The organism is Priestia endophytica (assembly GCF_026790145.1).
Classification (GTDB): Bacteria; Bacillota; Bacilli; order Bacillales; family Bacillaceae_H; genus Bacillus_I; species Bacillus_I endophytica_A.
Map to the genome: position 1 here is coordinate 1 of NZ_JALAMS010000038.1, position 50,910 is coordinate 50,910.

The window sequence follows — 50,910 nt, forward strand, 5'->3', positions numbered from 1 at the left end:
TTTAGTCGGGTAAGTTAGGGGCATCGCTGCCCCTTCCTCCCCTAAGAACCGTGCGAGTCCCTTTCAAGACACATCGGCTCAAGCCTCCCATTGCAGTTCCATTTGCTGTCGTATCTTCATCACATACCATAATGGTAAGTAAAACGTACGCCGACGCTCCAAATGGAGGTATACATAACAGTACGTTTCTTTCGTCAGGAGATAGCCACAACCTTATGTGCCTACGAGAGACCAACGAGAAGTCAGCTCCCTTTCGGGCCTATCATGGGTTTGTCCGTAAGGACGATAGTATCCGTCCAGTTATACAGTTTCCTGCTTTCCTGTTCTCTTTCGAGATAACGGCCTTCGCTTTCTCTCGTATCCTTTACCCTCTATCACATCGTTTGACTTTACAGTCATCCTACTGTTTACACAGGTGACAAAGGGCTTACCAAGTTCCGCATCTTATAGATACGACGAGGTTAGGTGGGTTCTTTACTCCGGGCAAGATACGGGACGCGTCACAGCAGCTTTATGAATCTGCTTTTCCTCTTGCCAATACCCAGGCAAATCTGTGCACCATCCTGAGCTAACATTTACGAAGCTTACAAACCTTCACTAATGTTCACCATACTCATCTTCCCCTAGCAGTGTTCCGAGTCGTGCACTGACTCTCTGTTTCCGCATTTCCGCATGCAACCCACGAGTCCGTTACCAGACCCGCAGCTTTGGACGGGGATAGTTTTTGCGCCTAAACCAGTGGCGTGAGCCACACTATATAAAAGCGACTTCTTGTCGCACCATAAAACATATTCGAGGAAGTAAAAAAGCACAAACCCGTTGATTGACAATGGATTTGTGCTTTTTTACTTCTCATAGCTATATTTTTAAGAATTAAATGTATTCTATATATCATTCAGCACATCATCGGCGTGTAACTGCTCCAAGAAGTCTATTGAATTTCTCCTATTTTTCATATAGTCGATTTTATAGATACAGGAGTAAATAACGTTTAACACATATTCAAAGGCAATTTGGGAAGAAAATGTACCAATCTTAGCGAACTTCTCTTCATCATTAGGAACCTGTATAAAAATCGTACTAAGTTTTGCTAAATCATTTTGAGTAGTTGATGAAATCGTTATAAAAGGTATATTTTTGTTTAAGAAATGTTGAGCAGCTTTCATATAGCTAGATGACTTTCCGTGATAGGTTAAGAAAATAGCACAATCACGCTTCGTAAGATTGACAGTATGATGAGCCCATTCAGATAGTTCAGTAGCAATGATTGGATATTTGTTAATTTTGATTAATTTATTTTGAAAACTTTTCGCTCGGATTTGTGAATCCCCTGAGGCATATATAAAAATTCTTTCCGATTGATATAGCAGTTGAGCAGTCTGTGACAGCAAGTTATCATCCATAAACGAAAAGTTTTTTTCAATCGTTTCTTTCATTAATTCTGCAATATCTTTTGCCACTTGAAGTGAAGATGCCTCTAGACTAAACGGATAGTTTGAATCCACATTGGGAATATCCGCGGTTTGTTGGAATTCTTGGGCTAGTTTTATAATGAACTCTTTAAAGCCACTTAAACCAAGTTTATGTGTTAAGCGATTCACCGCTGAATGCGAGGTATATGTAACTTTAGCAAGCTCTTGAATATTTAAGTGAAGCATACTTTCCCTATGTATCAAAATATAAGAAGCAATGCTTTTCTCGTTTGGTGTAAAGTTATGCATTTCTGATAATTGCATCAGTATTTTCAACAGGCTCACCCCAGTTTAGTTAAAATAACGTTAAGTAGGACTATAAAATAAACATTTTGTTCAAAAATAAAACGTAGTATGCATCATAAAGTGATCCAATATACCAATGTGGTTGTAAAACCTTTACAGCGAGCTTTCTTCTTCTATAATAAATGAAAAGAAGCTTAAGGAGGAGTTAGAATGCTAACCATAGGATACATTGGAAATGGTAAAAGTACAAACCGTTATCATCTTCCTTTTTCATTGAATAGAGATTATTTGAAAGTGAAAACGATCTATGCTCGTAACCTAGACAAAAAAGAGTGGGAGAGAGTCCCTGATGTTCTGTACACAGACGATATCACTACATTAATGAATGATGATGAGATTGGGTTAATTGTTGTGTGTACACATACCGAGTCCCATTATCATTTTGCAAAAATGGCGCTTGATCATGGGAAACATGTGCTTGTTGAGAAACCTTTCATGTTAACGAAAGACGAAGCAGTGTCCATTTTTCAATATGCTAATGAGAAAAATCTCGTGATTCAATGCTATCAGAACAGACGATATGACTCAGATTTTCTTACCACAAAAAAAGTTATCCAGTCTGGTAAACTTGGAGATTTGCTAGAGGTGGACATGAATTATGATTATTACCGACCTCACACACCGAACGCTACTGACCATTTTTCGAAATATAACAGCTTTTTATATGGACATGGCGTCCATACAATTGATCAAGCTCTATCCTATTTTGGAAAGCCAGAAAGCATTCATTACGATGTTCGTCAATTGTTAGGGGCTGGCAGAATGAATGATTACTTTGACTTAGACTTTTATTATTCTTCACTCAAAGTATCCATTAAATCAAGCTTTTTCCGTTTAAAAGGACGTCCAAGTTTTGTTGTGTATGGAAAAAAAGGTGTGTTCGTGAAGGAAACGGAAGATCGTCAGGAAGAGCATCTTAAATTATTTTATCATCCAAAAGGCCATGACAATTTTGGTGTTGATTCTCCTAATCATTATGGCGTTCTAACGTACTTAGATGATGACGGCAGCTACCATGAGGAGAAAGTAGTCTCTGAAAAAGGTGATTATGCTCGAGTGTATGATGATATTTATCAGGCAATCGTACATGGCAAAGAAAAAGTAGTGAAAGACGAAGAAACAATAGCTGTTATGGAGATACTTGAAAAAGGAATAGAGGGGTGCAGCTAAGATGAATTTAGGGATTGTTGGGGCTGGAAAGATTGTTGAGGATTTATTGAGCTTTATTCATGACATCCCTACGATTACGTTAAAGGCAATCAGTTCAAAACCTAGTCACAGAGAAAAATTGCTGTCTTTCCAAAAGAAATATGGATTCACCCATACTTATTCCGATTATGGCAAAATGCTTGAAAATGATGATGTAGATACAATCTACATTGGGCTTCCCAATCATCTTCATTATTCATATGCCAAAGAAGCCTTATTAAGTGGAAAGCACGTGATTTGTGAAAAACCATTCACTTCTACTCTACAAGAATTTCTTGAACTTAAAGAGATTTCTCAGCAAAAAGAATTGGTTTTAGTGGAAGCTATTACGAATCAATACATGAAAAACTATTTATCTATGAAAAAGTACTTGCCTAAACTTGGAGATATCAAAATAGTGGAGTGTAATTATTCTCAATATTCATCGAGATATGAGGCTTTCAAAGCAGGAGAAAGTCATCCGGCCTTTAACCCGGAAATGTCCGGTGGAGCCTTAATGGATATTAATTTATATAATATTCATCTTGTTGTTGGTTTCTTTGGAAGTCCTAAGAAAGTGAAGTATTGGGCGAATATCGAAAGGGATATTGATACATCAGGCATATTGTTGATGGATTACGGTGATTTCAAGTGTGTCTGTATAGGTTCCAAAGACAGTACAACTCCCAATGCAATGAATATTCAAGGTAATAAAGGCTACATACACATGGCCAATTCAGCAAATAACATAAAATGCTTTGATTATGTCCTCAATAAGCAAGCACCTATTCAAGTAGACCTCTCAGACCATTGGCATCGAATGTATGACGAGTTTATTGAATTTGAACGTATTATTAAAGAACGCGATTTGGAGAAAGTTACAAATATGCTAGAACATAGCGAGAAAGTCATGAATGTCCTCGAGCAGGCTAAACAATCGGCAAATCTTGTATTTAGCCCTGATAAATATTAATTTTAACTTAAAACTTAACTATTGATATGGATTTGAGTCAATAATTTGAACACAAAAAGGCAGAGTTTCCTTGGCGTGGAAGCTCTGTCTTACTTTATAATACCTAATTTTCCATTTCACATAATACGGATTCTACGTAGCAAAACAAAGGGATCTTCAGGTTTAGGGATTATAAAGTATTTACTTTTTAAAGTATAGAGGGAATAATTCACCTCATTAATAAGGTGATATGTTGCCAATCATCCTTTTGTCAATTGATTTCGATCTTCAATCTGGGGAGGCTCTTCCATCCAGCCGTGCTGAATCATAATTTTACCGCCCTCTTTTGCAAAGTTGTAAATATCTTTTCCAAGTTGTAACATCTTTACTGGTAAATCACTACGCAAACTAAATGCGCCTCCTAGTGCATTGCTACCAAGACCAAATGTGCTTAACAAACCAGCGGTATACATCATCAATTTATCAGAAAAAGGAGCAACTGTTGAAGTTGTTGCTTTTCCAGCATGTGTTGCAGGCGGTTCAATATAACTATGTCGTAATATATCACCTAACTCTGTTTCAATTTTCTTTGATAATTCCATTCCTTGAACAAAGTATTTTCGTACCTTTTGCTCATTTGCTACTTGAGCAAATCCGATCATTAATTGCATTCCTACAAGGTTCGTATCAACAGCGTGTTGAATAAGGGAAACTTCTATCGTATTAAGAGATCTTTTTTCCCCTATCCACTTCAGACCATCCATATAATTTATATCTTTCACAAAATGAACCTCCTTTGGCATGGAGACATATGGAGGTCGAGAAATTACACCTGCTTCCATTAACAAGTGAGTTGACTGATCATACAGCTCTTGAGCTTCTGAAGTTAAACGTTAAAAAAACTGTCGTATATCTTTACGATAGGACATATTCGAATAAAGAGCAAAAAGACCAGTCTCTATTTGAGACATCAATCGAAAATACATAAGGTCAAACATAAAGTCATATAGTTTAGGGGCTTCTGTATTCACATCGTTCTCAGTAAACCCAGTAGGAATAGCTGCTCCTTCAGCTTGGAAAACAGTTTTAATAAAATCTAAGCTTTTAACTGCTCGATCATAATGAAGTTGAAGTAATTGTTGCTCATTTTCATTATATTTAAGAAAGTAATCTAAAAACCTCAGGATCATCGTTTTTTCCTGATAAGTCATCCATAACGTTGCTAGTTCCGTTGATGTAATGGGTGGATGTTGTGAACTGCTCATTCTGACTCCTCCTGAAAATTAAATTTCTTATTCAATATAAATAATTTACATGCTAAGAGATATACATCGATTTGTATGAGCAAACTAAGGATGTTTACCTATATGTAGATTTCTTTTGTATATATAAGGAGAAGTGTAAAGAACAACCCAAATACGGAATTGCGCATCAAAGGCTTTATATAACATCTCTAAACTTCTTCTATTCTTAATTTGTTATTACTTTCTACTTATGGGTCTTACTTTATACACCCTTATCCTGAACGATTTTTAGCATATTCACGATTATAGGCAGTCCACAATGGTTTCCACATAAAAACAACTTTTTAAAACGAACTAACAACAACATGTAAAATTAATTTTTTAGTGTTTAGGCCTTTATTAGCTTTAATGACAACTTTACTTCAAACAATTCTCATTACCATAATGGCGTTTATCGGAATGTAAAGAAAAAAGTCTTTAAATTAGGGGTTTTCCTTTATTCATTTTCAAAGTATAAGCTAGGAATTTCTTGGCTAAATCTAAAGATTACACTCTTCCAAATTTTAAAGCATGGGCCCAATCTGGACGCTCATTAGTTTCTGCTATATGAGCTGCTTTCTCCCAATCATAAAATACATTAATATGTTCAACTATCCACTGATTAGATATCTCCTCTATAATTGTATAATTAGCATATGGAGACCCTGACTCCATTTTATGAGGCACTGGTAAATCATCTTCATAAGCAGGAAGCCCCACACTGCCAGGGTTTATAACCAATTTTCCATTTGGTAAATAAACGGTCCTAGGAATGTGACTATGGCCACAAAATATAATATTTTGTTCAACCCCCTCAAGAGCTCGCATTATTTCTTCTGAATTTTTTAAGACTCCACCTACTTCTGTCATTTCTTCTAGTAAATAGACTTGATCAGAAGAGGGTATACCATGACAGAATAGAATATCATCTATAGAGATGCTATTTGGAAGATGTTCCAGCCAATCAAGAGCTTCTTTTGTTAGAGTTTTTTTCACATAATGTATAGTGGAACCTGCTCCTGCCTCTGATGGCTCTAGTATAATTCGATCGCAATTCCCCATGATATGAGCTATATTATGTTCCATTAATAAGTGAAACGTTTTTAGAGGATTTAATGGACCATATAAACTGTCTCCTAAATTAACTACTGTATCAATATTTCGACGTGAAATATCCAGCAGGACAGCTTCCAATGCGACATTATTTCCATGAATATCTGACAGAACAGCTATCTTCTTTTTCAACGAATACACCAACCTTCCTTATAATTCCATTCTAACAAAGGTTTTTTGTTTAACACACCCTGTATACGAATAATAGAGATTATCATATTTTATACACAATAAAAAAGAGTAGCGCTATCACATCCGCTACTCTTTCTAATTCCATTTCTTATACCCACAGCTTCCTTAGGCTTCTACTTTATCCTTTTTTCTGCATTCCTTCACAAGCTCTTCAAATAAATTGGCCATAAGCTGATTTTCACTTGCCATCTCTTCTGGATGCCATTGTACCCCTAGGAGAAGTGGGTCTTGTTCTTTCCCTTCGACTCCCTCAATCACACCGTCAGAAGCACGAGCCACAACTTTTAAATTTGAGGCTACCTCACCAATTGCTTGATGATGCATACTATTTACTCGAACTTTAGAATTGTTCTCCATAATTTTATACAGTCTACTTCCTTCTTCAACTTCTATTTCATGGGTAGCTTGCGGTCTTGCGGCTTCTTGATAATGTTTGATCGCATCTTCATCATTCTTTTCAATATCTTGAATAATATCACCGCCTAACGCAGCATTAAGCACCGCTATCCCTCTGCAAATTGCAAGAATTGGTTTCTTTTCTTTGCGTGCATACTCTATTAAACCCATCTCTGTTTTATCTCGATTTTCATTGACTTTTCCAAGCTCTGGATCAGGTTCATGATCGTATGATTGAGGATCAACATCTTCTCCTCCACTCAGAAGAATACCATCACACAATGAGGCCCATTCTTCCTCCATCTCCTTGTCTCCTATTGGAATGATTATCGGAAGGCCCCCTGCATCAATCACTGCACTCACATATTTCTGATGCAAATGAACACTCGGAAGACCATTATGAATTGTAACCGAACTTGAAATACCAATAACAGGTCTAGATTTCCTCATCTCATTTTATCTCCTTTCATGGTTAATTAGCTTTGTGTAAATATACCCTCAGGCTTAAGAGATAAAACAGAGAAACATTTTACAATCTCTTCTGAAGATAAGCTTCTTAAGATTACGCCGCAAAATATTAGATTTACTCTTAATAATCTTCTTTATGTATGCTGTCCTACAGATGACAAAGAATATAACTTTTACAGAAGTCTGGCTACTTAATGAGATGATCCACTTTTTAATTTGTTGGATTGTTGTAATGAGTATTATATTCATTATTAATATCGTTTTAAACGAAATTAATAACCCACCATTCTCCAGAATGATGGGTCTTCTCCGATTTCTGTTAGATTCACAAAGCATTGAATTATCCTAACCTTTTTTAGAAAAAGTATAAAGTATAAATAAGAAAAAAAGTGCTATTCCTAAACAAAAAAGTATTTTCCCAAAACTTAGTGTTTCGATATGAAATAAAGCTTCTATTCCTTTAAATAAAGCTACAAAGATGACAAGGATTGTAATAACACTAAGTGCAAAAAGCCTTACCCATCTTGGAATTCTTAACCACGTTTCTAGAATCTTAGCCTCTAGCTTATTCACCCTTCTTTCTCCACCTCAAGAGATACAAATTCTATACTGTTCGTTTTGATAGTCTCACTAGGAGAAAGCACATATAAAAAAGTTCCTTCTTAACTCCAACCAATATTCTTTATTAGTTATAAGAAATAGATCAGTGTCCTTCTTTTTCAATTGGAATAGTGAACCAAAAAGTATGAAAACCACTTCTACTATAAAACCCTATCTCTCCACCTAGCTGATGGACAATTTCCTTTGCAATAGATAGCCCAAGCCCAAATCCGCCTGTTTCTCGATTTCTCGAATTTTCCACTCTAAAAAAATGATCAAATAATTGCTTTTCAGCTTCTTTTGGAATAGGCATTCCTTGATTTGAAATTGAAATAACATAATTGTCTCGATAAGATTTTCCCTTTACAATCACCTTTTTTCCAATATTATATCTTACAACATTATCAAATATATGTGAGATTACGGTATGTAACGCATTTGAGTCACAGTATAAAGTAGCTGATTCCACTTGTATTACGCGTTCAATATCCCTTTTATTCATTTCATTTTGAAATGGCTCTATACTTGATTGAAGGGCTCTTCCTGATTCAATCCAATAACGATCTAGGCTCTTCCGGCCACTTTCCCACTGATGCAGTTCTTGTATTTTATTCACAAGATGTGTTAACTGAAAACATTCCTTCTTTAAAATAGAATAAACTTGTTCATTTGGTACAAAAACACCTTCTTCAAGGCCTTCGAGATAGCCTGTTAAGGTTGTGAGCGGCGTTCGTAACTCATGACCAAGATCAACCATCATTTGATTTTTCTGTTTATGCAAATAACTCACTTGATTGGTTATTTCGTTTAGTCTATTTGCTATCTGTCCTATTTCATCTTTTAAATGAGTAGGAAAAGGTGAAGCTATCGTTTCATCCAATTCCTTTGTAGTATGTGATAGTTGATTGAGAGGATTAAGAATCTTTTTGGCGAAAAATAAATGAATGAGTACAGCTAAAATTAAAGTTAATAAACCAGCGTTAAAAAGATCCTCTCCTATACTTTTTCGAAATTGTTGAGCATGAAGACTTGAACTAGCATATTCATTAAATTTACGACATGCTAGTTCTTTAACAGAAAAACCAATGATTCCAATAACCAATCCTGTTACTCCTATATTTAAAGCAACCCACTTTCGAATCATTTTCTCTCGAATCTGATTAATAAGCCACAAACCTGTATCCAACTCCTCTCACTGTTTCAATCAAGTTCCCCTTCTCCGCTCCAAGCTTCTCCCGGATTTTGCTAATATGAACATCAACCGTTCGATAGCTCACAAATTTCTCCTGTGTGGAATACAGCTCATTTAAAATTTGTTCACGCGAAAGAATTTGATCCGGATTTCTCATGAGATAATAGAGGAGTTGAAATTCATGATGAGTTAAATCGATAACCTCTGTGTTGACCTTGACTTCAAATTTATTCGGTTTTAACGTGATTCCTTGATAGGTAATCTTATTACATCGATTCTCCGTGCGTCGGAGCACTGTTTCAACTCTTGCAACTAACTCTTTGGCACTAAACGGCTTCACAACGTAGTCATCCGCACCCATCTGTAATCCCCGAATTCTCTCATCTTCTGCTGCTTTTGCTGTCACCATAATTAACGGGACGTTACTTTGCATATCTTTACGAATCCACCTACAAATAGACTCTCCACTTTCCCCTGGCAACATTAAATCTAGAATTACAAAACAGGGATCGATTTCTAAAAACATTTTCCTTGCTTCTTCACCACTTTGGGCTCCCCAAACATCATATCCATGAAAAACTAGATAATGTTTAATAATCTCTAAAATGTTAGGGTCATCTTCAACAATTAAAATTGATTGTCCTCGTATACTCATATAACCCCTCTTACCTAATATTTTTGTTCTAGTGTTCGAATTCTATTAATCTTACTAGCTTATATCTTATAATATCTTATCATTTATACAAAATTTCAAGAACTTTCCCAGAGATGATTGAAGAGCTTTTACTGCTAATTATCGATTACATTTTCCAAATAATTCTTTTTTCCTACATAATATCTAATCATTTAGTACCCTTTTTCTTTTTAATTCGACAACTTTATCAAATCTTAACAATTCATACTTACAATAGAAAATTGTGAGATATGATCATATAAAAACCATAGAATCTTCCATTTTTTATATGATTAAAAGACAAAATTATAATTTAGGATAGGGGTTTTAATCTTGAAATCAAATCGTACGATGCGCAAATATGTTATTTCATCAGCTTTAGTTACATCACTAGCGCTAACACCAATGTTAAGTGAAAATGCTTTTGCTTTTGCTAAGTCACATCCTGAGGAGCAAACAAATACAACTGTAGCACAACCACAAACTACTACACCAACTAGCACGTCACTTATTCGTAAAGGAGCTTCTGGACAACAAGTTAGAGACCTTCAAACAAAATTAAATAGTCAAGGCTATTATAAATACAACATTGATGGCATTTTCGGATCTATCACAGAACAAGCTGTAAGACAATTTCAAGCTGCTCATAATCTTTCAGTTGACGGTATTGTAGGACCTAACACAGCTAAGGCTCTATCATTGGCACCAACTGGTTCTGTAGCAGATTCTAATACAAATACGACTACAAACACAAACACATCTAATTCTACTACAGCGCCAACTGCTCCTGCACAAAATAACCAATCTGTATCAAGTACACGAGCAGCTGTTGTTGCTGCCGCAAAAAGCGTAGTTGGAACACCTTATGTATGGGGTGGCACAACAACGCAAGGCCTTGATAGCAGTGGTTTCATAAACTATGTATTTGATCAAGTTGGTATCGACTTATCAAGAACACATCGTGACATGTGGAAAAATAACGGTGTACATGTTAGTTCACCACAAGTAGGAGACGTTGTCTTCTTCGAGGGTACTTACAATGTACAAGGGGCTTCTCATAGTGCCGTTTATCTTGGTAACAACGTGATGATTCACGCAGGAGATGGTGGAGTTGAATATGCTCGTCTTGACAATCCATACTGGCAAAAACACTACATTGGTGCTAAATCATTTATTAACTAATAGATAGCTAGAATAGGATAAGGATAAAGGTTGACATCCTTATAGTTAGTAGAAAAGGTATATATTCCCATTTCCCCTTTTTACTACTTCTTTAAAATTTTAGTTACCTAAATAAAAAGCTGGATATCTTCTAGATATCCAGCTTTTTAACATTGAAGCAACCAAGCTTATATGTAAGTTTTTTAATGAATATTATTTTTCTTAAAGTTACCGCCTTTTACTTCTGCTACATCATAAACTGTAACAAAAGCATTCTCATCAATTTCATTAATAATTTCTTTCATTTTGCTTTCTTCTAAACGGTTAATAATACAAGTAATTTCTTTGAAATTTTCATTTGAATAACCGCCTTGAGCTTGCTTATACGTTGCACCACGCCCTAAGCGATCACGAATTGTCTCAACCATTAATTCAGGGTGAACAGTAATAATTTTGAACGTCTTAGAACCGCTTAATCCTTCTTCTACAATGTGAATCACTTTAGAAGCAATAAAGTAAGCAATTGCAGAAAGAATAGCGCCTTGAAGTCCAAACACAGTAGAGACGATGATAAAAACAAACAAGTTTAAGAATAAAATAAGATCACTTGTTCCAAAAGGTAATTTTCTAGAAAGCAGCACTGCTAACATATCAATACCATCAAGCGCACCACCGTTTCTTAGGGCTAGACCCATTCCAAAACCAATGATAATACCACCAACAACCGTTACTAATAACGTATCACCATCTATAATAGTTGGTACATGGTGCATAAGGCTTGTTCCTGCTGCTAATGAAGCAATTCCAATAACTGAATAAACCGCAAAGCTCTTTCCAATTTGTTTATATCCTAAAAATACAAACGGAATATTCAAGATAGCAATTAACAGGCCAAGCGGCAGTCCGATTAATTCTGAACCAACGATACTAATCCCTGTAACACCACCGTCTGATACGTTGTTTGGTATTAAAACTGCTTCTAAACCGTATGCTGTGATAAAAGCACCGATAATTATTAAGAGTATGCGTGAAGTTGTTCTAAGTTTCCTAGGCCTTCTCTTTATGATTTTGCTCATGTTAGTGTCCTCGTTTCAAACTATTTTCTTCTATTTTTGTCTACTTTTTTAGTGTTCATGCTATGATTTTGCTAACTGCTTATCCTCCTTTTATAATACTTTGTTTTATGAGTATCTCATCTTTTCCAAAAAACTGGAACCAAATCTGGAACCATACGGTTTACTTGAAAATGATGAAGAACTATCACTTCTATAAACTTTGTAGAATCTTCTACATAAGAACTTACACTTTCATAGCTTGCCCGAATATAAAGAACTCGTTCACTATAAGGTTGGTTGCTATGAGGAACCTTACTTAGCGCCCCGCTCCATATCCCTACTGTACGAGAGAAGATCAGAGATGGATTTTTGCCCAAGTTCCATTTCTATTTTATCTTCCATAATCATCCTCCACTTTATTCCATATATAATAACCTTAACACTTTTCCCCTTATGAAATAAAGGATTTAGAATTATGTAGAACTTTACAAATAGGATAAGACCACCTATATAAGCTAATTATCACATTTGAAATTATCAGCAGATGCTTATTGAGAGGGTTAGACTTGCTAAAAGATAGCTACGAGAAACTCAATTAATCAGCTCCAACATCTGATAAAGTAGAAATTGCGTATAATACCTATTTAAGAGAGAATGCAAACTGAATAATAGTGAGGGTGTGTTAGCTAATGAATAGACCCTGTATTTCCTTATCTTACTAGCCAATAAAAAATCCCCTTCTTTATAAAGAAGGGGATTTTTTGAGTTAAGATTATGAAAGACGATAGCCGTCTTTATTTTGTGACTGCCATTTCCAAGAATCGCGACACATATCTTCTAAACCGCGAGTTGCTTTCCAGTTTAACTCTTTATATGCTTTTGTTGGATCTGCAAAGCATGTTGCGATATCTCCAGGACGGCGCGGTGAAAATTGATATGGCACTTCTTTACCTGACACCTTCTCAAATGCTTTGACCATTTCAAGGACACTGTAACCTGTTCCTGTACCAACATTATAAGCATGAACACCTTTGTCTTCATTTGCTTTATGAAGAGCTTTTACGTGGGCATCCGCAAGATCTACAACATGAATATAATCACGTACACCTGTACCATCTTTTGTTGGATAGTCATTACCAAATATACTTAGTTTATCAAGGCGACCAATTGCAACTTGTGTAACATAAGGCATAAGGTTGTTTGGAATTCCTTTTGGATCCTCACCAATTTGTCCGCTTTCATGAGCACCAAATGGGTTAAAATAGCGAAGCAGCACAACACTCCACTCAGGATCTGCATTTGCAATGTCTCCTAAAACTTGCTCAAGCATAAGCTTTGTTTGACCATAAGGATTTGTTGCTGAAAGTGGGAAATCTTCTGTAATTGGAGACTTTTCAGGCACTCCATATACTGTTGCAGAAGAACTAAATACAATGTTTTTTACATTATGCTTCTGCATTGCTTCGCAAAGAATAAAAGTTCCTGTCAAGTTGTTGTGATAATAGCGAAGTGGAATAGCAACCGATTCTCCAACAGCTTTTAATCCAGCAAAATGAATAACAGCTGTAAAGTTATTTTCTTCAAATACCTTTTCTACGCCCTCTTTATCTAACAAATCAACATTATAAAACGGAAAATCTTTACCTGTAATTTCTTTCACTCTTGTTAAAGCTTCTTCTGAACTATTTGATAAGTTATCTAGTACTGCGATATCATGACCACTATTTAATAATTCAACACAAGTGTGGCTACCGATATACCCTGCTCCGCCTGTTACTAAAATTGTCATTGTAATCCCTCCTGATTAATATGTAAAACGATGCCTCTCTTTAATTTGAATTTTACCTTAACATTTTCTTTTTGACAAAGAAAATTCTACCTCTTCTCTCCCTTAATCTTTCTTACTATCTTGTATATTCTAAAAGACACTTTTGGTTACTTTCGAATTGATTCAAAAATAACATTGGAAGGGATGGGGTTTTCTTAGATACTGTTGGCGATATTTATGATTATTTTTATAATAAACCCGCTCTGCAAACAGAGATTAGCACAGCTTATAAAACACTCTTAACAAACATTAAAGAGCAAGACCCAAGCTTATTTTTGAGGCAAAACTGGGGATTTGAAACAATTAAAACAACATCTCTTCCATATATAAATGCTGTTCTTTGGGAAGGTTTTCATAAAGGTATTGTTCTAACAGATGAATGGTCACCAAACTGGATTACTTATTTCCAATCTCAAAGTACTACTTTACAAACACTCACTGTAACGAACACAGATCATTCTTTTAGTTATAGCAATCCTCTCGGCTTTTTAGCTACTCATAATGAAGACGATATTTATGACGAATAAACAAAACAGCCGTCACTGACGGCTGTTTTTTAATTTTCTTTTTGACATGTTGGACAATAGTAAAGCCTTCTTGAGTCCGCGATTATTTTCACAATATCCGATCCATCTATCCTGCATGCCTCTCCTTCTCTTTCAAACACCCAATGACGATAAGAAGACCTTTCTTCTTTAACTTTTCCACAAGCTGCAAATCATTCGTAATTCCTCTTGTTTCATAGGACTGTATCATAAGTTTTTTAACTGCACGTGCTGCTTGTCGAAGTTCTTCATCTGTACATTCTATCGGGTGCTTATTCGGATGTATCCCTGCTACAAAAAGGATTTCACTTCTTAAGTAGTTGCCAACGCCTCCAATAAACCCTTGATCAAGTAATAGAGATGACCATCTTCTTCCTTTAAATTCTTTTTGGAGAAAACGCTCTTTCAAATATTGTTCTGTTACATTCTCACTTAATATATCTGGCCCAACTCGCGAAACAAAAGGATGAAGAGGTACTTCTTCATCTCTTAAAACTTCAATATCTGAAGCACTATATAAAAGAGCTGAATACTTTTCATTATGTAGAGCTAATCGAAGCTGTCGATTTGTTTTAGGATAGCTATAAGCTGCCCTTATATACCATCTCCCATAAAGCTGATTATGAGAATACATGGTGTAACCATTATCAAATCTAATAAGCATCGCTTTTCCTTTCGTATCTACTCGTTTCACTCTTGCTCCTTGCAGTATCTCTTCATAATGTTTGAGCTGTGGGAAAGCAAACCAAACTTCCCCTACGTTATAAGCTGTGAGTGCTTTTTGAACTTTATCTGCTGCAATTCTTATTTCAGGTCCCTCAGTCATTTCTATACTCCCCCTTCTCTTATATGGTCTATTTCCTTATTATCTCTTCCTCCAAAACTTATCAAAGCAAAAAAACCCCATTAGGATCAAAATGCGGCTTTTTATACTTCACTTGAATGTTCTTTTTGTTTCATGTACTGATAGTATAATCCTGTTATAGTTTGGATTAATAAAAAAATAGCAAATGAATATGAAAGGGTAAAATCATTTTTAAAATGGATGATATCTAACTTGTTAAACGTCCAGTTCGCAAAAATGCCTATAAAACTCCATGCTGTCACATAATAACCAAATGTTTTTTTTGTAATACCAAACACTTCATAGAAATTCATAAATAAATAGCCAAAAGGCGCGAACATAACATAATAGAAGAAATCAAACAGTTCATATGAGCTAGAATCATTTACAGTATAAAAATCAATGGCTCCTCCCCCAATCGTGAATTCAACTAGAAATCCAGCTGCTGCCCCCCATATCAAACTTAAAATTGTCATATGTTTTGATAACCGTTTCGGGAGAAAGAAGGGAAGAACATAAATAACAATAAGCATGACGCATATACTGATTTCATTTTTACTCCACTGTCCTATCATCATAAAAATTCCCCCTTTTCCTTTCGCATTAGTTTGCGAAAGCCTTTATGAAGAACAAAAATAATAAGAAGTAATCCAAGAATATATAAAGCTTCATAAAAGAGGTTCCATTGCTTATAGTGATAAATATTCAGCATATTAGAGTATTTCCGAAGTAAAAGGGTAAAGATAAGAAAAATAAAGTCTGTAATCATAATTGCCCGAGGTGTTATGTTTCTATAAAAGTAATTGAATGTTATAACAAAAAGGATCAGAATAATAAGGCTTCGTTCTAAGAGAAAACCTATATAAGGTGCTGTCTCTTCTGTAACATTAATAAGCTTGAATTCTTCATTTATAATCCATGTCGCATTAACGTTAATAATAAGAACAAGTAAATAAATAAAAGTATTTTCTACAATGCTAAGGCTCTTTCTCATCGTAACGAATAGCGTTATAACGAGAAAAGATAAAAATACAAAAAATGAAAACCCCATAAGACAAGACACCTCCTTCTCGTATTTATTTGTTTTTTTAGGAAAAAATATTCATCATACAAAAAGAAAAACACCTCTTAAAAAGGTGTTTTAATAGCAGTCCCAGTTATACATCACGTTTGAGAAATCTCTCTTTTCTAAATCCTCTTTTCTAATAAAAAAATTACATACACCGCTATCTCCCCACATAATATCGAGCTCTGTATCTGTATCAATTTGAAGAAGCAAAATGTTGTGTTCTCTATACTTTTGCTCATATGCTCTTGGATCTTCTTGTGTAAAGAAAGGATAGCCTCCTATTTTACTTCCTGTTACTTCTGTATTTTCGGCGTATAGTTCCCAAAGTTCTACCCCATCCTCTATTTCTTCATATAAATCAAGGGATAGCTCTTCTACCCGATAATCACGTTCTGAGACAGGCTCAATATCTGGTGTAAAAGAAAGAACCGCTTCATACGATAAAGGAAAATATGTTGTATCAACATCATCAAGATAGCTAAAATCTGTCACAATATTTTCAAGATTTTCTGACACATGTTCATGATAAAGAATTCGAAACTGAGCTTGATCTGTTTCATCTTCAAAGTTTGCTCCAAGCAAATCATCAGTACTATCAATATAAAATTGAAGAATCCCTTTTGTCGGGAATCCTGGCATTTGTGGCACCTCTTCAAAATTAATTTGAGCAGCTAATGTAAGATATGTACCATCCTTTCCTTTTGGATGTTCTATCTCTTTTGGCAAGTATGGCTTTCCTCTAAATTTACTTTGCCAAAGAGACGTTATCCCTTTCTTTCCTTCTATTCGAACAACAGGCTTTAATGTATTTTCAATCTCCTTGCGATGAGATTCTAACAATTGGGGAAGTTTTATTTTATTATTCATAGAAAACATCCTTTCTTTAAGTATAATGGAAAATGTTTATAAAAAAATAGAAGTTTCAAAGAAATAGAACTTTCCTCTTTTCAGTTAAAATATTTAGTTTTATTAAACAAATCTTCTCTTTTTTACTTCTTCACAAATATTTTATACTATTTAAGAGGATGACCTAGATTCTACAATACTTAACATTTCTTAGCTAATAATGTAAATATAATCTTTTTATTGTTTTATTTACAGAGTTAAATTCTTTTATTCTACATGCTGTCCTCTTCCTTACTCATCAATTTGAAGACTTAATTAATGATATATGATGAGAAAGTATAGAAACTGAAATATATAAATGTAAGGAGCAATGGAAATTGAAGCAAGCTGAACGTTTCATCGCGAAGACTAGCCGGAATCCTATTAAAATAGAAGAGACTAAAACAAATCTCGATGACTGTATTTTATGTAAGATGGATGGGACAGGCCGAATTACGTATGTAAATGAAGAGTTTTGCTCTATTTCTAAGTTTACAAAAACAGAACTTATTGGCCAAACATACGACATTATCTATTCTGGTTACTACCCTCGTTCATATTATCAAGATATTCTTGAAACCTTAAAGAGGGGCAAAAATTGGAAAGGTCAAATGAAAAACAAAGCGAAAGACGGATCTTATTACTGGGTTGATACAATTGCCATCCCTTTCTTTGATGAAAATAATCATTTAACTGAAATTGTTTCACTTGAACATAACATAACATAACGGAGCAAAGAACAATGGAAAAATCATTAGATTATACACTAAATGAACTTTCTGCTAAAAATGCAGAATTAAAAAGTATGAAGTATGCCCTTGATCAATCTTCTATCGTTGGCATTACAGATTCTAAAGGAACTATCACATATGTTAATGATACCTTTTGTAAGATATCTAAGTACAGTCGCGAAGAGCTTATTGGAAAAAACCACAACATCTTAAATTCCCATCACCATCCTAGAGAGTTTTTTGTAGACATGTGGAGAACCATTACTAAGAAAAAAGTATGGAAAGGTGAAATAAAGAATAAAGCAAAAGATGGCTCTTATTATTGGGTCGATACGACAATTGTGCCTTTTCTAAATGGACAAGGAAAGCCATATGAATATGTTTCTATTCGAACAGATATTACCCCTCAGAAAAAAGCCCAAGAAGAAATCTACCACCTTGCCTACTATGATCTTTTAACAGGGATACTAAATCGAAACGGTCTATATAAATCCCTTGAAAAGCTTTTGAAAAATACAGATGAAGAAGTAGCCTTTTTATTTTTAGACTTGGATCGTTTTAAGTCTGTAAACGATACGTTTGGGCACAAAACAGGAGATGAACTGCTTCGGGCTGTTGCTGAACGAATAAGTGAGCTTGTTGAACGTGATCATATTATTTCTCGCTATGCTGGAGATGAATTTATTATTGTGTTGAGAAAGAGCTCACAAGAAGAGGCTGTTGAAATCGCTCAAAAAATTATTAACAGTTTTTCCATACCTTTCATACTAAGTGATGAAGAGATTTACACAACTTTTTCAATTGGTATTAGCTTATATCCAAGCGATGGAGCATCTAAAGAAACGGTCATAAAAAATGCAGACAATGCGATGTACCTCGCTAAAAAGAAGGGAAAAAACAACTATCAATTGTTCACAAATAAGCTAAAAGAACAAAACAAACGCAAATCAATTTTAGAAAAGGATTTACGAAAGGCAATCAAATGTGAAGAACTTCATCTTAACTACCAACCACAATTTGATTTAGAAACTAAAAAGATTGTGGGACTAGAAGCTTTGCTGCGATGGAACCATCCAACATACGGACCTATTTCTCCTGGAGAATTTATTCCCTTAGCAGAAGAGACTAATTTAATTCTCCCCCTTGGGAAATGGGTACTTGAGCAAGCATGCCAGCAAAATAAACAATGGCAAGATGAAGGATATGAACCATTTCGTATTGCCGTAAATGTATCTGTCAAGCAACTGCAGCAGTTTGACTTTGTCTCTTCTGTGAATCAAATTCTACAAAAAACAGGACTTAACCCAAAGTACTTGGAGCTTGAAATTACAGAAAGTATTCTTCAAGACTTAGCATGTCTAAAACACTCTATTAAAAAACTCCGAGCTCTAGGTGTTTCAATTGCCATTGATGACTTTGGAACAGGATATTCCTCTTTAAGCGTCTTATATCAACTTCCTATTAACAGCTTAAAGATTGACCAATCTTTTGTCAGAAATTTAAATTCTACAAACCGAACCTCAGCCATTATCAAAACAATCATTGATATGGGTCGCAATCTCGATTTTTATGTTGTCGCAGAAGGAATTGAATATGAAGATCAATCTTCATTTCTCTGTAAAAACCACTGTCATATTGGTCAAGGCTACTATTTTAGTCATCCTTTATCATCTCATGAAGTTCAAAAGATGCTTGTTAAGAGGCATTAAAAAAGAGCTGTCACTACAGCTCTTTTTTACATTGTAAGTAAGAAAAATTTGGTTCCTCCTAGATGCTTTTTATTATGTAGTTGTATCTTATCTGTATAATCAATCCACTTGCAATTCTTTAATTTTTGATCAAGCTTATTATTAATTTCGTCTTCAATTTCCTTCATTATAAGTGTAAATTCATCTAAGCTCATTCCAAATAATTTAGCTCCTTGTTCATAAGGTGCTTCTTCAACAAGTGAAAATAAAAATTGTTCTTTTGTCTCACATTTTGCTGCAAGCTGGTCTTCCATGCTTTCAATATATTGATACATCATTCTCTTTTGCTGAGGCAAACGCGCAATAATTCCTTTTGCAAGAAGTTGCAAACCTTTTTCGTTCACTATCATCACCTCTTATCTAGAAATAGACATAAATCGTAACCATTACGTTTTATATTATACACATTTCTATTCTTAAAAGAAATATATATGCGCATTTCCTTGCTATATACATAGAAAAGCTGCTTAGGATGCAGCTTTTCTATCTTTACAGTTCAAATGTTAAATTTACTGGCTCCTCGGGAATAGACTCTCCAATACTTGCAGCTGTCACTGGTACGTTTTTATCGACAACTTCAAAAGCAAGGCTGTCTACCCATGCTTTTCCTTCTCCAGCAAGCATCATTCCAAAGGCAATCCCAATACTGCTCTCTGGAATATCAAGTACAACTTCATACTGATTCCAGTTTGTTGTTCCTTTAACAGGACGATTTTCCATATTATCAAAATTTACTGTTTCTCCGTTCTCCCCATCCACTCTCATCCAAAGCATTGCACCATTATTGACATTTTCCGTTTTCAAGAATCCTGAAAAACGTACTCGTTCCCCTCTATATTTGGTTGCTTTAAACGTTTGTCCCATTGTTGCGAACCCAACATTACTTCCCTCTTCTCCTGTAATATAACCTGATGCTTTTCCCTCATGAACTTGCTTATAATCGACTCCCATATCGTAATATTGAAGATGTGTCCCTGCTGGCACCCATCCTTTTGGTAAATTGTAATCCACTCTCTTTTCCTCCCTTTTCATCATTAACTTCTGAGCATATTTCCGGTACTTTCCAGGGCTCATTCCATACATTTTTTGAAATGCTCGTGTAAAAGCCTCCTGTGAAGAAAAGCAATATTTAAAAGCAATATCTAAGATGCGCTCTTGCTCCCTCATCAAATCACTTGCAGCATACGTCATCTTTCGTTTCTTTATATAGGTGCTAACGCTCATGCCTACAATCCGTTGAAAGATACGATGAAAGTGAAAAGGGGAATATTTTAGCTCTTTTACGATATTATCTGAGAGGTGCTCGCTCATAATGTTATCTTCAATATATTGAATAATGCTGTGAACTTCTTTTACATATTCCTGGTGCATCTCCCCTCCCCCTTCTATCCATAATTTAACACATACATTTTCAATATTTTTGATATTTTTTGCGATATCAAACAAAAGAAGCTCTTTTGTTTTCCTTTTACAACAGGAAGACAAAAGAGCTTCTTATAAAACATCTATTTTTATTTCTGTGCTAAAAGCTTTTCAACGCTCACCACCTGAACGCAAAGGCAGAAGATTTCAATTGCTTTTGATAGTTCTTCAAGAGATGGGAATGTTGGAGCAAGACGAATATTGCGGTCTTTTGGATCTTTGCCATACGGATATGTTGCACCAGCTCCTGTTAATTTCACACCTGCTTCAGCAGCTAGTTGAACAGTCTTCTTAGCGCATCCTTCTAATGTATTCAAGCTAATAAAATAACCACCATTAGGCTCTTTCCATGAAGCAATGCCTTTATCACCAAGTTCTTCATTTAACAGTTGAAGCACTCTATCAAACTTTGGTTTAATAATGCTTGCATGTTTCTCCATGTGTGCTTTTAGATTGTCTGTATTCTTAAAGAACTTTACATGGCGAAGCTGATTAATTTTATCAGGACCAATTGTTTGAACAAACATTTGTTTACGGAAGAAATCCAAGTTATTTTCACTTGCTGCCATCATAGCAACACCAGAACCTGGGAATGTTACCTTTGATGTTGAACCAAACATAATCACACGATCAGGGTTTCCTGCTTCTTCACAAGCTGTGAAAATATTTTTAAGTTCATCAGGAGTATCTGTTAGATGATGAATTGCATATGCATTATCCCAGAAAAGTCTAAAGTCTCTTGCTTTTGTTTTCATGTTTGCAAGTCTTTCTACAACTTCATTTGAATACGTAATACCATCAGGGTTACTATACTTTGGCACGCACCACATGCCTTTAATAGTTTCATCTTCTCCGACAAGCTTTTCAACTTGGTCCATGTCTGGTCCATCTTCTAGCATATCGATTACAATCATTTCGATATTGAATAGTTCACAAATAGCAAAATGACGGTCATATCCTGGACTTGGGCATAAGAATTTTACAGTTGGTAATTTAATCCAAGGAACTTCACTTCCATATACGCCGTGAAACATTGCTCTTGAAACTGTATCATGCATCATTGTTAGACTTGAATTTCCACCAATGATCACATTTTTAGGATTTACTTCAAGAATGCTCGCAAAAAATTCTTTTGCCTCAGGAATTCCTTCAAGACCTCCGTAGTTACGCGTATCAACACCATCCGATGTTTTTAAACTGCTATTAGATGTTACAGTATCAAGCATTTCTAAAGAAAGATCAAGCTGTTCAGTACAAGGCTTTCCTCTAGACATATCTAGATTTAGATTTTGGCTTTTGTACTCTTCATATTTTTCTTTCAATTCTGTTTGTAATGCTTCTAATTCAGAAACTGCTAAACTATTAAAGTTACTCAAGCTGATTGCCTCCTGTTTTGTGGTCTTCTATTAAGTTCACCTTTGTACACTAATATACTATCAGATAATTTGCATTTTGTTTTATATAATCCTGTTTTTTTCAAGTTGAACACTTATATTTTTTCTCTATTTAGAATAATTGTCTACATTTAAGTTAATTATCCCCAAAATCACTCTTCTTCCCTACATACTGATTGGAGATCAAGAAAGGTTACAACTTTTTCACTTGGTGGTACATGTTCAGCACGCAATAATTTTGCTAGACGACAATCTGCACTTTTCATAGCTTGTTCTCCAATATACCGAGCAAAAGCTGCACTTTCAAAATAGGAATTACGATTCTCATATTTTTGAATGTAATAAGAAAGCAGAAAGTTATAAGCACCTGCATCAATGATATATCCTTTTTCATATAGAAATCTCTCGCTAATCTCCATAAGCTCAAAAGGAGTATATTCTTGAAAATAAAGATGCCTAGAAAACAGACTATTCCAACTAGGATTTAGGAAGAAAAATTTCTTTACTTCTTCTTCGGATCCCGCAATAATCACAATAAATTTGCCTTCCTTATCTTTTAGTTCTCTTAAAAGAACGTTAAGAGCTTCAAGTCCAAGATCGTTTGGTGTTTTTTTATGTTCAAAGAAAGATACTTCGTCAATGAGAAGAATGCCGCCCATTGCTTCATTCATTTTCTTCTCCATTTTTTCAACTGTTGTATCAATAGATAAGCCAACAAGCTCTTCTCTGCTCACTTTTACGATGTGTCCCTTTTCTAATACACCCATTGTTTTATAGAGGTTCCCAAGCAGCCCTGCTATCGTATTTTTTCCTGTCCCAGGATTTCCATACAAAACAGTATGCTCAGCCTTTAATTCAGCGTCTGGTCCGAACTTCTGGATATAATGAATCATTCTTTTAATTTGTTCTTTTACATTATTCATACCAATTAAATTGTCCAGCTCATTTAAAATCTTTTCAAATTTAAGAGATATTAACTCACTTTTCTCACCTATAATTTTTGTCTTGCTATCTTCTGAGATAATAATGTTATTCTTTTCGTTTGAATAAAGGCGACAATTCTCAATTGTTCCGTTTCCTTTCTCCGTTGCCCATATCCCCCAATTTTTAGCATGATGAATATCACAGCTCCGAATAAGAGGATTTCCTTCACTCATAATCTTGACATTCTGATAACCGTTATGATGAATTTGACAGTTTTCAATTAACCCTAAGCCACCTTCTTTTACCCATACACCGTTCTGTTCAGCTTCATAAAGATGACAACCTTCAATAACAGGATTTGCTTTGTCTGCAATAGCAACATTTGAGAAACGATGACGGTAAATTTCACAGTCCATGAAAATTCCAAGTCCACTTTCTGTTACCCATACTCCATGCTGCTTGCCTTCATAAATTCTGCAGTTTTTAAAAATAGGATTCCCACCTTGGGCAGCACCTGCATTTGTATACATATGCCCATAAATATGGCAGCCTTCAATAATTCCGAGCCCTTTTTCTTCAACCCATACTCCACTTTCCTTCCCATTATAAATATGGCAGCTTCTTATAACAGGATCTCCTTCTGTCACAATTTTTACGTTTGCAAAGCTATTATTGTAAATATAACTTTTTTCGATTACACCTCTCCCTTTCTCTTTAATCCATATACCGTTTTGAGCTCCATCGTATATGTGAGAAGCTCGTATAATAGGACTTCCTTCATGAGTAATACCAACGTTAGAATATGTATTACTATAAATTTTACAGTTTTCTATCGTTCCGTAACCTTTTAATGAAACCCATATACCACTTTGCATACTTCTATAAATAGTGCAGCCTTCAATAGATGGATCTCCTTCATGTGAAATGTCGATGTTAGAAGCTCTGTTATTATAAATCTCACTATTTGAAAAAGATCCTTCTCCTTTTTTAGAGACCCACACGCCACAGCTTTCACCATCATAGATTTTGCAGCTCATTATTATTGGATTTCCGCTATTTGTAACGCCTACGTTTGGGTATTTATTGCGATAAATCTCACAGCCCTGCAACGTTCCTTTTCCACTCTCTGTTACCCAAACCCCATTTTGACTACTTTCGTAAATATGACATTTCCGAACAACTGGATTCCCTTCATGAACTATACAAACGTTTGAATAGGTGTTTCCGTATATGGCACAGTCGTCAATAATTCCTCTTCCTTTTTCTGTAATCCATATACCACTTTCTCTTCCATTATAAATTTTGCAGTTTTTTATTAAAGGATCTCCCTCACTCCCAATCCACACATTTGCAAAATCATTGTGATAAATCTCACAGTCTTCGATAATGCCCGATGCTTTCTTATCTATTAGGAGTCCGTTTTCTTTATTCGCATAGATTTTTCCCCGAATGATAATGGGAGTTGCCTCCTCTGTAACAAAAATACCAATCCCTTGGACATCATGTATCAAACAGTTATTAATAATAGGGGCTGTATGCTTATTATAAATTCGTATACCTCCTCCAACGTCAGAACGCACAATACAATCTTTAATATGAATCGATCCTGTTGGAATTTCGATTGCATAATAGTCATTAAGATTGTCGTATTTTCCTCTTTGATGGATTGTTATCCCCTTAATAGTAGCAAGCTCTGTTTGTACAATAATTGGTGACTCATTCTCACTGTAAATCAACACTTCTTGCGGTGATCCTTTTCCAATAATTTCTACGTTACGATCAATAATCAAACTCTCACGGTACATTCCAGGCTCTACTAAGATTTTCGCCCCATGTTCAGCATTTTTTAGTGCTTCTCCAATTGTCTTATATTTTGAAAATATCCTCTGTGAAACGGTTAACGTCTTCCTATTAAACATCTCTCACCATCCGTTCTTCTGTTCTGAATTTACTCATATTCTATCATGGTAAACAAATAACAAACACCTTTTAACTTCAAAAAAATTCCAGTTTTCTGTTATAAGGAAACCTAAAGAAGCAAAAGGATTCTGCTTCCTATAAGGTTACATGTAACTTTTTGAGATAGTAAAAAGGGACTCTTTTTAAGAATCCCTTTTATATGAATATATGCTTTACGTTTTTCTTCTATTACTTTTTAGCAAGATGATAGCCCACATAATCAGGAACAACTTAGATGAATTTATTCAAGATAAACTAGCCTTAATGTTTTTAGGTAACTTACTTTATCTCACTCTGCTTCTTAGTTGGGAACTATAAAAAATTCGAATTAAAGAAAAAAACTCCATATGCTACTAAAAGCATAGGAGTTTTAAAAGACTATTAAACATAGAGACTGTTTTGAGGTTTCAGCCACTTTTGGTCTGCTTGTTTGTCTATTTCCCCATCTTTGAACACAAGCTTTCCTCTATTCATAGTTCCTACTACTTTACATGGGAACGTGTGACCTATATATAGGCTTTCTTTATGCTTAGCATAATAGTTTTCTGCCGTAACAGTATATGATTCATCTAATGTAACAAAAGCAAAATCTGCATCTGCTCCTTTGGCAATATGCCCTTTTCGATCGGAGATTCCAAACCTTTCAGCAGGATTTGAGGCAGTCCACTTTGCTACTTTTTCAAATGGAATATTGTGTGCTAAAGAAAGCTCAATAGAAGAGAGAAGAGAAAACTGCCCCCCACTAATTCCGCCCCATGCTTCAAAGAGGTTATGAACATTAGGATCTTTTAAGTCATATGGACATGGTGAATGATCAGATGAAATCATATCAAATCGATCGCTCTTCAAAAGCTCGATAAGCTTTCGTCTTTCATGATCTTCTCTTAAAGGCGGTGCACATTTTGCAACAGCTCCAAGCTCTCTTAAGTGTCCATGATGAAACAATAAATAGTGGGGACACGTTTCAACAGTAATGTTCATTCCCTTTTCTTTTGCTTCTTGGATCTTTTCCATTGCTTTTGCTGAACTAATGTGAACAAAATGAAGAGGACAATTTGTAAGCTCTGCATAATAGATAGCACGTTCTACTGCCTCAACCTCCGCTGCAATTGGACGAGTTTCTAAGTAGTCATCAGCACTATATTTTCCTTCGTTCTCTTTTTCTTTTTTCAACCAGTTTGTCATACTTGCACTCTCAGAATGAAGAGCAAGTACTTTTCCGAGGCGAGCAATCTGTTTCATTCCATCTAGCAGTGTAATATCATCAACAGCTTCAAACTCTTTGTTACCTGTTGTAGAAAGAAAGGCTTTAAACCCAATTACACCTGATTCTGCAAGAGGCTTTAAATCTTCCTCATTTCCAGGAACAAGTCCTCCCCACAGACCAAAATCTACAACAGACTTCTCATTTCCTATCCTTGCCTTTTCGTCTAATGCTTCTTTATTTACAGTAGATGGAATGCCATTTAGAGGCATATCGAAATAAGTTGTGCACCCTCCAGCAGCCATCATCATGGAACCTGTATGAAACCCTTCCCAGTGTTCTCTTCCAGGCTCGCTGAAATGTACATGAACATCAATCATACCTGGAAAAATATATTGATGTTCTGCATTCCATTCTTGTTCTCCTTGATGTTGGAGATTTTTTTCAATCGCAGCAACTTTCCCGTCTTTAACCCCAATATCTGTTTTAACAACACCTGTTGGGAGAACAACGTTTCCATTTCGAATTACAACATCATACAAGCTCATAAACTTCTCTCCTTCTCTAGCTTCTTATTTATTTTGCAAGTAACAAACCCGCTCGTACATCATTTTTTAACGGTGCCAATTCTGTAACTCGACATTCTACAACGTCTTTCTCATTAATAAGGACAGAACCTGGTGTTCCTGTCAAAATTATATCGCCAGGATTAAGCGTCATGATACTTGAAAAAAACTCAAGAAGCCAAAGTGGCTCGTACATCATATTTGAGACTGTGTTGCTATATCGAACTTCTCCATTTAACACCGTTTCTACTTTAATTGCACGAAGGGAAGAAAACTCATCTAAAGTCACAAGGGAGTTCCCAATGCTACAAAATGTATCAAAACTTTTAGAACGTTGCAGATAGCGAGGATTTTTCCCATGAATATCTTTTGCTGTAACATCTAATGCCGTTGTAAAACCCGCAATAAACTCCTTTGCATCTTCTTGTTTTACATTTTTGCATTGTTTTCCGATTACAATAGCAAGCTCTCCTTCTGCTGTCACTTCTTTTGATTGAACAGGAAGTAAAATAGATTGATTTGGACCAACAAGGGTAGAGCTTGGTTTTGTGAACATTACGGGCTCTTCTTCCGGAAGGTTACCAGAAAGCTCAATTGCTTTTTCTACGTAGTTCATTCCAACGCCTAAAACAGTACTAGGATTTTTACAAAGGGCGATTTCAATCGCTTCTTCTTTTATAGAAGGAAAAGCGATTAGCTTTTGTTTTCCTTCTGTTTTATACCATGTGCAAAGCTCGCTGAATTGTCCTTCTCTTAGTAAAGAGACGAAGTCTTCTTCAAAGCACGTACCTTCCATTTCATTAATAGTCTCAATAGAAACAAAACGATTGTCATGAGTGAAGGCTATCGTTTCTTTTCCGTCTATACTTAAAGCAGCTAATTTCATACATTTTCACCTCTTTTGCTTGTTACGAAGCTTTGGTCTATTTTTCTTAGAAAGCGCTGAGACCAGCGTAATAGTTTCAAGTCTTGGTTTTTATTTGCAATAAGAGATAATCCAATAGGTATTCCGTTCACTTCAACAACTGGAAGCGTCACTTGTGGGAGACGAGCTAAACCAGCAATACACGATAAGCTCATTGTTTTCGCTCTATACTTTTCAGCTGCTTCTCCTTGAAGATTAAGGAGGGGTGCTCCACCAGGGGCTGTTGGGATTACAAGTATTCCATCTTCTCCGAGTAAATGTGTAAGCTCGTTCGTTATTTTCTCTCTTAGCTTATAAGCATCTTCATTTTGTTCTTTTTTCAATGTACTTGTCCAACTGAATCGTTCAGAGATTCCTGGCCCAAAGGTTGGATTTTCTTTCTTAATCCATTGCTCATGCTCTTTCCAAATTTCGATTCCTTGAATTGTTCTAAAGACACTTGACCACTCTGCTAAACCTTCTTGTGAAATTCTTTGCCACCTGCTGTTTTCACTTTCCTCTTCTAACAACTTTAAAAAGGGAGAAAAAGCAGCTTTTGTTTCTCCCTCAAGGAGTTCCCACGCCTCTTCTGCAAACTCAATGTTTGTAAAATCTCCGTCTTCTTTAAATTGAGGAAGCAGCACACGTCCAATTTCAAGTAATAAGTCAATGCTATTTGCCATCCATCCTACTGTGTCATAGCTTTTAGCAAGTGGAATAACCCCTTCTATCGGCACAGCTCCATGTGTTGGTCTGAACCCATAAATACCACAATAAGAAGACGGAATGCGGACAGACCCTCCAGTATCGGTTCCTAGAGAAAAATCAACTGTTTGAGCCGCAACAGAAACAGCTGATCCACTTGAAGAACCTCCAGGAATGCGATCTGGAGCTTTCGGGTTAATAGGTGTACCATAATGGAAATTCTCACCGTTTAAACTGTACATCAATTCATCTGTATGAGTGGTTCCACGCAGCTTTGCACCTTGATTAAGCAACATGTCAATTGCCACTGCATTTCTTTTAGATTCCTCATGTGTACGAAGCCATGTAGGATTTCCTGCACTGCTTTGATAATGTTGAATGGCAAAGACATCTTTCACAGAAAAAACCAAGCCATCCAAGCTGCCTTTCCCTGTTGGGGCAATTGCTACATTCTGATTAAAAAAAGCATTCCATTGATCTTTTATCATAAGCTCCTCCTCATTATCCTTTATATCTTCTCTCTTCTTCTACTGAAGCTTCTTTTTTTATATTTCGTTTTGAAAGTTTTATATTTTCTAATAAAAGAGATAATAAAATTCCCACGAGTAAACCATTGCTAGCAAGCGGTCTTAAAATACTTGGCACTGTTTCAAAATAAGAAGCAGGAAACGTCATTAAACCTATACCAATAAAAAAAGGAATGCTTAATCGATACACATTTTCTGGCGTAAACGTGATTGTAATAAAATAGTTAAAAGAAGAATGGAGCAACCGTAAATATGTCACAAGCAAAACGGCACTACCTACACTAAGAGGAAGCTTAGCCATCATGTTTCCTACGTATGGAACGGCCCCCATCAAAGTAAACAGTGCTCCTCCAATCAGAAAAGGAAGTCGTTCAACAATTTTTGTTTGCTGAAGGAATCCAATAGAAGAGACATATGGCGCGAAGGGAACCAAGCCAAATAATCCAGAACAAATGCCTAACACGCCGCTAATTGTAAATGAGCCCCTATATTCTCCATTTGTCGCCTCTTTTTTATAAATTTCATCGGTTCCTTTTAGAGCTCCGAATGTGTTGGATGTATTGATGAGACCTGCAATAACAGCTGTTAAAATAATGCCAATATCAAAACTAGGAGAACCAAGTGGAAAAAGTTTTATACTTACTCCTTCTGAAACCTCTACAGCCGCTTTTTCCCCAAATAAAATATTAAACGAAATCCACCCAACAATAATGCCAATAAGTAAGGAATATTTAGCAAAGGAAGGGCGGGCCTTTATACTAAGGATAATCACAAAAGCAACAACGGCTACTGACAATAAAAGAACTGGTACATCGATATGTGCTTCTCCGTCACCTTTGCCAAATGGAATACCTAGCATTCCTTGAAGGAACATTGTATTGAGACGGCAAGCTAATAAAAAAAGAAAAACAGCCATAACACCATTGTTAAATAAACGGGACAAATACCCTGATAGGCCGCTCAACCCAATAACAATTGTAATAATTCCTGAAATGATGATTCCAACACTTAAACTTCCTCCAATAGTTGCTAGAGACATACCGCTCTCAGTAGCTCCATAACAAAGGCTTAAAATAACTCCCCACCATAACCCTGATTGTCCTTCCATAATCGAACGCTTATGTCCTAAGAAAGCTTGTAAAATACAAGCTAGACCCGTAAACAAAAAGGAACATTGAACTAATGAAACAAGCGTTTCATGGGAAAGCTGAAAAGCTGCTCCAACTGTAATCGGAATAACAACTGTGTTGGTAAAAATAAAAAAGAGCCATTGCAAACCTGCAAGCCACCCTTTTATACTAAGAAACTCTCTCATAAACTCACCTTCTATATGTGTAAGGAATGGGATCTATTTATCTATTTTTCTCTTTATCTGTATCGGCTATAGTGCGCAAAAAGATTCCGGAGCCTCCGGAATCTTTTTCTAAAAATCACATCAGCATCTTCTTTACTTTATTACTGTGCTCTCTTTTCCATTCTCTTTTTCTTGAAGGCTTCCTGCTTCATACACATCTAGCGCTGCTTGAAGTCCTCTGCCAACTTGAATTTTTGCTCCATTACGAATAAGGGATGCTTCGAGCGCTGATAAAACAAATAAAATATTTTCTTTGCGGCAGCTGTAGCCCATTGCTCCAATTCTCCAAATCTTGCCGTGTAGCGGCCCAAACGAACTAGCAATTTCAATTCCGAATTGTTCAAGAAGCATTGTTCTAACTTTTTCGCTATCAACGCCTTCTGGGATGTTTACACATGTTACCATCGGTAATTTTTGAGCTCCTTCATTAAATAACGTTAAACCCATTGCTTTAATTCCTTCAATAAGTGCTCTCTCATGGAAACGGTGACGTGAGAATCTTTCTTTTAAACCTTCTTGAAGAACAATGCGCACTCCTTCACGCAAAGCATATAGCATTGATGTTGCTTCTGTATGGTGATTAAGACGACGTGGTCCCCAGTAATCTTGAAGCTGGCTTAAGTCAAAATAATTGCTTCGAATCGGATGCTGAGCATTGACGCGATCCTGATCTGTTGCAACACCTTTTTCAACTTTTTTACGACGAGCAAGAATTTCTTCAACTCGCTCATTGTAAGTAATAGGAGCCATTCCTGACGGTACAGAAAGACACTTTTGTGTTCCGCCAATAACAGCATCAAGCTGCCACTCATCAACTTTAACTTCTGTTCCACCAATTGTTGCAACAGCATCTACGATTGTTAACACGCCAAGCTCTCGACAAGCAGGACCAACTTTATCTAACGGCTGCATACATCCTGTTGACGTTTCACCATGAACAACAGCAAGTACTTTTGGTTTCACTCGTTTTACTTCATTAATGATCTCTTCTTGATCAAATACTGTGCCCCACTCACATTCCATCAAATGAATGTCTGCTCCGTTGCGCTCAGCAATTTCTGTTAAAAGATGACCAAATCTACCAAATATCGGAATTAAAACTTTATCACCAGGCTCTAAAACACTGCATAACACAGCCTCAAGTCCTGATCTAGATGTTCCATCAATTGGAAATGCCCACTTATTTTTCGTTTGGAATACTCCTCGAAGCATTTCCATTGTTTCGTTCATCATCGTTGTAAAAGCAGGATCAAATTGCCCAAGGATTGGGTTGCTCATTGCACGTAGAACTCTTGGATCAACTTCTACAGGACCTGGTGTCATAATTGTTCGTAAAGGTGAATTTATTTCTTGAAAACTTACCATCCTTTTTCCTCCTTAATAAGCTAACTTGTGCAATATTTTGATTAAAAGATTTATTCCCTTTTCTAAATCTTCTGTTTTAGTAAATTCGTGCGGTGAATGACTTATTCCTTTATGACTTGGAACGAACAAAAGCGAGGTTGGGATGAATTGTCCGAAAACCTGCGAATCATGTCCAGCTCCACTAGTCATTTCTTTAAATGAAGTGCCTTCTGTTTGAAGGATTGTTGTTGAAAGTTCGTTAAGGTTTTCACACATTTTAATAGGCTGCTCATCCATCCACTTGTGAATGTCTAATGATGTGCCCCTTTCTCTCGCTAGACCTTCAAAGCTTTCAAATGCCTCCTGACAGAATGATTGAATAATATCACTGTCACTATGACGAATATCAATACTGAATGTTACCTTATTTGGGATAACATTTGGTATATTTGGCTCAACAATCATTTGACCCACTGTTACAACAAGATCAGCAGGCATTCTTTTCGACTTCTCCATTAGGACTTGAATAAGTGCTGAAGCCGTGTTCATTGCATCCTTGCGCCACTTCATTGGGGTTGTTCCAGCATGGTTACTTTCACCGTTGACTGTTACATTGTATCGGCGCTGCCCAACAATATGAGACACAACTCCAATGGCTTTGTTTTCTCGTTCTAGCACTTCCCCTTGCTCAATATGCAATTCAATAAAACAATCAAAATGAGCACTTCCTGGATGCTGATACTTTCCCTTCCCAAATCCTAACTTTTCCATTTCTTCTATAAATGAAGTACCTTCTTGATTTTTTAATAAATAAACGTCATCAAGCGATCTTAGTCCTGTAATACTTCCTGACCCCCAGTAGGTCATTGGAAATCGACTTCCTTCTTCCTCACATAGTGAAACAACTTCAATTGTTTTTTTCGGACGACCGTAGTGTTCATATAAATATTTGAGTGCAAGAAATCCCGCAATAATTCCGTATGCTCCGTCGTATTTCCCTCCATTTACGACCGTATCAATATGAGAGCCTGTAAGAATTGCACGCCCTTCTTTTTCGCTACCTTCTAGCCTTCCAAAGAGGTTTCCAGCATCATCATAGTAAGCATGCAAAGAAGCCTCCTCCATTCGTCCTTTGAGCGCCTCTTGAGCAAGTTTCCAGCTCTCAGAATAAAGAAGTCGTGTCACTCCACCGCTTCCACTGTCTCCAAATGAAGCTAACCATTCCACCATCTCAGCTGTTTGCTGTGCTAGTGTGAGCTTTTTCTTTTCCTCCATTACCAAGCATATCCCTCCTCTCTCACAAAAAACCTTGCTTATATTCCATTCGTTACTTTTCCTAACATTGTTTGTAATATATATTGATTTTAAAATAGATACCTGCTAAAATCATTGACATAATTGTAGAATATTCAGTCATTTCTTTATGCATATTAACTAAAATCTTATCTTTCTTGTCCTAAACTTTTAAATATCCTACAAAAGGAGAACTGAGTTTTATGAAATTAAGCGAATTGTTAGATTTATCAGTATTTGAAGGCACGATTATACGAGCTGGAGAGAAGAATATAAATTATGAGGTAAACACTGTTAATATGATGGATGCCCCTGATATTATCCATTTTCTCAAAAAAGATGAACTTCTTATTACTACTGCTTTTCATTTTAAGGATGACCTTCACTCTCTTATTACCCTTATTGAAGAGATGAAAAAGAAAGGTTGCTCAGGCTTAGGAATTAAAACAAAGCGTTTCTTACAAGAAATCCCACTCCAAGCCATTGAATTAGCTCAACAGCTCAACTTTCCGCTTTTGGAACTTCCTATGCATACTTCACTAGGGGATATTGTTCATAAGTCTCTAAATTATATACTCGACATTCGTACAACTGAACTTCGAAATGCAATGATGACGCACCAGCAGTTTACAAATCAAATTATGAGTGGACAAAACGTACATAAAATTTTGCAAAGTTTATCATCACTCATTCATTTTCAAGTTGTTTTACTAAATCACCATTTACAACCTATTACAAATTCAAACCATGATTCTTCTATCTATGAAAAATTAGAAACTATTTTAGTTGAGAACGATATTTTTCAACAAACACCTTTCACTTTTTCACTTCTTGGTGCAGATAAAATTACGCTAACTCTTTTTCCTGTCCATACACACAAGCAATACAGCTACTTATGTGTTTTTGGGGAGATCCATCCAACAGATCGTTCTACTGTTCTTACAATTGAACAAGCTATTAATGTTATAGCTTTTGAGCTAATGAAAGAAAATGCCTTAAAACAAAACGAACGCCGCCTTCACAACGAGTTTTTTAACAATTTTATTAATGGGAGCTTTACAACATCACAAGAAATCCTTAGCCGAGGAAAAGAATTCGGATTAGAAAATGAGCAACGCTATGTTTGTGCAGTAGGAAAAACAATTGAACGTCATAAAGAAACTTCATTTTCACAACACAGACAAGATTATGAGCTTATTTATGACACAATCGAAGCTGAATTACAGCGCTTTTCTCAGACCATTCATTTTTTCACAGTAAATGGAGCTTATGTTTTACTTTTTCCTTTAAAGAGCAAACAAGTTCAGATGGATCAGTTTATTCTCGATTTGCTGAGAAAACTTCAAGTTAAGGTCTCAACCCGTTTCAAAAAAGACCTTTGTTTTGGACTTAGCAATTATGCTCAACAGCTTTTACATGTTCCTATTTCATACAAAGAAGCAAATGACACACTATATTATGGACAGCTATCAGGACAAGAAGGCTTTATTGAGACATATCAACCGAAAGAAGTTCCTGAAATTTTGCGCATGGTTCCATATGAGCAATTAAAAAAATTCTACAGTGATACATTTCAGCCTTTTTTTGATGGAGCGAAAAAAGATCATGACGTCTTACTCCACACCCTTTCTGTTTATTTGGAAACTCATTGTCAACTTTCTGAAACAGCAAAGCGTTTATATGTACACAGAAATACTGTGATTTATCGCCTTGAAAAATGTGAAGAACTTATAGGAAGAAGCTTAAAGGAACCTGATGAAACACTCCGTTTGCGCCTCGCCTTTCGAATTAAAGCATTGATTCAAGGTCAAGGAGAAACCATTCATGTATAGACACTATAATATGTACAGCCAAACATTCTAGTAAGAGATGTTTGGCTTTTTTACGCTTGCTTTTCTACTAAAATAATTTGTCATATTGCACAAAACATTTTCAGAAAATTCACAAATATACCAATGACATCTCTTTTTTCATCTTATAAACTTTATACATGTCATTTTTCTTAACGTCTAAAGTCAAAACAATTAACTACATAGAGAACTTTATGAAAAGGAGCTGAATAATAGTGTCTACAAATTTAGCAAATCCAGTCGTAGAAGAACAAAGTACAAAAGACACCCTGAAGATTGATGAGTCACTTCTTCCAAAAAAGGAACGGCCTGTTAGTCCTCTATCTTATATGTTCATGTGGATTGGTGACGGAGTAAATCTTGGTAATATGACGCTTGGTGCAAGCTTAGTTGTAGCAGGAACGGCGACACTCAACATCTTCCAAACATTTGTGGCAGCGGCCATTGCAATTGGGATTATCTCCACCTTTTTCGCTTTGAACGATCGATTCGGCTATAAAACAGGCATTCCTTATGTCATGCAGCTTCGAATGTCATTTGGAGTAAAAGGTTCCATCATTTCTTCTCTCTTGAGAGGAATTCCAGCTATTATTTGGTACGGATTTCAAAGCTGGATTGGTGGTACTGCGCTCAATGAAATTGTAAAAGCCCTGACAGGAGGATCTGTTGATAATATTGTAGTATGTTTTATTGCCCTACAACTTCTACAAATCGTTCTCTCTCTTTACGGATTTCATGCCATTAAATGGGTTGAAACACTCGCCTCTATTGTCATTATGCTCGCTCTCCTCTATGTATTTAGTATCCTTCTCACTTCTTACAAAGATGTGATTACAGAAAAGTGGGTTCATACAGAAGGAACATGGGGACTTCCATTTTTCGCTTTTATTATGGTTTTCCTCGGTAACTACGCGGCCATTTTCTTAAGCGCTGGCGACTACTCTCGAGAGTTAAAAACAGGTATAAGCAATAAGAAACGTGGTTTGTTATATTTCTCTCCTATTACTATTGCTTATGGTTTTGTGCTAACAATTGGCGTTATGCTTGCTTCAGCAACTGGTATTTCAAATCCAGTCAAAGCTTTTGCCGTTGTTGTAGACAATCCTTATATTACTGTTGGGGTATCTGCTTTTATTGTGATTGGAGCTGTGGCAGTTAATATGGTTGCAAATATTGTTCCGCCAACATACGTGATTACTTTGTTAACGAAAATGAAATACAAAGCAGCTGTTATTGTAACTGGATTGCTTGCACTTTGTTCATTTCCATGGGTTCTTGTTCAAGATTCTTCTGCAAACGGACTCAATCTGTTTGTTCTCATCTATTCAGCATTCCTGGGCCCTATCGTTTCTATTCTTTTAGTAGAGTATTATATATTAAGAAAACAAAAAGTAAATGTTGATGATTTATATAAAAAAGATGGACCGTTTTCAGGTGTTAATCCATGTGCTTTAATTGCAATGCTAGCAGGAGCTTTAGCAGCCTTCATAGAAGTTGATCTCGGATGGATTATCGGTGTTGTTGTCGGAGGCGTTTCATACCTTCTTCTTATGAAGTTCACCTTCAAAAATTCTAAATTCAAAAAAGGTACTATTTTTGAGTAAATCAAAAAAGCGTGAGGAGTTCTTTCCTCACGCTTTTTTATGCAGCTTTTTATTTTTTAAAATAGGCGCGTAAAGGTCTAAAATCTTCTTTTAAGTCAATGTCATTTGGCTCTGCTTGGAGTAGACGATCAATCATTTCTTCGAGTTTATTAATATCTTTTTGATCTGTATACTCAATAAAGTTCAATGCTTCAAGCCAGTCTCGATAAGAGTGTTTCGCTTTTCCATAGCTGTTACCAAATACAACACAAGGTGTTTTTGTAATAATCGAGAAGATCATTGCATGCAGACGATCTGTAACAATTAACTCGCTTGATCCGATGCGATTTAGCATCTTCATAAATTGATCTTCTCGGTCCTTGTAATCAATAACATCAATATCGTGTAGCACTGTATCTGTACGCCCAGTACGTTTCCCTTTTTCCTGTTCTATCCACTCTCTTAACTCAGAAATAAACTTCTCTTCTGTTACCTTTTCTTTATCTTCTCCTAGAATAAAGAGAACTCCTTCTCGCTCAAGTTCTTGAGGCTCAATATCTAACGATAATACCATATCAGGTGTATACATCACTTCAGAATCAAATGTATCTTTCACATATTCAAGCGTCAGCTGTTCTCTCGTTCCAATTGTTAAATGACAGTTTTGATGATAAGCATCTTGGGTTTTCTTTTTCTCCTTATCTCCTTCCTCTGTTTCTTCAAAGTAAACAGATTGGGCAAAGGAGAGCGTCTTGTAATCTTTGAAAGTTGAAATTACTTTTCTTCGATCTTCCTCAATATCGAGATACAAGTTCCCAAGATTTCCGCCACCTGTAAAACAAACAATATCATCTTCACTAATAATTTCTTTTACAATTTTGATTCCTTCATCTGTTGCATAGTCCATAATTTCAATATACTCATAGTAAGGATAGTGATTTCTTATAAATTTCTCTTCTGAATAAGCAATTGCTTGGTCTCCTATATTTGTATAACTTGGAGAACCAAAGAGAAAGACTTTTCGTTTATCGTTTGTAAAAGCTTCTGGGCTTACATTTGGCCCGATCCCTTTTGGTAATTCTTTATTTAGAATTGTTTGTTTGCTCATTGTTATGGTCCTCCTTCACTTTTCTAGGTTTAAGTTGGTACCTTTCCTATACCCTTGAAAAAAATAAAATATACCTCTGCATACTCACCAAGTTTATCCAAAATAAAAAAGATGCCTTGTTTAGAGGCACCTTTTTTTGTTGTTTATGATACAGTTTTGCTAGATGTTGTGACTTCATCAAAATCCTCTTCTATCTCCACATTTTTTGGTTCGTACACAAGCTCACCTTCAAGCATTGCTCGTGCCTGCTCTTTATCAAGCAACTTCTCCCAGCTTGAGATAATAAACGTAGCTACAGCATAACCAATAATGTTAACTGTTGTTCGATAGTTTCCCATAAAACGATCTGGCGCTAGCATCAGGGCAACAGCGGCAACTGGGATAGATCCCATCGCAGCGGCTGTTGCAGAAAGGGCAACAAAAGCAGATCCCGGAATTCCAGCCATTCCTTTAGAAGTTAAAAGTAAGATCCCTAACATAAGTAGCTGCTCTCCAAGACTTAAGTCAACTCCTGTTGCTTGAGCTAAAAAGACAAGGGCGATAGATAAGTAAATTGAAGCCCCATCCAAATTAAAAGAGTAACCTGTTGGGACAACTAAGCCAACTACAGCCTTATTACATCCTGCTTGTTCAAATTTATCCATCAATTGTGGCATAACGGCTTCTGTGGATCCTGTCGCAAAAGCAAGTAAAATCTCTTCTTTTATATATACAATGATTTTCCACAAACTGAGTCCAATCATTATCCGAACAATAACAGCTAATACTAGAATAAATAAGAGACAAGCAACTGTCATCGCAACAAACAGTTTGCCAAATGAAGCAAGTGTCCCAATCCCATATTGACTTACTGCAAATGCCATTGCACTAAAAGTTGCTAGTGCTGTTAGTTTAATAATATAACTCATAATTTTGAAGAGAACGTTGTTTACTTTTTCTAGTACACCAAGCAAAACTTCCGACGTTTTCCCCCCAATATGCACAAGAGCAATTCCAAACAAACATGAAATTAATAGAACCTGAAGCATAGAGTTATTCGCAAAAGCTCCAACAGCACTATCTGGAATCATATTCAGAAAAAACTCACCTTCACTCGGAAGATCTGAACCGTTTGTTTTCTCTTCAACAGTTGCTGTACTTAATGTTAAAGGATCTACATTCATTGTTGAACCTGGATTCATCATGTTTGCTACAACAACCCCAATAATTAAAGCAAACGTTGTAACAACCTCAAAGTAGAGAAGTGTCTTCCCTCCGATTCTTCCAACGGTTTTGATGTTGCCTACTTTAGCAATCCCGACAACAACTACCCCAAAAATGAGTGGCGCAATAATCATTTTAATAAGCTTAATAAATCCCTCTCCAACTGGTTGAAGAGCACCCCCAACGCTTGGCCACAGATACCCAACAACTGTTCCTAAAATAATAGCAACAACAATTTGAAAGAAGATCCCTTTATAAAAAGGTTCTTTTTTTATCTCTTTCTTCGTTTCCCCCATTATATTTCCCCTTCCCCTACACTACATATAATTGAATATTCCGATAAATAACTTTAAGTTACATCTTATGTTATATTAATTAACATTGTAATATAGAAAAAAGAGAACGTCATTGTACTTATTAACCAAAAGTTTCATTCTGATTTGGAACATCTACGAAAACTTTAAAATGAGATTCAAACGGATTACATTCCTTTCTAATGGTATTTACTGTTATGAAACTTTACTAATTACCTCATACTAAAAAAATCTATTTCATTGTTTTTTTTGTTACAATAAGTACATAAGTAATCCTTTGTCGAATTCAGGTAAGGAGGCTAAATGAGTGACAGAGAATAGAGAATTGCATCCAAAGGTAGAGAAGAGCTTTGAATTAATCGGGAAAAGATGGACAGGGCTTATTATTTATGTTCTAATGAGCGGTCCTAAAAGATTTAGTGAATTAAGCGAAACTATTCCAGACTTAAGTCGACGTATGTTAACAGAGCGAATTAAAGAGCTTGAAGAGCATGGAATTGTTGTTCGCAACGTAATTCCAGATCGCCCTATTCGTTCAGAGTATTCCCTAACTCAAAAAGGAACTGAATTAGGAAAAATTCTTGGTCCTATTAGTCAATGGGCTGAGAGCTGGGTTAAAGATTAAAAAAAGAAGAAATAGAAAACATTCTCTGTTCGCGGAAGGAAATCCCCCACGAGCCAGGTTGAACATCATTGCGTTTGATCGCAAGGAAAGGTAGGAAAAATGTATGGCAAATGTTTTATATATTACAGCACATCCATTACAAGCAGATGCATCACTTAGCATGGCAGTTGGCCAAGAATTTATTGAAACATATAAGAAAGAAAATCCATATGATGAAGTGGTTCATTTAGATTTATATAAAGCGGATATTCCATATTTAGATGCTGACGTTTTTAGCGGTTGGGAAAAGCTTCGAGCTGGTAACTCATTTGAGAACCTAGAAACAAATGAAAGATTAAAGGTTGGAAGACTAGCTGAGTTAGGCGGGCAGTTTCTATTAGCAGATAAATATGTGTTTGTAACACCAATGTGGAACTTCTCTATTCCAGCAATTATGAAAACATATATTGATGCAATTGCCGTTTCAGGCAAAACATTTAAATATACACGAGACGGAGCTAAAGGGCTTCTAAAAGGAAAGAAAGCTGTACATATTCAAGCACGTGGAGGCATCTATTCTGAAGGTCCTGATGTTCATAAGGAGATGGGACATCGCTATCTTGAAGTAATGATGGATTTCTTTGGGATTGAGTCGTTTGAAACAATTACAATTGAAGGACAAATGATCCACCCTGAAAAAACGGATAAGATAAAAACAAAAGCTATTGGTCAAGCTAAAGATTTAGCACATCACTTTTAAATAAAAAATCCCCTTTAGGCATTTCACCTAAAGGGGATTTTTTTATTTATTAACCTCTACCAGCTTGGAAAGAAGGATATTTTGTCATACCACCGTCAGCAAATAGCGTAATTCCTGTTACATAGCTTGCTTGAGAAGAAGCTAAGAATGCTGCAACATTTGCTACTTCTTTAGGATCTCCAATGTATCCCATTGGAATCATGCTCTCAACGTCTGCACGCTGCTCAGGATCTGCAAATTTCTCAGCATTAATTGGTGTGTTCATTGCACCTGGTCCAATGTTGTTGACACGAATGCCTTTTGGAGCATATTCAAGTGCTAGGGTTTCAGTCATTAGCTTCATGCCGCCTTTACTTGCTGCATAATGAACAAATAGTGGCCAAGGAATCATTTCATGAACGCTAGACATGTTGATTACATTTCCTTTAATATCGTTTTCTACAAAGTATTTAAGAGCTTCACGGCTACCAAGGAATGCTCCTGTTAAGTTTGTATCAATAACTTTATTCCAGTTATCTAATGTAAGCTCATGAGATGGAACAGGATTTTCAACACCTGCGTTGTTAATCATTACATCAAGTGTACCGAATTCTTTTACAGCTGTTTGAACAAGATTAATAACATCTTCTTCTTTTGTTACGTCACCTTGAACAATGATTGCTTTTCCGCCTGCTTCTTCAACTTCTTTTTTTGCTTCTAACGCTTCTTCTTCATTATTCCAATAGTTGATAACAACGCGAGCTTCTTCTTCTCCGAAACGAACAGCCATTGCTCGTCCTAATCCAGTAGATCCACCTGTAATAACGACAACTTTATCTTTTAAATCTGTATACATTATACTTCCTCCTTGAAAATGCTAACTTTATAATTTAACTTTCACGTTAACGTTAACTCTTAGCCATTCCTAAGAATACGCCACCTAAAATAATAAGAATAATACCGATTGTAATAAACACAAGCTGACGTTTTGATTTCTTTTCTCCTAAGAGGAAAATACCTCCTAGTGTTGAGATTACAATTCCCATTTGTGATAGTGAGAAGCTTGTAGCAACTCCTACTTTTGGCTGTGAAATAAATAAGAACATATTTCCTGCAGCCCAAATGAGCCCTGGAATAATATTACGAATCGCATATTTATTAAATGGTTTATGTTTATACGTTAAAATGAGTCCACCAATAAACATCCCAATTGCTTGTGGAAATAGAGCTACCCATCCATCAACATTAAACAAACGTGCCACAACAACATAAATTAAATACCCGATGGTAGAAATAATAAGGGTAACAATCCCTTTTTTGAACTGAGCATTTTGGTTGTCATCTTTCTTATCTTCCACTGATGTAAGTACAATCCCAATAACGATGAAAATTAATGCTAATACACCTAAAATAACGGTCGTTGTTGTTGACCACTCGTGAAATACAATAACGCCAAATAAAGCAGTTGATACAAGCTGCATACCTGTTGAAATTGGCATTGTTTTTGAAACACCAATATAGTCAATAGTTTTCAACTGGTTGCTTTGTCCAAGTGCCCAAAACAATCCTGAAACGATTCCAACTATGAAAATCGTTGGGGTCAACACTGGATGAACAACGAGATAGATAACAACAGAAAATAAAAGTGCACCGATTGTTGTTCCGAGTGTCTGACTATATGGACCTCCGCCTAATTTAACATTAAATAAGACGATACTCCCCCAAAAGATTGCTGGCAGAATAGCCAAGAGGATATCCATTTGATCCTAACCTTCTTTCTTAAATAAAAAGATTTAAGTGCTTAACTTTTGTAAGCAACATCACGTTACTAATAGTAACTTAAATTAAATAAAGGCGTCAATCATTTTGTTTAACTTAATTAATTATTAACTTAGTGTGGAAACCTTTTCTTTCTTCTTCTCTTTTCACCTTAAACCTTTAGAAATAAGTATTGGTAGCGATTACGTATAAATGGTCATTTTTAGTGTGAAATTTTTTTATTTTATGGTCTTATAATTGGATAATATAGCGCTATCATGGGATATAATGCAACGTTAAGAAAATTCCATTCTTTCACTTCACTTTCAAAACTATTCCTTATTTACAAAAGTGAAACATTTCACAAATTAAAGTTTTCATCTTCTTTCATAACCCTCCTTCTTCTTTCTATATATAGAATTATGTTAGTGTAAATCAAAATGATTGACTAAAATAAGTACATAGGTTACTATTAGTAACAAGGTTAACTTTTTGAAACTAACAATACTTTCGCGAGTATACATTTTAAAAACAGGAAGGTGTCGATTCATAATGACAAAAGTATTATATATTACTGCACATCCACATGATGAGCAAACATCTTACAGCATGGCAGCAGGTCAAGCATTTCTTGAGAGCTATAAAGAAAATAACCCAAGCGATGAAATTGTTCATATTGACTTGTATAAAGAAAACATCCCACACATTGATGCTGACATTTTCAGCGGATGGGGCAAACTTCGTTCAGGAAGTGAATTCACTGAGCTTTCTGAAGTAGAACAACAAAAAGTAAGTCGTCTTGCAGAATTGAACGAACAGTTCATTTCAGCTGATAAATATGTATTTGTTACACCACTATGGAACTTCTCTTTCCCACCAGTGATGAAAGCATACTTAGATTCTGTAGCTGTTGCAGGGAAATCATTCAAATATACAGAACAAGGTCCTGTTGGATTGCTAACAGACAAAAAAGCCCTTCATATCCAAGCACGCGGCGGCTACTATTCTGAAGGTCCTGCAGCAGACTTAGAAATGGGACATCGTTACATCGGCATTATAATGAACTTCTTCGGCGTTCCATCATTTGAAGGTCTATTTATTGAAGGACATAATGCAGAGCCAAGCAAAGCTGAAGACATTAAAGCAGATGGAATTAAACGTGCAAAAGAGTTAGGAAAACAATTCTAATCTTAAATTATAAAAAAGAGCGAGACTGCTCAAACAGTCTCGCTCTTTTTCTTAATCATCGCTACCAAGAATACCGAAGAAGCGAAGTAAATTAATAAACAAGTTAATGAAATCTAAGTATAGAGATAAAGCAAGTAATGGCACGTCTGCTTCTGTAATCTGCATTCTCTTCATTTGGTTAAAATCATATAGAACATAAAGAGAAAATACAATTGTTCCAATAATAGATAAAGCCATTAAAGAACCTGATGTAAGTCCTCCTGTAAATAAACCAAATAGACTTACAAAAATCATTGATAGAACAGCAACTAATAAGAATGAAGATAAAAATGATAAATCTTTTTTCATTTTTGATCCAATCACAGCCATTACTAAGAAAATACCGAATGTAGAACCAAACGCCTGCAAAACAACGTTCGCTCCACTCATTGATACATAATAGCTTACAATTGGATATGTTGTAATCCCTGAAATCGCTGCAAAAGCATACACAAAAGCATAGCCAACACGGCTTTTTCGTCTTAACCAAAAAGCTGCAATAAGCATAACAACTTCAGCAACTGCAAGCGGCAGCATTAATGCAGCAGGCACGAATTGCCCTATGTATAATCCAACTGTTGCAATGAGCAGTGTTAATACAAATGTAGATAAGACCTTTTGAAATAGAGGTCTCTCTTGTACTGATACGTCTTTTAACACTCTAATCCCTCCTCTTTTTCCTATATTATATTTTCTATTCCATAATTTCCATCTTTTTTTAAAAAATTAGTTCTATGTTCCTTCTTAGTAAAGAATGACAAATGATAATTTTAAAAGTTGAGTCCTCTTGCATTGTTTTTCTTCATCCACCTTTTCTAAAGAAAGTTTTTACTATACGGGTAACTTTCAAAAAAAAGAGTCAAAAAGCAAATATTTGAATTCCTGTAGAAGGGATATTGTTCTCTCAAGAGCTATATTATCGTGGTAACATACTGCTGTTCTATTTTCTGTTATAGTTTCTATCATAGCTAAAGCTTATTTTAATCAAATAGTATAAGCCACTCTCTCCAACGTCCTATCCATATATATCCATTGCGAAGAAATCAGACAATGTTTATAATTCTAAGTGTTTTATAACAGACTCGAAAAGGAGGGCACTATGAATAAAAACGATAGGGATTTAGCCCTGACATCAAGTACATCAGTACCAAAAGTGGAGCCAAGCCCTAAAAAAAAGAGAAAAGTTTTAAATGAAATTACGATTATAAGAGCCTTAGCATGTCTAAGCATTGTAATGCTCCATTCAACAACATTTACAGTCAACTATGCGCAAGAAGGAATACTTGTGACAACATTAGCAACAATCCTTTGTTTTGGTACTCCAACTTTCGTTTTCATATCTGGATTAATTTTAGCTTATTCATATCCTAACAATCTTCCGAAAGGATTCTATTGGAAAAGAATTAAATTAATTTTATTTCCATTCATTTTTATGGCAATCTTCTATGCTGTATTCTCAGGACGTGCCGTACCTGAACAAATTCCAAGCTTGATTTGGAATAACCTCACAGGTGGATATCACGGCTGGTTTGTATTAGTTATCTTTCAGTTTTATGTTTTACATCATTTATTTACAAAATTCTTTTCCAAACTACCAGCTGCGCTTGTTTTAAGCGTTTCGCTAATTATTAACGTAGCTTATTTGTCCATCTTCAACTTTATACAACCTACTTCCCACACACCTTTTACAAGTTATCTGTGGAGCGGTGGATACTATATCCCATTTGTAGCTTGGTTATTTTATTTCTCTTTGTCATATTATTGTGGAAAAAACTTTATGACTTTTGTAGAAAGCTTAAAAAGATTCAAAGCACTGATTTTCTTTTTCTTAATTGTTTCATTAGGTGTGCTTATATATAATAATGTGAATGAATATTTCGCTGTAGGATCGAAACGTATTGATATTATTTTCTTTACCGTTATGATGATTCTGTTCCTACTCCTTGTATGCCAAAGCTTTAAGAAGACGCCGAAAATTTTAACGATTGTCAGCCAATATTCGTTCGGTATCTATCTTGCTCATTGGTTCTATCTTACAATTATTCGAGACTTCATTGCTTCACAAGGATGGGAGCTCGGTTACATGCAAATTCCACTCTTGTTCATTTCAGCTCTTATAAGCTGTATTATTACGATTAATATTCTAAATCGTTTTCCATTTGGTAAATATATGATTGGGAAAATTAATCGTAAGAAACAAACCCCTGTAAAAAAAGAGACCGTTGTTACTGGTTAATGGTGTTTAATAAGAAAAGCTTGCTTTATCGAGTGATAAAGCAAGCTTTTTTGTTTTGGGCTTTATTAGAGAAACATGCCAAGCAATAGAACACAGGCTAGACCTGTTACAGAAAGAACTGTTGTGAGTAAACTCCATGTTTGAAATGTCTCTTTCATACTTAAGCCAAAGTACTCTTTTACCATCCAAAACCCAGCATCGTTCACATGACAAAAAATAACGCTGCCCGCTCCTGTTGCTAATACAATTAAAGCGGGATTAACCGCACTTGCCGCCATAAGAGGAGCTACTAATCCTGCTGTTGTTAAAGCTGCTACTGTTGCAGATCCTAAACATAGCCTCAAAAGAGCTGCAATCATCCAAGCAACTAAAAGCGGAGACAGATTTGTATCTTGAAATAAAGAAGCTACATAGTCTCCAACTCCCCCATCTACTAGAACTTGCTTGAATGCCCCTCCTCCCCCAATAATAAGAAGCATCATTGCAATTTGAGAAATAGATTTCGATAAAGAATCTCCGATATCTGCCATCGGGATTTTCCTTGCATATCCCATTGTATAAATCGCAAGTAATAGAGAGATTAACATGGCTGTTCCAGGCATTCCAATAAATTCAACAATCTCTTTTATTTTGGATTCTTCGCGAAACAATAGAGACATAACGGTCGCAATCGCCATAAAAATAACAGGAAATAAAGAAGTTAAAACACTAATAACAAATCCAGGGGTCTCCTCAAGTTTAAACTCTTTACGAGGACCTAATGCTGTTAAATTTCCGCTTCTTTTATAAGCATTTGGAAATACCTTCATCGCAAATTTATTAAATAATGGGCCTACTACAATTGTGATTGGGATACCAATAATGATACCTAACAAAAGAACTTGCCCAATGTTTGCTCCATATGCAAGTGAGATAGCTGTTGGAGCTGGATGTGGAGGTAGGAATCCATGAGTCACGTTCAATGCTGCTGCCATTGGAATCCCAAGGTATAAGAAAGGAACCTTTAGCTCTTTTGCAATCGCATAAATGATAGGAATCAACAAAACAAGACCAACTTCAAAAAATAGAGCTATTCCAACAATGAAAGAAGAGACTACAACTGCAAACTGAATTCTCTTTCGTCCAAACGTATTGATAAGTGTAATCGCAATACGATAACCGCCACCTGCATCTGACACAAGCTTACCAAGCATTGCCCCTAACCCAAATACTAATGCTAAATGCCCTAGTTGACCGCCAATCCCCGCTTCAATTGAAAGCACAATCTTATCGAGTTCCATTCCAAGACCAATCGCAACTAAAAAGGAAACAACAACAAGTGAAACAAACGTATTTAGCTTTACTTTCATAATTAAAAATAAAAGAATAAGAACTCCTATTGCTACAATCAAAATTGGCATCTTCTTCTCCCCTTAACTATTGTTATGTTTTATAAAAACCTCAAAAATTTAAAATCAACTCCCTTCTAGTTAAGAGTAAAATTGAATGCGCTTTCATTTGTGTTTTATTTTTTCCTTTTACTAGAAAATGACCAATAAAATAATATAAAGTATTATAGCACTTTTTGGTTAAATTATGGTTATTTTTTGATAATATGTTTCTTTTTTATTTTTATGTGCAAACAATAAAAAAAGCAAGGTAGACATGCTACCTTGCTTTTCTTTAGTCTTTTTATCTTATTTTTTCTGATTTTCTAGTTCTTCCAGTTCCATATGTGTTTGTGGAAAGCCGTTTGCTACCCAATCTGATTTTAAAGCTGAATCATATTGAGTAAGTCCTTCTTCATCTCTTGCTTTGTCCTCATCCACACTTTCTACTTGATCAATCTTTTTACTGTTTCTCATATCTGTATCTGGACGTACTTTAAAAGATGCTTTTCTTTGTATATGCAGCAACCGCTAGTGCTGCACCGCCTGTTGAAATAAGTGTACCAAGTACCACTTTCTTTTTCTTCGATTTCGTCATCATATTTATTCCCTCCAGTTTTGATATTTTCTCTCTTATTATTTGTTGTACCCGTTTTTTGAATTTTAAAAAGTTTCATTTGTGTAACACATGAGTTTTCCGTTAAAAAGCATTAGACGGGCATTTTATTATTTCATGTAGTAAAATATATATATTACTAACAAAGAGGTGCAAAGGATTTTGAAAAAAGTTTTATCAATCTTTACGCTTATGATGGTGGTAGCTGCTATGGTTCTTCCACATACAGCAGAAGCAAGAGGTTACAGCAGTGGTGCACGAAGCCATTCATATAGCACACCAAGCTCTAGCTATTCATCTAAGAGTACGAGTGGTTACTCTTCTAATAGAAGCTATTCTGGTGGAACATCTACAAAGAAAGACAATTCACAAACATCTACAAACTCAACTCAAAAAAATTCAAACACAACAGCAAACAACAAAAAATCTTCAACAGCTAAGAAAATTGCTTCTTATGCCGGTGCATTTGGGGTCGGTGCTTTATTAGGAAGCATGTTCCATCCATTTGGTGGGGCAGGAACTGGATTCTCAATGTTCGGTCTGCTGTTAGATATCGTAGTCATCCTTGTTATCGTATGGCTTATTAAAAAAATCTTCACAAGAAGGAAGTCATCATAGAAAGAGGTTAAATGATGGAAATTAAATTTAACGAACAAAACGTACACGACAGTGTTTGCGAATATATAGCGTATCATGAAAAAAACGTTTCTCCTTACGAGGTGTCTGTTGAATTATGTACAGACGACTTTGAAGAATTCTATGCTCTTGTAGAATTTGGAGGATATGAAAAAACAATTTATACAAAAGAATTAATTGAAGCTATTCACTTGAACCTTGTTGATAAACATAACTTTGACCGTACTATGTTAAAAACAGAAGTTACGTTTGCAGAGGGTGAAGGGATTATTGCTTTTGTGAAGGTTGAGAAGGGCATTAGTTTGGTTAAGTAATAGGATATATAAAATCCAAACATTCAAAATAGGACTGACCCCCGTTTTTAAGACAGGGATCAAAACACCATCTAAATAGCCAGTTTTCGGTATTGAACCGGAGACTGGTTATTTAGTTTCGTTTGGATACGAATATTGTTATAAAAGGATAAGTCTTCAATAAGAAATATACTTTAATTAAAAAAACCACACAAAAAGGGGAAAACTTTGACAAAAGAACAAGTACAACAAATGTTACAAGCAACCACCAATATACGAGATATCTTCTTGATTCAACTGTTATTTGAAACTGGTTTGCGTATTGGTGAGGCTCTTTCTCTATTTATGGAGGATTTCGTTTTTGACCACGCAAAGGGGCACCGTATTCGTTTAGTAGATAAAGGAGAATTAGAAAACGGTGCTATGTTAAAAACAGGAGAACGGGAAATTTATGTATCGCAGTCCTTAATGGATTTATACGATGATTACTTGTATGAAGTAATTGATGAGTTAGAAATTGATTCAAACTTTGTTTTTGTGAAACTTCGAGGAGAAAACACAGGGAAACCAATGGAGTATTGGAATGTGGATTCTCTTATTAAACGATTAAAGAAAAAAACAGGTATTAATCTTCATGCACATTTATTCCGTCATACCCACGCTACAATATACTACCAGAAAACAAAGGATATTAAACAAGTACAAGAACATTTAGGACACTCCCAAATTCAAACAACAATGAATCTGCACCTCCATCCTTCAGATGAGGAAATTCGAGAAGAATGGAAAAAAGCACAGAGTGCTTTTCAAATTACTTAATAGAAATGGTGTGAGCATGATGCAAATACAGCTAGAAATGAATGAAAATAATAAGGATGCTCTTATTGCATCTCTAAAGAGAAAAAATCAAAAGTTGGAAAAAGAAAATAAGCAATTAAAGGAACAACTGAAAGTAGCTTACGGAGATGTTTATAAAAAACTGTAGTACTAATAAGGAGAACGGTGTTCTCCTTTCTTTTTAACGGGGCAGGTAAAACCATTCTATATTGAATGGTTTTTATCTTTATCATAATTTGGTGATGGACTAGAGTCTGTTAATATGCGGTCTAATACTTTTTTAGTAAATGGCATAAAGTAATTCAGGATTAGTCCTGCTAAACAAACTGTTAATAAAGTTCCAACGCCAATGGGGCCCTTTAAAATCAAGGCTATTATCAAGAATACAAGGTAAATGAATGTTCTCGAAAGAAATAGATTAGTTCTCGTTAATTCTTGTATGATTAAGGTTAATCGGTCAACTGGAATCGGTGCAAAATTTGTGTGTAAATAGGTTGCAGTTCCTAATCCTATAACAACTAAACCGATTCCAAAACAAACCACTTTGCTGTACCATAGTTCAGGTGTTATCAAATGGTGCAATAAAAAAAGCCACATATCAATACTAATCCCCGTTATAAATGCTGTTAACAACCCCAAAACTTCTGGTCTTTGTCTTGTTAAAAATGAATTACAGCCTATCAATATTAGGGCTATTATTACTTCCCAACTTCCCACAGTAAGACCCACCTTTATAGACAGTCCTACCAAAAGGGCATCAAAAGGTGAAGTTCCAAGGTCTGATTGTATAGTGAAAGAAATACCAAGGGTTAATATTAAAATTCCTACTACATAAAAAACATATTTCACTTTACTCAACCTCTTTATCATTATTTTTTATTGCAAACGCAACAAAAATAAGTTTCATTTAATATACACCACATTTTATTGCATTTACAATAAAAATATGTGCTGAGGAGTTCATTATGAAGGAAATTCTTCGTGAAATTGGAATGATAGCAAGGGCCTTAGATTCTATAAGTAATATAGAATTTAAAGAATATGACCTTACAAAGGGGCAGTATTTGTACCTTGTGCGAATATGTGAAAACCCAGAAATCATTCAAGAAAAGTTAGCTGAGATGATAAATATAAAAAAATGTACCCTTGAAGATTTACGAAAACTTCAAGAAATTAGTTATGAAACATTTAATGAAACTTTTAAGCATCAGAATTCACCTAAAAATATGGAAGCCTATTTGG

45 protein-coding genes and 5 pseudogenes are annotated in these 50,910 nt (G+C 35.6%); 17 read left to right on the forward strand and 33 right to left on the reverse strand.

Annotation, left to right across the window (positions count from 1 at the left end):
• Nucleotides 1-884: 884 nt before the first annotated feature.
• The gene (locus tag MOC86_RS22090; protein ID WP_268586139.1) at nt 885-1,748 is read right to left on the reverse strand and encodes a MurR/RpiR family transcriptional regulator; all 864 of its coding nucleotides are present in this window, start codon (nt 1,746-1,748) and stop codon (nt 885-887) included.
• 180 nt (nt 1,749-1,928) lie between these two features.
• Between MOC86_RS22090 and MOC86_RS22095 the strand changes: the two genes are divergently transcribed.
• Both MOC86_RS22095 and MOC86_RS22100 read left to right on the forward strand, forming a co-directional pair.
• A complete protein-coding gene (locus MOC86_RS22095; protein WP_268586140.1) occupies nt 1,929-2,948 on the forward strand; it encodes a Gfo/Idh/MocA family oxidoreductase in 1,020 nt (339 codons plus the stop codon).
• A 1-nt stretch (nt 2,949) separates the two neighbouring features.
• Entirely contained in the window at nt 2,950-3,939 is a 990-nt protein-coding gene (locus tag MOC86_RS22100; RefSeq protein WP_268586141.1) for a Gfo/Idh/MocA family protein, read from the forward strand.
• Between the two features lie 239 nt (nt 3,940-4,178).
• Here MOC86_RS22100 and MOC86_RS22105 read toward each other — a convergent pair.
• From MOC86_RS22105 to MOC86_RS22130, 6 genes and pseudogenes are all read right to left on the reverse strand, one after another.
• Nucleotides 4,179-5,183, reverse strand: a pseudogene (locus tag MOC86_RS22105) (DUF3231 family protein).
• A 525-nt stretch (nt 5,184-5,708) separates the two neighbouring features.
• Nucleotides 5,709-6,446 (reverse strand): metallophosphoesterase family protein, encoded by a 738-nt coding sequence (locus tag MOC86_RS22110; protein WP_268586142.1) that lies wholly within the window; start codon nt 6,444-6,446, stop codon nt 5,709-5,711.
• A 165-nt stretch (nt 6,447-6,611) separates the two neighbouring features.
• Complete coding sequence (locus tag MOC86_RS22115) at nt 6,612-7,352, reverse strand: gamma-glutamyl-gamma-aminobutyrate hydrolase family protein (protein WP_268586143.1); 741 nt, start codon at nt 7,350-7,352, stop codon at nt 6,612-6,614.
• A gap of 363 nt (nt 7,353-7,715) precedes the next feature.
• Nucleotides 7,716-7,943: a hypothetical protein gene (locus MOC86_RS22120; protein ID WP_268586144.1), complete on the reverse strand. Its 228-nt coding sequence runs from the start codon at nt 7,941-7,943 to the stop codon at nt 7,716-7,718.
• Nucleotides 7,944-8,073: 130 nt separating this feature from the next.
• A complete protein-coding gene (locus MOC86_RS22125) occupies nt 8,074-9,144 on the reverse strand; it encodes a HAMP domain-containing sensor histidine kinase (RefSeq protein ID WP_268586145.1) in 1,071 nt (356 codons plus the stop codon).
• A complete protein-coding gene (locus MOC86_RS22130) occupies nt 9,131-9,817 on the reverse strand; it encodes a response regulator transcription factor (protein WP_019390812.1) in 687 nt (228 codons plus the stop codon). Before MOC86_RS22130 ends, MOC86_RS22125 begins: the two co-directional genes overlap by 14 nt.
• Before the next feature lie 351 nt (nt 9,818-10,168).
• Here MOC86_RS22130 and MOC86_RS22135 point away from each other — a divergent pair, with 351 nt between their 5' ends.
• Nucleotides 10,169-11,017 carry a C40 family peptidase gene (locus MOC86_RS22135; RefSeq protein WP_268586146.1) on the forward strand — a complete coding sequence of 283 codons (849 nt, stop codon included), beginning with the start codon at nt 10,169-10,171 and terminating at the stop codon, nt 11,015-11,017.
• Nucleotides 11,018-11,199: 182 nt separating this feature from the next.
• On the opposite strand, the gene MOC86_RS22140 is transcribed toward MOC86_RS22135, so the two are convergent.
• From MOC86_RS22140 to galE, 3 genes are all read right to left on the reverse strand, one after another.
• Entirely contained in the window at nt 11,200-12,072 is an 873-nt protein-coding gene (locus tag MOC86_RS22140; protein WP_268586147.1) for a YitT family protein, read from the reverse strand.
• A gap of 116 nt (nt 12,073-12,188) precedes the next feature.
• Nucleotides 12,189-12,428, reverse strand: a complete 240-nt coding sequence (locus MOC86_RS22145) for a hypothetical protein (RefSeq protein ID WP_268586148.1) — start codon at nt 12,426-12,428, stop codon at nt 12,189-12,191.
• A 395-nt stretch (nt 12,429-12,823) separates the two neighbouring features.
• Entirely contained in the window at nt 12,824-13,840 is a 1,017-nt protein-coding gene (gene galE, locus MOC86_RS22150; RefSeq protein ID WP_268586149.1) for a UDP-glucose 4-epimerase GalE, read from the reverse strand.
• 314 nt (nt 13,841-14,154) lie between these two features.
• Between galE and MOC86_RS22155 the strand changes: the two genes are divergently transcribed.
• A complete protein-coding gene (locus MOC86_RS22155) occupies nt 14,155-14,406 on the forward strand; it encodes a hypothetical protein (protein ID WP_268586150.1) in 252 nt (83 codons plus the stop codon).
• Nucleotides 14,407-14,435: 29 nt separating this feature from the next.
• Here the strand turns inward: MOC86_RS22155 and nei are convergent.
• The 4 genes and pseudogenes from nei to MOC86_RS22175 form a co-directional block, all read right to left on the reverse strand.
• Nucleotides 14,436-15,250 (reverse strand): annotated as a pseudogene (gene nei / locus MOC86_RS22160) (endonuclease VIII).
• 101 nt (nt 15,251-15,351) lie between these two features.
• The gene (locus MOC86_RS22165; RefSeq protein WP_268586152.1) at nt 15,352-15,846 is read right to left on the reverse strand and encodes a hypothetical protein; all 495 of its coding nucleotides are present in this window, start codon (nt 15,844-15,846) and stop codon (nt 15,352-15,354) included.
• Nucleotides 15,843-16,319: a hypothetical protein gene (locus MOC86_RS22170; protein ID WP_268586153.1), complete on the reverse strand. Its 477-nt coding sequence runs from the start codon at nt 16,317-16,319 to the stop codon at nt 15,843-15,845. The genes MOC86_RS22165 and MOC86_RS22170 overlap by 4 nt, the downstream gene beginning before the upstream one ends.
• A 90-nt stretch (nt 16,320-16,409) precedes the next feature.
• Nucleotides 16,410-17,204 carry a YwqG family protein gene (locus MOC86_RS22175; protein ID WP_268586154.1) on the reverse strand — a complete coding sequence of 265 codons (795 nt, stop codon included), beginning with the start codon at nt 17,202-17,204 and terminating at the stop codon, nt 16,410-16,412.
• A gap of 356 nt (nt 17,205-17,560) precedes the next feature.
• Here MOC86_RS22175 and MOC86_RS22180 point away from each other — a divergent pair, with 356 nt between their 5' ends.
• Together MOC86_RS22180 and MOC86_RS22185 are read left to right on the forward strand one after the other, a co-directional pair.
• Nucleotides 17,561-17,950 carry a PAS domain-containing protein gene (locus MOC86_RS22180; RefSeq protein ID WP_268586155.1) on the forward strand — a complete coding sequence of 130 codons (390 nt, stop codon included), beginning with the start codon at nt 17,561-17,563 and terminating at the stop codon, nt 17,948-17,950.
• A 14-nt stretch (nt 17,951-17,964) separates the two neighbouring features.
• The gene (locus tag MOC86_RS22185; protein WP_268586156.1) at nt 17,965-19,662 is read left to right on the forward strand and encodes an EAL and GGDEF domain-containing protein; all 1,698 of its coding nucleotides are present in this window, start codon (nt 17,965-17,967) and stop codon (nt 19,660-19,662) included.
• Between the two features lie 26 nt (nt 19,663-19,688).
• On the opposite strand, the gene MOC86_RS22190 is transcribed toward MOC86_RS22185, so the two are convergent.
• The 10 genes from MOC86_RS22190 to allC form a co-directional block, all read right to left on the reverse strand.
• Nucleotides 19,689-20,045: a hypothetical protein gene (locus MOC86_RS22190; protein ID WP_268586157.1), complete on the reverse strand. Its 357-nt coding sequence runs from the start codon at nt 20,043-20,045 to the stop codon at nt 19,689-19,691.
• Nucleotides 20,046-20,190: 145 nt separating this feature from the next.
• Entirely contained in the window at nt 20,191-21,072 is an 882-nt protein-coding gene (locus MOC86_RS22195) for a helix-turn-helix transcriptional regulator (RefSeq protein ID WP_268586158.1), read from the reverse strand.
• A 140-nt stretch (nt 21,073-21,212) separates the two neighbouring features.
• Nucleotides 21,213-22,499, reverse strand: coding sequence for an aminotransferase class I/II-fold pyridoxal phosphate-dependent enzyme (locus MOC86_RS22200; RefSeq protein WP_268586159.1), 1,287 nt, complete (start codon nt 22,497-22,499; stop codon nt 21,213-21,215).
• Between the two features lie 170 nt (nt 22,500-22,669).
• The gene (locus MOC86_RS22205) at nt 22,670-25,360 is read right to left on the reverse strand and encodes a right-handed parallel beta-helix repeat-containing protein (protein ID WP_268586160.1); all 2,691 of its coding nucleotides are present in this window, start codon (nt 25,358-25,360) and stop codon (nt 22,670-22,672) included.
• Between the two features lie 421 nt (nt 25,361-25,781).
• The gene (locus MOC86_RS22210; RefSeq protein WP_268586161.1) at nt 25,782-27,152 is read right to left on the reverse strand and encodes an allantoinase; all 1,371 of its coding nucleotides are present in this window, start codon (nt 27,150-27,152) and stop codon (nt 25,782-25,784) included.
• Between the two features lie 28 nt (nt 27,153-27,180).
• A complete protein-coding gene (locus MOC86_RS22215; RefSeq protein WP_268586162.1) occupies nt 27,181-28,056 on the reverse strand; it encodes a fumarylacetoacetate hydrolase family protein in 876 nt (291 codons plus the stop codon).
• Nucleotides 28,053-29,267: an amidase gene (locus MOC86_RS22220; protein ID WP_268586163.1), complete on the reverse strand. Its 1,215-nt coding sequence runs from the start codon at nt 29,265-29,267 to the stop codon at nt 28,053-28,055. The genes MOC86_RS22215 and MOC86_RS22220 overlap by 4 nt, the downstream gene beginning before the upstream one ends.
• Nucleotides 29,268-29,280: 13 nt before the next feature.
• Nucleotides 29,281-30,621, reverse strand: a complete 1,341-nt coding sequence (locus MOC86_RS22225) for a uracil/xanthine transporter (protein ID WP_268586164.1) — start codon at nt 30,619-30,621, stop codon at nt 29,281-29,283.
• A gap of 132 nt (nt 30,622-30,753) precedes the next feature.
• Nucleotides 30,754-32,025, reverse strand: coding sequence for a pyridoxal-phosphate-dependent aminotransferase family protein (locus MOC86_RS22230; protein ID WP_268586165.1), 1,272 nt, complete (start codon nt 32,023-32,025; stop codon nt 30,754-30,756).
• 12 nt (nt 32,026-32,037) lie between these two features.
• Nucleotides 32,038-33,285: an allantoate deiminase gene (allC, locus tag MOC86_RS22235; RefSeq protein WP_419146670.1), complete on the reverse strand. Its 1,248-nt coding sequence runs from the start codon at nt 33,283-33,285 to the stop codon at nt 32,038-32,040.
• Between the two features lie 215 nt (nt 33,286-33,500).
• Here allC and MOC86_RS22240 point away from each other — a divergent pair, with 215 nt between their 5' ends.
• Both MOC86_RS22240 and MOC86_RS22245 read left to right on the forward strand, forming a co-directional pair.
• The gene (locus tag MOC86_RS22240; protein ID WP_268586166.1) at nt 33,501-35,129 is read left to right on the forward strand and encodes a PucR family transcriptional regulator; all 1,629 of its coding nucleotides are present in this window, start codon (nt 33,501-33,503) and stop codon (nt 35,127-35,129) included.
• A 233-nt stretch (nt 35,130-35,362) separates the two neighbouring features.
• Nucleotides 35,363-36,751 carry an NCS1 family transporter gene (locus tag MOC86_RS22245; protein ID WP_268586167.1) on the forward strand — a complete coding sequence of 463 codons (1,389 nt, stop codon included), beginning with the start codon at nt 35,363-35,365 and terminating at the stop codon, nt 36,749-36,751.
• Nucleotides 36,752-36,800: 49 nt separating this feature from the next.
• Here MOC86_RS22245 and MOC86_RS22250 read toward each other — a convergent pair whose 3' ends face one another.
• The gene (locus MOC86_RS22250; RefSeq protein WP_268586168.1) at nt 36,801-37,838 is read right to left on the reverse strand and encodes a polysaccharide pyruvyl transferase family protein; all 1,038 of its coding nucleotides are present in this window, start codon (nt 37,836-37,838) and stop codon (nt 36,801-36,803) included.
• 143 nt (nt 37,839-37,981) lie between these two features.
• The gene (locus MOC86_RS22255; protein WP_268586169.1) at nt 37,982-39,337 is read right to left on the reverse strand and encodes a cation:dicarboxylate symporter family transporter; all 1,356 of its coding nucleotides are present in this window, start codon (nt 39,335-39,337) and stop codon (nt 37,982-37,984) included.
• Nucleotides 39,338-39,662: 325 nt separating this feature from the next.
• Between MOC86_RS22255 and MOC86_RS22260 the strand changes: the two genes are divergently transcribed.
• Together MOC86_RS22260 and MOC86_RS22265 are read left to right on the forward strand one after the other, a co-directional pair.
• Nucleotides 39,663-39,980, forward strand: a complete 318-nt coding sequence (locus MOC86_RS22260; RefSeq protein WP_019390786.1) for a winged helix-turn-helix transcriptional regulator — start codon at nt 39,663-39,665, stop codon at nt 39,978-39,980.
• Between the two features lie 103 nt (nt 39,981-40,083).
• On the forward strand, nt 40,084-40,719 hold the full coding sequence (locus tag MOC86_RS22265; RefSeq protein ID WP_268586170.1) for an FMN-dependent NADH-azoreductase: 636 nt from the start codon (nt 40,084-40,086) through the stop codon (nt 40,717-40,719).
• A 49-nt stretch (nt 40,720-40,768) separates the two neighbouring features.
• Here the strand turns inward: MOC86_RS22265 and gdh are convergent, their stop codons facing one another.
• Nucleotides 40,769-41,554 (reverse strand): glucose 1-dehydrogenase, encoded by a 786-nt coding sequence (gdh, locus tag MOC86_RS22270; RefSeq protein WP_040060818.1) that lies wholly within the window; start codon nt 41,552-41,554, stop codon nt 40,769-40,771.
• A 52-nt stretch (nt 41,555-41,606) separates the two neighbouring features.
• Nucleotides 41,607-42,458, reverse strand: coding sequence for a GRP family sugar transporter (locus MOC86_RS22275; RefSeq protein WP_019390783.1), 852 nt, complete (start codon nt 42,456-42,458; stop codon nt 41,607-41,609).
• 550 nt (nt 42,459-43,008) lie between these two features.
• Here MOC86_RS22275 and MOC86_RS22280 point away from each other — a divergent pair.
• A complete protein-coding gene (locus tag MOC86_RS22280; RefSeq protein WP_268586171.1) occupies nt 43,009-43,644 on the forward strand; it encodes an FMN-dependent NADH-azoreductase in 636 nt (211 codons plus the stop codon).
• Nucleotides 43,645-43,695: 51 nt separating this feature from the next.
• On the opposite strand, the gene MOC86_RS22285 is transcribed toward MOC86_RS22280, so the two are convergent.
• Nucleotides 43,696-44,343, reverse strand: a complete 648-nt coding sequence (locus MOC86_RS22285; RefSeq protein WP_268586172.1) for a Bax inhibitor-1 family protein — start codon at nt 44,341-44,343, stop codon at nt 43,696-43,698.
• Nucleotides 44,344-44,782: 439 nt separating this feature from the next.
• Between MOC86_RS22285 and MOC86_RS22290 the strand changes: the two genes are divergently transcribed.
• Nucleotides 44,783-45,919: an acyltransferase family protein gene (locus tag MOC86_RS22290; RefSeq protein ID WP_268586173.1), complete on the forward strand. Its 1,137-nt coding sequence runs from the start codon at nt 44,783-44,785 to the stop codon at nt 45,917-45,919.
• A gap of 65 nt (nt 45,920-45,984) precedes the next feature.
• Here the strand turns inward: MOC86_RS22290 and MOC86_RS22295 are convergent, their stop codons facing one another.
• A complete protein-coding gene (locus MOC86_RS22295) occupies nt 45,985-47,319 on the reverse strand; it encodes a gluconate:H+ symporter (protein ID WP_268586174.1) in 1,335 nt (444 codons plus the stop codon).
• Between the two features lie 276 nt (nt 47,320-47,595).
• Complete coding sequence (locus tag MOC86_RS22300) at nt 47,596-47,814, reverse strand: hypothetical protein (RefSeq protein ID WP_268586175.1); 219 nt, start codon at nt 47,812-47,814, stop codon at nt 47,596-47,598.
• Between the two features lie 250 nt (nt 47,815-48,064).
• Here MOC86_RS22300 and MOC86_RS22305 point away from each other — a divergent pair, with 250 nt between their 5' ends.
• The gene (locus MOC86_RS22305; RefSeq protein WP_268586176.1) at nt 48,065-48,520 is read left to right on the forward strand and encodes a hypothetical protein; all 456 of its coding nucleotides are present in this window, start codon (nt 48,065-48,067) and stop codon (nt 48,518-48,520) included.
• A gap of 14 nt (nt 48,521-48,534) precedes the next feature.
• The gene (locus MOC86_RS22310; protein ID WP_243515460.1) at nt 48,535-48,852 is read left to right on the forward strand and encodes a DUF2653 family protein; all 318 of its coding nucleotides are present in this window, start codon (nt 48,535-48,537) and stop codon (nt 48,850-48,852) included.
• 71 nt (nt 48,853-48,923) lie between these two features.
• Here the strand turns inward: MOC86_RS22310 and MOC86_RS27420 are convergent, their stop codons facing one another.
• Nucleotides 48,924-49,022, reverse strand: a complete 99-nt coding sequence (locus MOC86_RS27420) for an IS3 family transposase (protein WP_419146671.1) — start codon at nt 49,020-49,022, stop codon at nt 48,924-48,926.
• Here MOC86_RS27420 and MOC86_RS22315 point away from each other — a divergent pair.
• A pseudogene (locus tag MOC86_RS22315) lies at nt 48,997-49,650 on the forward strand (tyrosine-type recombinase/integrase); the annotation flags it as partial. The gene MOC86_RS27420 and the pseudogene MOC86_RS22315 sit on opposite strands and share 26 nt — an antisense overlap.
• A gap of 22 nt (nt 49,651-49,672) precedes the next feature.
• Nucleotides 49,673-49,816: pseudogene (locus MOC86_RS22320) on the forward strand (DUF6262 family protein); the annotation flags it as partial.
• A 56-nt stretch (nt 49,817-49,872) separates the two neighbouring features.
• Here the strand turns inward: MOC86_RS22320 and MOC86_RS22325 are convergent.
• A complete protein-coding gene (locus tag MOC86_RS22325) occupies nt 49,873-50,517 on the reverse strand; it encodes a YczE/YyaS/YitT family protein (protein ID WP_268586178.1) in 645 nt (214 codons plus the stop codon).
• A gap of 116 nt (nt 50,518-50,633) precedes the next feature.
• On the opposite strand from MOC86_RS22325, the pseudogene MOC86_RS22330 reads away from it, so the two are divergent.
• Nucleotides 50,634-50,910, forward strand: a pseudogene (locus tag MOC86_RS22330) (MarR family transcriptional regulator); the annotation flags it as partial.

Excerpts from the sequence above, each read along its gene's own strand:
- MOC86_RS22095 (WP_268586140.1), top strand. The coding sequence starts at position 1,929 with ATGCTAACCATAGGATACATTGGAAATGGTAAAAGTACAAACCGTTAT.
- MOC86_RS22100 (WP_268586141.1), top strand. The coding sequence starts at position 2,950 with ATGAATTTAGGGATTGTTGGGGCTGGAAAGATTGTTGAGGATTTATTG.
- MOC86_RS22115 (WP_268586143.1), bottom strand. The coding sequence starts at position 7,352 with ATGAGGAAATCTAGACCTGTTATTGGTATTTCAAGTTCGGTTACAATT.
- MOC86_RS22130 (WP_019390812.1), bottom strand. The coding sequence starts at position 9,817 with ATGAGTATACGAGGACAATCAATTTTAATTGTTGAAGATGACCCTAAC.
- MOC86_RS22140 (WP_268586147.1), bottom strand. The coding sequence starts at position 12,072 with ATGAGCAAAATCATAAAGAGAAGGCCTAGGAAACTTAGAACAACTTCA.
- galE (WP_268586149.1), bottom strand. The coding sequence starts at position 13,840 with ATGACAATTTTAGTAACAGGCGGAGCAGGGTATATCGGTAGCCACACT.
- MOC86_RS22165 (WP_268586152.1), bottom strand. The coding sequence starts at position 15,846 with ATGATGATAGGACAGTGGAGTAAAAATGAAATCAGTATATGCGTCATG.
- MOC86_RS22170 (WP_268586153.1), bottom strand. The coding sequence starts at position 16,319 with ATGGGGTTTTCATTTTTTGTATTTTTATCTTTTCTCGTTATAACGCTA.
- MOC86_RS22175 (WP_268586154.1), bottom strand. The coding sequence starts at position 17,204 with ATGAATAATAAAATAAAACTTCCCCAATTGTTAGAATCTCATCGCAAG.
- MOC86_RS22185 (WP_268586156.1), top strand. The coding sequence starts at position 17,965 with ATGGAAAAATCATTAGATTATACACTAAATGAACTTTCTGCTAAAAAT.
- MOC86_RS22195 (WP_268586158.1), bottom strand. The coding sequence starts at position 21,072 with ATGCACCAGGAATATGTAAAAGAAGTTCACAGCATTATTCAATATATT.
- MOC86_RS22205 (WP_268586160.1), bottom strand. The coding sequence starts at position 25,360 with ATGTTTAATAGGAAGACGTTAACCGTTTCACAGAGGATATTTTCAAAA.
- MOC86_RS22210 (WP_268586161.1), bottom strand. The coding sequence starts at position 27,152 with ATGAGCTTGTATGATGTTGTAATTCGAAATGGAAACGTTGTTCTCCCA.
- MOC86_RS22215 (WP_268586162.1), bottom strand. The coding sequence starts at position 28,056 with ATGAAATTAGCTGCTTTAAGTATAGACGGAAAAGAAACGATAGCCTTC.
- MOC86_RS22220 (WP_268586163.1), bottom strand. The coding sequence starts at position 29,267 with ATGATAAAAGATCAATGGAATGCTTTTTTTAATCAGAATGTAGCAATT.
- MOC86_RS22225 (WP_268586164.1), bottom strand. The coding sequence starts at position 30,621 with ATGAGAGAGTTTCTTAGTATAAAAGGGTGGCTTGCAGGTTTGCAATGG.
- MOC86_RS22230 (WP_268586165.1), bottom strand. The coding sequence starts at position 32,025 with ATGGTAAGTTTTCAAGAAATAAATTCACCTTTACGAACAATTATGACA.
- MOC86_RS22240 (WP_268586166.1), top strand. The coding sequence starts at position 33,501 with ATGAAATTAAGCGAATTGTTAGATTTATCAGTATTTGAAGGCACGATT.
- MOC86_RS22250 (WP_268586168.1), bottom strand. The coding sequence starts at position 37,838 with ATGAGCAAACAAACAATTCTAAATAAAGAATTACCAAAAGGGATCGGG.
- MOC86_RS22255 (WP_268586169.1), bottom strand. The coding sequence starts at position 39,337 with ATGGGGGAAACGAAGAAAGAGATAAAAAAAGAACCTTTTTATAAAGGG.
- MOC86_RS22265 (WP_268586170.1), top strand. The coding sequence starts at position 40,084 with ATGGCAAATGTTTTATATATTACAGCACATCCATTACAAGCAGATGCA.
- gdh (WP_040060818.1), bottom strand. The coding sequence starts at position 41,554 with ATGTATACAGATTTAAAAGATAAAGTTGTCGTTATTACAGGTGGATCT.
- MOC86_RS22275 (WP_019390783.1), bottom strand. The coding sequence starts at position 42,458 with ATGGATATCCTCTTGGCTATTCTGCCAGCAATCTTTTGGGGGAGTATC.
- MOC86_RS22280 (WP_268586171.1), top strand. The coding sequence starts at position 43,009 with ATGACAAAAGTATTATATATTACTGCACATCCACATGATGAGCAAACA.
- MOC86_RS22290 (WP_268586173.1), top strand. The coding sequence starts at position 44,783 with ATGAATAAAAACGATAGGGATTTAGCCCTGACATCAAGTACATCAGTA.
- MOC86_RS22295 (WP_268586174.1), bottom strand. The coding sequence starts at position 47,319 with ATGCCAATTTTGATTGTAGCAATAGGAGTTCTTATTCTTTTATTTTTA.
- MOC86_RS22310 (WP_243515460.1), top strand. The coding sequence starts at position 48,535 with ATGGAAATTAAATTTAACGAACAAAACGTACACGACAGTGTTTGCGAA.